The 57671-nt window shown below is 47.0% G+C and carries 55 protein-coding genes (1 of these 55 running past the window's edge); 28 read left to right on the top strand and 27 right to left on the bottom strand.

What is annotated here, in order from left to right:
• The 4 genes from L4D06_RS17570 to L4D06_RS17585 form a co-directional block, all read right to left on the bottom strand.
• The coding region (locus tag L4D06_RS17570; protein ID WP_489685847.1) for a transposase at window positions 1-527 on the bottom strand (527 nt) is incomplete at its 3' end.
• A gap of 267 nt (window positions 528-794) precedes the next feature.
• Window positions 795-1238, bottom strand: coding sequence for a hypothetical protein (locus L4D06_RS17575; protein WP_429740560.1), 444 nt, complete (start codon window positions 1236-1238; stop codon window positions 795-797).
• Window positions 1239-1296: 58 nt separating this feature from the next.
• Window positions 1297-1617 (bottom strand): hypothetical protein, encoded by a 321-nt coding sequence (locus tag L4D06_RS17580; RefSeq protein ID WP_429740561.1) that lies wholly within the window; start codon window positions 1615-1617, stop codon window positions 1297-1299.
• A 101-nt stretch (window positions 1618-1718) separates the two neighbouring features.
• Window positions 1719-2288, bottom strand: a complete 570-nt coding sequence (locus tag L4D06_RS17585; protein ID WP_429740562.1) for a hypothetical protein — start codon at window positions 2286-2288, stop codon at window positions 1719-1721.
• 273 nt (window positions 2289-2561) lie between these two features.
• On the opposite strand from L4D06_RS17585, the gene L4D06_RS17590 reads away from it, so the two are divergent.
• Complete coding sequence (locus L4D06_RS17590) at window positions 2562-2702, top strand: hypothetical protein (RefSeq protein WP_274166849.1); 141 nt, start codon at window positions 2562-2564, stop codon at window positions 2700-2702.
• 329 nt (window positions 2703-3031) lie between these two features.
• Here L4D06_RS17590 and L4D06_RS17595 read toward each other — a convergent pair whose 3' ends face one another.
• The 9 genes from L4D06_RS17595 to iolD form a co-directional block, all read right to left on the bottom strand.
• Complete coding sequence (locus L4D06_RS17595; RefSeq protein ID WP_429740563.1) at window positions 3032-3370, bottom strand: thioredoxin family protein; 339 nt, start codon at window positions 3368-3370, stop codon at window positions 3032-3034.
• Between the two features lie 54 nt (window positions 3371-3424).
• Window positions 3425-3622 (bottom strand): CPXCG motif-containing cysteine-rich protein, encoded by a 198-nt coding sequence (locus L4D06_RS17600; RefSeq protein ID WP_274166847.1) that lies wholly within the window; start codon window positions 3620-3622, stop codon window positions 3425-3427.
• 86 nt (window positions 3623-3708) lie between these two features.
• Window positions 3709-4080 (bottom strand): hypothetical protein, encoded by a 372-nt coding sequence (locus tag L4D06_RS17605; RefSeq protein WP_274166846.1) that lies wholly within the window; start codon window positions 4078-4080, stop codon window positions 3709-3711.
• Window positions 4081-4368: 288 nt separating this feature from the next.
• Complete coding sequence (locus tag L4D06_RS17610; protein ID WP_429740564.1) at window positions 4369-5538, bottom strand: Gfo/Idh/MocA family protein; 1170 nt, start codon at window positions 5536-5538, stop codon at window positions 4369-4371.
• A gap of 63 nt (window positions 5539-5601) precedes the next feature.
• The gene (locus tag L4D06_RS17615) at window positions 5602-6453 is read right to left on the bottom strand and encodes a class II fructose-bisphosphate aldolase (RefSeq protein ID WP_274166844.1); all 852 of its coding nucleotides are present in this window, start codon (window positions 6451-6453) and stop codon (window positions 5602-5604) included.
• Window positions 6454-6477: 24 nt separating this feature from the next.
• Window positions 6478-7335: a 5-deoxy-glucuronate isomerase gene (locus tag L4D06_RS17620; protein ID WP_274166843.1), complete on the bottom strand. Its 858-nt coding sequence runs from the start codon at window positions 7333-7335 to the stop codon at window positions 6478-6480.
• A 55-nt stretch (window positions 7336-7390) separates the two neighbouring features.
• On the bottom strand, window positions 7391-8425 hold the full coding sequence (gene iolC, locus L4D06_RS17625) for a 5-dehydro-2-deoxygluconokinase (protein ID WP_429740565.1): 1035 nt from the start codon (window positions 8423-8425) through the stop codon (window positions 7391-7393).
• Window positions 8418-9593 (bottom strand): Gfo/Idh/MocA family protein, encoded by a 1176-nt coding sequence (locus L4D06_RS17630; RefSeq protein WP_429740566.1) that lies wholly within the window; start codon window positions 9591-9593, stop codon window positions 8418-8420. Before L4D06_RS17630 ends, iolC begins: the two co-directional genes overlap by 8 nt.
• Window positions 9594-9631: 38 nt before the next feature.
• Window positions 9632-11485, bottom strand: coding sequence for a 3D-(3,5/4)-trihydroxycyclohexane-1,2-dione acylhydrolase (decyclizing) (gene iolD, locus L4D06_RS17635; RefSeq protein WP_429740567.1), 1854 nt, complete (start codon window positions 11483-11485; stop codon window positions 9632-9634).
• Between the two features lie 303 nt (window positions 11486-11788).
• On the opposite strand from iolD, the gene L4D06_RS17640 reads away from it, so the two are divergent.
• The 6 genes from L4D06_RS17640 (at window position 11789) to L4D06_RS17665 (ending at window position 17722) form a co-directional block, all read left to right on the top strand.
• Entirely contained in the window at window positions 11789-12679 is an 891-nt protein-coding gene (locus L4D06_RS17640; protein WP_429740568.1) for a TIM barrel protein, read from the top strand.
• A gap of 86 nt (window positions 12680-12765) precedes the next feature.
• Entirely contained in the window at window positions 12766-13902 is a 1137-nt protein-coding gene (locus tag L4D06_RS17645) for an ABC transporter permease (RefSeq protein WP_274166838.1), read from the top strand.
• Between the two features lie 55 nt (window positions 13903-13957).
• A complete protein-coding gene (locus L4D06_RS17650) occupies window positions 13958-14761 on the top strand; it encodes an ATP-binding cassette domain-containing protein (protein WP_274166837.1) in 804 nt (267 codons plus the stop codon).
• A gap of 129 nt (window positions 14762-14890) precedes the next feature.
• On the top strand, window positions 14891-15859 hold the full coding sequence (locus L4D06_RS17655) for a sugar ABC transporter substrate-binding protein (RefSeq protein ID WP_274166836.1): 969 nt from the start codon (window positions 14891-14893) through the stop codon (window positions 15857-15859).
• A gap of 191 nt (window positions 15860-16050) precedes the next feature.
• Window positions 16051-17100 (top strand): LacI family DNA-binding transcriptional regulator, encoded by a 1050-nt coding sequence (locus L4D06_RS17660; protein ID WP_274166835.1) that lies wholly within the window; start codon window positions 16051-16053, stop codon window positions 17098-17100.
• 118 nt (window positions 17101-17218) lie between these two features.
• Complete coding sequence (locus L4D06_RS17665) at window positions 17219-17722, top strand: M48 metallopeptidase family protein (RefSeq protein ID WP_429740569.1); 504 nt, start codon at window positions 17219-17221, stop codon at window positions 17720-17722.
• 46 nt (window positions 17723-17768) lie between these two features.
• On the opposite strand, the gene L4D06_RS17670 is transcribed toward L4D06_RS17665, so the two are convergent.
• Window positions 17769-19724, bottom strand: coding sequence for a methyl-accepting chemotaxis protein (locus tag L4D06_RS17670; protein WP_429740570.1), 1956 nt, complete (start codon window positions 19722-19724; stop codon window positions 17769-17771).
• 534 nt (window positions 19725-20258) lie between these two features.
• On the opposite strand from L4D06_RS17670, the gene L4D06_RS17675 reads away from it, so the two are divergent.
• The 3 genes from L4D06_RS17675 to L4D06_RS17685 all read left to right on the top strand — a co-directional run bounded on the left by L4D06_RS17675 (window position 20259) and on the right by L4D06_RS17685 (window position 28011).
• Window positions 20259-21629: an MATE family efflux transporter gene (locus L4D06_RS17675; protein WP_429740571.1), complete on the top strand. Its 1371-nt coding sequence runs from the start codon at window positions 20259-20261 to the stop codon at window positions 21627-21629.
• A gap of 446 nt (window positions 21630-22075) precedes the next feature.
• On the top strand, window positions 22076-24865 hold the full coding sequence (locus L4D06_RS17680; RefSeq protein ID WP_429740572.1) for a calcium-binding protein: 2790 nt from the start codon (window positions 22076-22078) through the stop codon (window positions 24863-24865).
• A 509-nt stretch (window positions 24866-25374) separates the two neighbouring features.
• On the top strand, window positions 25375-28011 hold the full coding sequence (locus L4D06_RS17685) for a calcium-binding protein (protein ID WP_274166830.1): 2637 nt from the start codon (window positions 25375-25377) through the stop codon (window positions 28009-28011).
• A gap of 94 nt (window positions 28012-28105) precedes the next feature.
• On the opposite strand, the gene L4D06_RS17690 is transcribed toward L4D06_RS17685, so the two are convergent.
• Both L4D06_RS17690 and L4D06_RS17695 read right to left on the bottom strand, forming a co-directional pair.
• A complete protein-coding gene (locus tag L4D06_RS17690) occupies window positions 28106-28687 on the bottom strand; it encodes a GNAT family N-acetyltransferase (protein WP_429740620.1) in 582 nt (193 codons plus the stop codon).
• 76 nt (window positions 28688-28763) lie between these two features.
• On the bottom strand, window positions 28764-29939 hold the full coding sequence (locus tag L4D06_RS17695; protein WP_429740573.1) for a phytanoyl-CoA dioxygenase family protein: 1176 nt from the start codon (window positions 29937-29939) through the stop codon (window positions 28764-28766).
• Window positions 29940-30102: 163 nt separating this feature from the next.
• Here L4D06_RS17695 and iolB point away from each other — a divergent pair, with 163 nt between their 5' ends.
• The 3 genes from iolB (at window position 30103) to L4D06_RS17710 (ending at window position 32758) form a co-directional block, all read left to right on the top strand.
• Window positions 30103-30933: a 5-deoxy-glucuronate isomerase gene (iolB, locus tag L4D06_RS17700; protein WP_274166828.1), complete on the top strand. Its 831-nt coding sequence runs from the start codon at window positions 30103-30105 to the stop codon at window positions 30931-30933.
• 92 nt (window positions 30934-31025) lie between these two features.
• The gene (gene iolG, locus L4D06_RS17705; RefSeq protein WP_429740574.1) at window positions 31026-32012 is read left to right on the top strand and encodes an inositol 2-dehydrogenase; all 987 of its coding nucleotides are present in this window, start codon (window positions 31026-31028) and stop codon (window positions 32010-32012) included.
• Between the two features lie 179 nt (window positions 32013-32191).
• Window positions 32192-32758 (top strand): DNA-3-methyladenine glycosylase I, encoded by a 567-nt coding sequence (locus L4D06_RS17710; RefSeq protein ID WP_429740575.1) that lies wholly within the window; start codon window positions 32192-32194, stop codon window positions 32756-32758.
• Between the two features lie 77 nt (window positions 32759-32835).
• Here L4D06_RS17710 and L4D06_RS17715 read toward each other — a convergent pair whose 3' ends face one another.
• The 4 genes from L4D06_RS17715 to L4D06_RS17730 all read right to left on the bottom strand — a co-directional run bounded on the left by L4D06_RS17715 (window position 32836) and on the right by L4D06_RS17730 (window position 36587).
• A complete protein-coding gene (locus tag L4D06_RS17715) occupies window positions 32836-33747 on the bottom strand; it encodes a DMT family transporter (RefSeq protein WP_274166825.1) in 912 nt (303 codons plus the stop codon).
• 446 nt (window positions 33748-34193) lie between these two features.
• Window positions 34194-34670: a DM13 domain-containing protein gene (locus L4D06_RS17720; protein ID WP_429740576.1), complete on the bottom strand. Its 477-nt coding sequence runs from the start codon at window positions 34668-34670 to the stop codon at window positions 34194-34196.
• A 133-nt stretch (window positions 34671-34803) separates the two neighbouring features.
• Window positions 34804-35844: an NADP-dependent oxidoreductase gene (locus tag L4D06_RS17725; RefSeq protein WP_429740577.1), complete on the bottom strand. Its 1041-nt coding sequence runs from the start codon at window positions 35842-35844 to the stop codon at window positions 34804-34806.
• Between the two features lie 131 nt (window positions 35845-35975).
• Window positions 35976-36587: a TetR/AcrR family transcriptional regulator gene (locus L4D06_RS17730; protein WP_429740578.1), complete on the bottom strand. Its 612-nt coding sequence runs from the start codon at window positions 36585-36587 to the stop codon at window positions 35976-35978.
• Between the two features lie 186 nt (window positions 36588-36773).
• Here L4D06_RS17730 and L4D06_RS17735 point away from each other — a divergent pair, with 186 nt between their 5' ends.
• From L4D06_RS17735 to L4D06_RS17745, 3 genes are all read left to right on the top strand, one after another.
• Window positions 36774-38711 carry a bifunctional 5-dehydro-2-deoxygluconokinase/5-dehydro-2-deoxyphosphogluconate aldolase gene (locus L4D06_RS17735; RefSeq protein WP_429740579.1) on the top strand — a complete coding sequence of 646 codons (1938 nt, stop codon included), beginning with the start codon at window positions 36774-36776 and terminating at the stop codon, window positions 38709-38711.
• Window positions 38712-38721: 10 nt separating this feature from the next.
• Window positions 38722-38850 carry a hypothetical protein gene (locus tag L4D06_RS17740; RefSeq protein ID WP_429740580.1) on the top strand — a complete coding sequence of 43 codons (129 nt, stop codon included), beginning with the start codon at window positions 38722-38724 and terminating at the stop codon, window positions 38848-38850.
• Between the two features lie 75 nt (window positions 38851-38925).
• Window positions 38926-40437: a CoA-acylating methylmalonate-semialdehyde dehydrogenase gene (locus L4D06_RS17745; protein WP_429740581.1), complete on the top strand. Its 1512-nt coding sequence runs from the start codon at window positions 38926-38928 to the stop codon at window positions 40435-40437.
• Window positions 40438-40576: 139 nt separating this feature from the next.
• On the opposite strand, the gene L4D06_RS17750 is transcribed toward L4D06_RS17745, so the two are convergent.
• Window positions 40577-41602, bottom strand: a complete 1026-nt coding sequence (locus tag L4D06_RS17750) for an SDR family oxidoreductase (RefSeq protein WP_274166818.1) — start codon at window positions 41600-41602, stop codon at window positions 40577-40579.
• Window positions 41603-41698: 96 nt separating this feature from the next.
• Between L4D06_RS17750 and L4D06_RS17755 the strand changes: the two genes are divergently transcribed.
• Window positions 41699-42304, top strand: coding sequence for a TetR/AcrR family transcriptional regulator (locus tag L4D06_RS17755; RefSeq protein ID WP_429740582.1), 606 nt, complete (start codon window positions 41699-41701; stop codon window positions 42302-42304).
• Between the two features lie 88 nt (window positions 42305-42392).
• On the opposite strand, the gene L4D06_RS17760 is transcribed toward L4D06_RS17755, so the two are convergent.
• A complete protein-coding gene (locus L4D06_RS17760; RefSeq protein WP_274166816.1) occupies window positions 42393-42878 on the bottom strand; it encodes an acyl-CoA thioesterase in 486 nt (161 codons plus the stop codon).
• A 257-nt stretch (window positions 42879-43135) separates the two neighbouring features.
• On the opposite strand from L4D06_RS17760, the gene L4D06_RS17765 reads away from it, so the two are divergent.
• Both L4D06_RS17765 and L4D06_RS17770 read left to right on the top strand, forming a co-directional pair.
• Window positions 43136-43852: an RluA family pseudouridine synthase gene (locus tag L4D06_RS17765; RefSeq protein ID WP_429740583.1), complete on the top strand. Its 717-nt coding sequence runs from the start codon at window positions 43136-43138 to the stop codon at window positions 43850-43852.
• A gap of 20 nt (window positions 43853-43872) precedes the next feature.
• Window positions 43873-44577 (top strand): class I SAM-dependent DNA methyltransferase, encoded by a 705-nt coding sequence (locus L4D06_RS17770; RefSeq protein ID WP_429740584.1) that lies wholly within the window; start codon window positions 43873-43875, stop codon window positions 44575-44577.
• An 88-nt stretch (window positions 44578-44665) separates the two neighbouring features.
• Here L4D06_RS17770 and L4D06_RS17775 read toward each other — a convergent pair whose 3' ends face one another.
• Together L4D06_RS17775 and miaE are read right to left on the bottom strand one after the other, a co-directional pair.
• Complete coding sequence (locus L4D06_RS17775) at window positions 44666-45406, bottom strand: sporulation protein (protein ID WP_429740585.1); 741 nt, start codon at window positions 45404-45406, stop codon at window positions 44666-44668.
• A gap of 151 nt (window positions 45407-45557) precedes the next feature.
• Window positions 45558-46337: a tRNA isopentenyl-2-thiomethyl-A-37 hydroxylase MiaE gene (miaE, locus tag L4D06_RS17780; protein ID WP_429740586.1), complete on the bottom strand. Its 780-nt coding sequence runs from the start codon at window positions 46335-46337 to the stop codon at window positions 45558-45560.
• 130 nt (window positions 46338-46467) lie between these two features.
• On the opposite strand from miaE, the gene L4D06_RS17785 reads away from it, so the two are divergent.
• From L4D06_RS17785 to L4D06_RS17795, 3 genes are all read left to right on the top strand, one after another.
• Window positions 46468-46785, top strand: coding sequence for a hypothetical protein (locus L4D06_RS17785; RefSeq protein ID WP_274166468.1), 318 nt, complete (start codon window positions 46468-46470; stop codon window positions 46783-46785).
• A 22-nt stretch (window positions 46786-46807) separates the two neighbouring features.
• Window positions 46808-47497 carry a helix-turn-helix transcriptional regulator gene (locus L4D06_RS17790; protein ID WP_429740587.1) on the top strand — a complete coding sequence of 230 codons (690 nt, stop codon included), beginning with the start codon at window positions 46808-46810 and terminating at the stop codon, window positions 47495-47497.
• A 111-nt stretch (window positions 47498-47608) separates the two neighbouring features.
• The gene (locus L4D06_RS17795; protein ID WP_429740588.1) at window positions 47609-48136 is read left to right on the top strand and encodes a fasciclin domain-containing protein; all 528 of its coding nucleotides are present in this window, start codon (window positions 47609-47611) and stop codon (window positions 48134-48136) included.
• Between the two features lie 117 nt (window positions 48137-48253).
• Here the strand turns inward: L4D06_RS17795 and L4D06_RS17800 are convergent, their stop codons facing one another.
• Window positions 48254-50005, bottom strand: coding sequence for a SulP family inorganic anion transporter (locus tag L4D06_RS17800; protein ID WP_429740589.1), 1752 nt, complete (start codon window positions 50003-50005; stop codon window positions 48254-48256).
• A gap of 359 nt (window positions 50006-50364) precedes the next feature.
• A complete protein-coding gene (gene rne, locus L4D06_RS17805) occupies window positions 50365-53493 on the bottom strand; it encodes a ribonuclease E (protein WP_429740621.1) in 3129 nt (1042 codons plus the stop codon).
• Between the two features lie 68 nt (window positions 53494-53561).
• Between rne and L4D06_RS17810 the strand changes: the two genes are divergently transcribed.
• The 3 genes from L4D06_RS17810 to L4D06_RS17820 all read left to right on the top strand — a co-directional run bounded on the left by L4D06_RS17810 (window position 53562) and on the right by L4D06_RS17820 (window position 55601).
• Window positions 53562-53753, top strand: a complete 192-nt coding sequence (locus L4D06_RS17810; RefSeq protein WP_429740590.1) for a hypothetical protein — start codon at window positions 53562-53564, stop codon at window positions 53751-53753.
• Window positions 53754-54013: 260 nt separating this feature from the next.
• Window positions 54014-54970, top strand: a complete 957-nt coding sequence (gene rluC, locus L4D06_RS17815) for a 23S rRNA pseudouridine(955/2504/2580) synthase RluC (RefSeq protein WP_429740591.1) — start codon at window positions 54014-54016, stop codon at window positions 54968-54970.
• Window positions 54960-55601 (top strand): HAD family hydrolase, encoded by a 642-nt coding sequence (locus L4D06_RS17820; RefSeq protein WP_429740592.1) that lies wholly within the window; start codon window positions 54960-54962, stop codon window positions 55599-55601. Before rluC ends, L4D06_RS17820 begins: the two co-directional genes overlap by 11 nt.
• Before the next feature lie 69 nt (window positions 55602-55670).
• On the opposite strand, the gene L4D06_RS17825 is transcribed toward L4D06_RS17820, so the two are convergent.
• Window positions 55671-56255 (bottom strand): Maf family protein, encoded by a 585-nt coding sequence (locus L4D06_RS17825; RefSeq protein WP_429740593.1) that lies wholly within the window; start codon window positions 56253-56255, stop codon window positions 55671-55673.
• A gap of 235 nt (window positions 56256-56490) precedes the next feature.
• Between L4D06_RS17825 and yceD the strand changes: the two genes are divergently transcribed.
• The 3 genes in view from yceD to plsX are tightly spaced (at most 9 nt apart) and all read left to right on the top strand, a layout consistent with a single transcriptional unit that may run on beyond the window.
• Window positions 56491-57021, top strand: a complete 531-nt coding sequence (gene yceD, locus L4D06_RS17830; protein ID WP_274166475.1) for a 23S rRNA accumulation protein YceD — start codon at window positions 56491-56493, stop codon at window positions 57019-57021.
• Window positions 57022-57026: 5 nt separating this feature from the next.
• A complete protein-coding gene (rpmF, locus tag L4D06_RS17835) occupies window positions 57027-57197 on the top strand; it encodes a 50S ribosomal protein L32 (RefSeq protein ID WP_016961383.1) in 171 nt (56 codons plus the stop codon).
• Between the two features lie 9 nt (window positions 57198-57206).
• On the top strand, window positions 57207-57671 hold the beginning of the coding sequence (plsX, locus tag L4D06_RS17840; RefSeq protein WP_274166476.1) for a phosphate acyltransferase PlsX. The gene runs 561 nt beyond the window's last position; only the first 465 of its 1026 coding nucleotides appear in the window; it begins with the start codon at window positions 57207-57209; its stop codon lies beyond the right edge, outside the window.

Raw genomic sequence — 57671 nt, forward strand, 5'->3', positions numbered from 1 at the left:
GCTTTTTCATCGAGTAACGCCTGGCTTTTAAACCGGCCTTCCCAGAAATGACCGGTGCATTTGTCTTCGCGGTTAGCTTCTGACGCAATGTGTTGGTTTAACAATCGCATGAACCAACTGATTGACATCAGGCGCTCTCGCCACACTTCAATCATGTCACTGCATCTTTCCGCTTCCGATTCTGAAAGCTCATCGCCTTGAACAAACCGTTGAATGAGGGAGGGCCCTTGATGAAAGGCCAACCAGCGCTCAACAACATCATGTTGGCTCAATTTTTTGGCTTTCTCAGCATTGATGTGCAACACCACATGATAGTGATTACTCATGATGGCATACGCACAAACATCAATACAGAATGCGTTGGCTAAGGCCAACAGGCGATTCTCAATCCACCCTCTGCGGTGTTCATAGGATTGTTGTGCTTGTTCATCATATCCACAAAGAAACGTGCGACGAACACAGCGTGAAACGCAGTGGTAATAAGGAGTCGCGTCGATGCTGATGAGGGATGAACGGGCTTTAGTCATTAGTAATGAAAATGGTTGGCAATCAAACAATATGAAAAGGATATCGCTCAAAAGGCAACCATTCATCTTTAATGAGCGCCTTTGAGCTTGGGGACACTAATCACATGTAATTGATAGCATGATACTTTTCTTAAAGTGCCTGTCCCCAATATTGCGTGCCCAATATTGCGGTCCCCAATATTGCGCCGTATTTTTTGAGCGCAGCGAGTTAAAACTAAAGCCGCGAAGTTTTTTTAGGAGGTATAATTCAATCACATCAGCTTTTCTCTAAGACTCAGTATCTACAACTAATATACTTAGAGCATATTCCGGAAGTATTAGTGCTTCATCGAAGTAGATTTCATGGTAAACTCTGGGTTCTATCCAACCATTACCTCTTAAAAGCTCAAAAATTGAACGAAAAATAGAGCCGCCAAATTTAATTGTCGCAACCTCGTCACCTTCAAAATAGTAGGACAAGCCTCGTACTATTAGTTCTATTTTTGTCTGAGATTTCCCACCAAGTATCCATGCAGATTTTCTCCAATTCAGGGAAACTCTATTCAAGCAATCATTGAGGAAAAATACACGACCATATTTAATATCGCATACTTTGACGCCACAACTAAAAATTTGATACCCATTACCTATACCACCACAACATAGCTCTAACTCTATATCTATATCAGCTTCCAAATCATTTGAGCCTAGATAATATCGGATCCTTGCCATTTATTTGTCATCCATAAGGCATATAAAGTCGTTTTATCGTCCGCCTTCAAAGCCCTTGTTATACGAGGGCATCCAAAAATTGGACAATTCTAGTTACCGACAAACTGACGCCTTCAACAATTGCAGTTGCAGCATCTGGAATAATTTCGACTGTATACTCAGTTACTCCATCAGGGTAGCGAGACAATTTTAGAATGATTGAATCTTGTGATTCACCAGCTGAACGCAAATCCCATATATTGCCTTCGAGATTTAGGATAATTTCGTTGGTCTCAATGTCGATGATTACTGGTGCGTACACCCAATGAGACATTCTCATTTCATGAGGTGTTGTGCTCAGCCTGTATTTTCCACTTAGGAAATCTAGGACAGTCTCCATGCCTATTTCTCGTATAACGCTGAGCTAAGCCGCACAAAACCTTGGCATAAACTTTTGCGAAGCAAAAATGCCGAGCGTTGAGTGTCGGTTTGAGCGTTTTGTTAAATATCTTGTTCAAGTTGATAACCCAAGCCAGCAATAAGCCCATTGACCTGAGTATCATCTAACACAAATTTGGGAATGTACTGCATACCTTGAGGTATATCCTTAACTGGAGAAAGCATAGCCCCACGCCCTAGACCAAAATTTGATTCAATAAACTGTCTCAACACACTTGGATGCTCTAACGAGTATGCTGTTCTAAAGATTGACAGATCACCGATAAAGCCATCTATTTCTATCCAGCAATGACCATCCCACTTTTGATTTAGAAATTTTTCTGTGCTTCCGCTTACCGATATATTTTTCTTACACTTGAAAACGCGCTTACCTTCAATTTTTAGGTCACCAGCAACAACAATCGCAGGGATGTCATAGTGATCATTTAACATGCCAGCCCATGCTGCACTCAACATGGCACATGCACCAAAACTAGGCTGTACGGTAGACATTATATCTTTGGCTGTTTCAATTAACGGCTGAGGTGAATCTAAATTGAAATGTTGAAACTTTCTTGCCTCTTGAACACCACGAGATCTGGCGGTCAATTGCTGAATTACCGATGTTCTCATTTTTCCTCCTGGCATTTAACAGTGTATTAGACCCAAAAATGGTGTAATTAAACACACCATTTAGTCCAATAACAACAAACTGCCATTCTACCATTAAGCGTAACGTTCTGTTTTATAAAACTAAGATCTGACCTGAAAAAGTCACGTTGTTAAAAAGAGACAAACCGGTGTATTTGAAGATTATGCACCGTCACCATCAGGGCTGCATATTTAACCAGTACTTAAAACACGACAGATACGTTATCGGTCATTAGCTGAGATATGGGAAATTCAGTGGCGCAGAATTTTGATGAGTTTCTACTCTGGCTCAAAAAAGGGGCAGAGCCTTCTTACGCTACCGCCCTTCACTTATCGGCACGCAACACGCCATCACTGTCTGAATTATTCGGCGGGAATGTACCACGAAGTGCATAAAGCAATACTTGATTTTGATCTCAGGGCTGAGCGAGTGATTAACGATTAAACGAAAGATGGGAGCAGGATTTGTTTGGTGAATGCATCGCACCTGAAATATTGGCTAAACATGCGTTGGGGCATTTCTTACACGGTAATCTAGGAAGTTCAGCAACGATGGTGGATGGTGAACGTTGTCGAGTAATAATGAACGTAGGAGCCTGCTCAACATGCTTTTCGTTAAGTCATCTCGGCGTTCTGTTATCGCCAGCGATGGCTAACATCACGAGCAAGACTAAATAGGAGTGCAGGCCCACATCGAGGGCCTACATAATGTGTTGTTCGGGTCGCTAAGCGTCGGCGGCTTGCAGCAGATCTTGCACCTCGTGTGCCTCTGTGGGGCGAACAACGCGAGCGACTTCTACACCGTCTTTTAGCACAATCACTGTTGGCCACAGCTTGACTTTGAAATGACGCCCCAATCGCTTTCCTTTGCCATCAAACACCTTGATGTGCAGCATGGTCGTTGGTTCGAGAATTTCCCTGATGGCAGACTGTGCCCCTTGGCAATGAGTACACCAAGGTGCGCCAAATTCGATGACCGCTAGGCCGGTAAGGTGAGTGACATCCTCGACTGATGGTGCGTCTTCTTCGTAATCAGGTTTGAACCCGATTGTTGATGCTTTCATTGTTTGTTCTTCCTTGAAGCGTGCAAGTTTTGTTGCTGTTGTAAGAGACGTCTCTCAGAACGCATCATTTTCGTGATGCACTGAGATATATAGGTTTCCATCGTTTTCTTGTTGGATGAAAAAGGTAATAGGTCGACAACATACTTGGCAGTCTTCGATGTATTGTTGTCCGCTGTCTTCACTGTCGATAAGCACTTCAATAGATTCGCCGCAATATGGGCAATCAATGACTCTTTCTTCCAGTTCCGTCATTCACGATTTTCCTATTTTCCTTAGCAACCCCACAAGACTGGACATAGTGTCAGTGATGCGCGTTGAGTTGAAACGCAGCGTACACGTTAAATCCAACGTTTGATGGCGTCAGCCGTGTCACTTGGATTGGTATTAAAGCAAATGGCGGCTTCAGGGGCTGCCATGTGTGCGGCATTGACCAGACGTTCAAAGACGAGGAAATGGTCGTCATCTCGACGCACGCCTGCACCGATTAGCACACAATCATAACCTTGATTTTCCAACGCTTTTGTCGCGGTTTCGAATGCCGTTTCACCATCACGAATATAGTGAAGCACCACGTTGTAGCCGAGAGATACCAAATTGTCTCGGTCTCCTTCTAGAGCGGCAAGGAGCTTCTCAGCGCTCATTCCAGGCCATTTGTCGTAGTTAACCACGTCTGGGTGCCAACCGAAAAGTGCGACTTTTTTGTCACTCATAGATCCTCCAATCTCTATTGATTTACGCTCCCAATGTATCGTTAATTGGGTGGTGGCTGTTGTCTGATTTATAAGCTTAGGTTATCTATTTGCGACGAGGAATATGTTGTCGCGACACTTGCTACGTAGAAGTCGTGAAGAGGCAGGGAAAGCAAAAGTAGGAAAATCAGAATGAAAAAGGCGAGCAGGCCGACGACCGGTTAACTGCTCGCAAAGCATGGTAACGATAGAATCATTGGACGAGAGGCGTCTCGTATTGAAACGCTCAAAGCCGCGTCATACTTGGTATTAGGTCAGGTTTTTTAGTGGCTCCCATTTACCGTCGTTTTCTGATGAGCGCACCGCGGCGTAAACAAAGGCCATTCCATACGCACCATCTTCAACGGTGGGGTTGCAGAGCGTTAAAGGGTTGGGTGTTTCACCCAAAATGTCATCCACGATGTTAGATGCAAAATCGTAGTAAAGATTGGCAAACGCTTCGCGGTAACCTTCTGGGTGACCAATGGCGACATGAGAGACGCGCTCTCCAGCGGCAGTGAGCCCCACGCCCCCTTTGGTGAGCACATAAGCCGGTTGATCTAGCGGTTTAACCCGCAGTTCATTGGGCTGTTCCTGATGCCACTCTATGCCCCCTTTGGTGCCATGTAGCGTGACGTTCAAGCCATGAACACCACCTGCTGCGGCCTGCGTTACCCAAAAAACACCTCTGGCGTTGTTGGGGTAGCGTAGAAGAATGCCGCAATAGTCATCGGCAGTTCGGCCTTCGACCACGGCGGTGACATCGGCACTCAAAGACGCCGCTTCCATCCCCATGACATAGCTTGCCAAATGATAGCTGTGTGTAGCGATGTCTCCCAGAATCAGGGAAGGGCCAGCCAGTTCGGGTTTCATGTGCCAGTTTGACCCAGATAGCTCTGAGTCGGTGAGCGTCGCTAGATGCCCCTGCACATAGTTACTTTGCACCATAGTGATGTTACCGATAACGCCTTGCGCAACCAGCTCTTTCGCTTCTCTCACCATGGGGTAACCGCTGTAACCATAGGCCACACAATATCGTTTTCCTGCGGCCTTAACGCGTTTGACCAAGTCAGCAGATTCCTCTTCTGTCATGGTAAGAGGCTTTTCACAGAAGACATTAAAGCCCGCATCTAAAGCGCGAATTGACAGAATATAATGGCTGTTATTGGGTGTCATGATGGCAAGCGCATCAATTGGGTCATCCACGTTTGCTTCACCGGCAAAGAGGGCATCTGGGTCGCCGTATGGGCGGGCGATCCCCATGGCCTTTCCTGCCGCAATTGAACGTTCAGGGTTCGAGGAGAACACGCCAGCGACCACATCGAACTCTTCATGCATGGTCGCTGCTGAACGGTGGATGGAACCGATAAATGAATCAGGGCCGCCACCAATAACACCGAGTCTTAATCGTCTTCCTAACTTGCGGTGTGCCTTACTCATTGTTAAATCCTTTTTTGAAGACAGCGCCCAACCAATGTTTGATTCAACGCGTTATCCTGTTGGTTACTTAATAAGTGGTCGACGACGTGCGGCGAGCAGCGCAATGACACGGGCTGCTTCGGCTTGCAGCGCAGGCATGGCTTCACCGGAGAAATACTGACTATCGTATTTGTTGGGCTCTTGCGCCATGCATTCACGAATCGCATTTCCAAAAGCCATGCGAAGGGTGGTGCCAACATTAAATTTTGCAACTCGCTGCTGCTTAAGTTTGAGCAGATCGGGCTCGGCAATACCTGTGGTGCCGTGAATGACCAAAGGTAGCGTTGTCGCCATTTCAATTTGCTTTAACAGCTCGAAGTCGATGGGGCTATTCGCTTCTGTTTTTCGGTGCACATTACCCACAGAGACAGCGAGCGCATCAATCCCACTTTCTTGTGAGTAGACTGTGGCTTCCGCCGGAATAGTGGACATAGACTTGATGTGATCACGCCCTTCTTCGTAGGGTACAGAGCCCAATTCGCCTTCCACGGAGACACCCACCGCGTGCGCAACATCGACCACTTGGCGAGTACGGCGAATGTTTTCTTCCAGCGGCAGTTGTGAGCCATCAAACATCACAGAGCTAAAGCCTGAATGAATGGCGCGATAAACGATTTTTTCTTCGTAGCAATGGTCAAGGTGAACAACCACAGGCACAGAGCTTGCTTTTGCCATAGGCACTAACAGGCCTCCCATGGCTTCTACACCAGCCAGATCTACCATGTCTTTGTTGACGGCAAGAATGACCGGCAATGACAGTGATTCTGCAGCTGCAATAATCGACTTTGCTTCTTCGATACCAAAAACGTTACAGCAGGCCACTGCGCCGTCAGATACCGCAGCACTTGGGAGTAACTCATTCAGATTGACTAGCATCAAACCGTCCTTTATTAATCGCGACTACTTAAATTTAGCAACCATGTCTTTGATACCTGGGATAGTGTGCACTTGATACTCATGATGAGGGTCGAAGTGCTGTACCAGCGATTTACTCGTTTCACCGACTATGATGGTGAAGTAATACATTTCGTACCCAGGTGCGGCGACGGAAGGGTGGTAGCCTTTGTCGATGGCTATCACGCTGCCAGTGCGAACATGGTAAACAGGGCCGCAGTCGTCTTCATGTTCATAGAGAAATTGCGCGCCAAAGCCAAAGTCAGGATTGAATCTGAATTGGTAGACTTCCTCGTAGCGCGTTTCAGTAGGCGGACGCTCTTCGTCATGCTTATGAGGAGGGAAACCCGACCAACCGCCAGCGCCTACTGTAAATAGCTCACTGACCATGAGACGTCCGCGCTTGTCGGCGTTTTTCTGCCCAAGGATATGTTTGATTTTACGGTGTGTTTTGGTGTCGTCACTGCCGTATTGAATTTTGTCTGTCTCTTCAGGTTGCACAGCGAAAGCCGAGAGCGCTTGGCCTGCCTCTTGTTCGAAACGACCGCCTGCAATCATCACATCGGCGTTGTCAGACACGCATGTAACGGTCACATTGCTTCCCACTGGGGCATAAACTGCTGAAGGGTCACCGTCCCAAACCGACGCGCGCTTACCAATGCCAGAGAAGGTTTCTTCGCCTACCGTGATGTCACAAGTACCGCCTGCAAGTACAACGGCAGATTCATAATCGTCCAGTTTATAACTGTGACTTTCGCCTTTGCTCAGGCGAACAGGGTTGAAGTAACAAAGTGGTGTGGTGTCGTCGTTGACACCAACAATTGGCTCATTTTTGTTATCAAATGGTGGGATATGTTTTCCCATGATCTACTCCTTAATCAGTTTCTTTCCGCGTCCTTTCCCCGACAGGTTTGGGGAACTAAGGCTGCGTTGAAAATTGGTATCCGTGGCTTTCCATGAAATCTTTCAATGCAGGCAGAGTCGACATGGCATCTCCGCATGTATCGCCAGTCACATTGATAGCCGCATTCGCAGCGCCCATGGCGGCGGCGTCTTGAAGTGTGTAGTGATTGAGCAAAGCAAAAAGGAGCGCTGCGGCGAAGGCATCTCCCGCACCATAGGGTTTTCGCGCCTCGACTTTGAAAATTGGCTGTGAGCGCTTGAGTAAGTTGCCGTTGCCATCAAGCCCGAACAGATCGCAGCCTTCCGAGCCTGCTTTGATCACCACCAGTTCCGTACCGCCGCTCAGCAATTCGGAGGCGGCATTGATATGACTCTCCTCGTTATCATGAGGAATACCCATTACTTCGTATTCTTCGCGATTGCCGATAACGACATCACTTAACGATGCCGCTAAGCGATAGTAATGAGCGGGATCTGCCGCTGACGCCCATGAGTACGGTCGATAATCCAAATCCAAGACCACTAAGGTGCCTGACAGCTGCGCCGTTTGCATGGCGGAAAGAGTGGCTTCTCGCGATGGGCTGGTGGAAAGGGCAGTGCCGGAGACAAACAAGCAATGCGCCGACGCGAGATACTCTGCGTCGATGTCGGTTGTCATGAGCGCGAGGTCTGCTGCGTTATTACGATAAATCACCACTTCGGGCTCTGGGCGTAATTCTGCAACGGCAAGACTCGTGCGGTATTCGCCAAACAAGGTTTTCACGCCTGCCAAATCGATGCCTTTTTCACGCATGTAATGGCGTACATACTGACCTTGGGCATCGTTAGATAGGCAGCCAATGAAGCCTGATTTTGCCCCCAAGGTTGCCAATCCAATCGCCACGTTGGCTGGCGACCCGCCAACACATTTTTTGAAGCTGGTTTCTGTGGTGAAATCCGCACCATCTGTGTTGCCATAGAAATCGACACCCGCGCGACCCAGACAGATCACGTCGAGTGGTCGCTCAATGTTTTTTTCCCAGCCAGAGAGATGAATTTGTGTATCAGTCATAGTCCACCCATATCGCGCCATTGTCAGCAGACTTCACGCAGGCATTGACCAGTTTTACACCGTCAATACCGCCATCAATATCGGGGTACCAATGGCTTTTGAGAAAGGCGTGATCACCACGATCGAATGCATCAATGGCGAGTGCATAACGGTGGTATAGGTTCGCCCATGATTCGAAAAAGCCTTCAGCATGACCACCACCTTGACGGTTGCAAGACACGCCTGGAACGTCATTGTAAAGATAGCCCATGCCGCGTTCGAGAATACGAACAGGCTCTCCTTGTACTTCATATCTGAGCTGGTTGGGGTATTCATCCCACCACTCTAGGCTGGCTTTTTCACCAACAATTCGAATTTTTTGCTGGTGCATAGACCCTGAATTGACGGCACTTGCCCATAACGTGCCAACCGCACCGCCTTCAAAGTTGAAAACCACATGCGCGTTATCTTCAAGAGGTGCACGAGACTCAATGAAGCTCTGGCGCGAACACATCAAAGACTTCACTTTCAAACCCGTGATCAAACCTGCCATGTAGAAAGGGTGGGTGCCACAATCACCAATGATGAAGCTCGGCCCTGAAACCGCAGGGTTCATGCGCCATTTGGCGCCGGGATTGTCTTTTTCAACTTCGAGGTTGTGAAAGCCGTGAGCGAAAGACATTTGAACCACGCGTACCGCACCAATGTCGCCACGTTGAACCATTTCTCTGGCTTGTTGAACCATTGGAAAGCCGGTGTAGCCATACATGACGGCGATCATTTTGTTTTGCTTTTCTGCCAGCGCTTTTAATTCAATGGCTTCTTCTACATGGATCGTTACGGGTTTTTCACACACTACGTGCAGCCCTGCTTCTAGCGCCGCTTTTGCAATTTCGGAGTGAGTGGAGTTCGGCGTGGCGATAGAGACGGCTTGAATGCCGTCTTCGCGCTTTGCTTCTTCCGCAAACATGGTTTTGTAATCGGGGTAGCAGCGGTCGGCGGCGAGCCCGAGATTCATGCCGAACTCTTTGCCACGCTCAGCATTGAGATCGAGTGCGCCAGCAACAAAACTGAACAACCGATCACGCTGCGCGGCGGCACGGTGTGAATAACCTATTTCGCTGCCACGACCGCCGCCGACCATGCCCCAACGAATCGGGGATTCAAAGTGCATTTCTTCATTGAACATAGTGCGCTTCTCCTAAAATCTAATCCGTTAGGTAAAAATCACACGCCACGGCGTTGATGTTTACGGCCTTCTTCCCATTGGTCTCGGGCATTGGCAATGTTTTCGTTGTCGGTGACTTCTGACAAACCCACTTCCCACCATGCGTCACAAGAAGACCACACGGTGTCATCAATGTCGGTGACGATGACATAGGTTTTGTCGGACGCTTTGGCGCGTTCAAACGCCGCTTCAAAATCACTGAGACGTTCAACTTTTTCTGCGTTTGCCCCTAAGCCGCGCGCATGGCTGACGAAATCGACGCGCGGTAAATCGTAGTCACGCTCTGTGGTGCAATCTTCGAGTTGGTTATTAAATGCGGTGTTGCCCGTGTTGGTTTGAAGCTTGCGAATCACCGCGAAGCCGCCGTTATCACACACCAGCACAATCATTTTATGACCCGTGAGCACGGAGCTGTAAATGTCAGAGTTCATCATCAAGTAAGAGCCGTCTCCGACTAGGACGATGGATTCATGGTCTGGACGTGCAATTTTATTGCCCCAGCCTGCTGCAATTTCATAGCCCATACACGAGAAGCCAAACTCGACATCAAGCGAGTAGGGGTAGCTTGCTTGCCAGTTCATGTTGAGTTCAGCAGGTAAACCACCGGCGGCTGTGACAACGCGATCACCTTCGTTTACCAGGGTGTTCACTTTGCCAATGATTTGCGCGTATGAGGGGAGATCTGTCTCAGTCGCTGCGGTGCGCTGTTTGACGACAGCTCGCCACTCCGCTGTTTCTGCGGCGGCCTTGTCTACCCAAGCGCTCTGTGTTTGCCAGTTTCCTAAGCGTTCACTGAGCGGCACGATAGCGGCCTTGGCGTCAGAGATAATGGATTGCGCCATGTGTTTTGTGGCGTCAAAACGTCCCGCATTGATGCTAATGAGCTTCAAGTCAGGGTCGCGGAAGACGGTCCAAGAACCTGTCGTGAAATCTTGAAGGCGTGTGCCGATAGCGATCACGACATCGGCGTCTTCACACATGTGATTGGCGCTGTTCGACCCTGTTGTGCCGATAGGGCCACAGTTAAGCGGGTGATCGGCACTGAGCAAGGTACGACCCGCAATGGTTTCCACCACCGGAATCTGGTGTTTCTCCGCAAACTGAATCAATGCATTTCGTGCGCCAGAATAGGCCACGCCACCACCTGCAATGATCAGCGGTCGTTTAGCCTTTTTGATGGCTTCTGCGGCTAAATCCAATTCAATGGGTTCAGGTTGAGGGCGACGAATACGGTGCACTTTGGGTGCAAAGAAACTTTCAGGGAAGTCCCATGCTTGGCCTTGCACATCTTGTGGCAGGGCAATCATTGCTGGGCCACAGTCCGCTGGATCTAGCATGGTCGCAATGGCTTGTGGCAGCGCAACCATGAGTTGCGATGGTGCATTGATGCGATCCCAAAAGCGCGTCACGGTTTTAAACGCATCATTCACCGTGAGTGATGGGTTCGCGAAATGCTCCGTTTGTTGAAGCACTGGGTCAGGCAAACGCGACTGAAAGGTATCACCTGCTAACAACAAAAGCGGTAATCGGTTGGTATGTGCAACCCCTGCCGCGGTGATCATATTGGTTGCTCCGGGGCCAACAGACGAGGTAGCAATGCCGATGCGACGACGCTGATTGGCTCGTGCATAAGCCACGGCGGCTAGCGCCATAGATTGCTCGTTTTGTCCGCGCCAAGTTGGAAAGGTAGATTGATTTTCATACAACTGCTGACCAAGGCATGTGACATTACCGTGGCCGAAAATTGCGAATGCACACCCGAATAAAGATTCATTTTTCCCATCAATTTCAATCTGTTGTGCAGCCAAGTAACGGACAAGTGCTTGTGCCGTTGTGAGTCTAATTGTTCCCATCTGTGTTCTCCCACTCAGATTCTTACATCCCTGCTTTGATGAAATAGTAGCCTTGTATTGAAAATGTTTTCAAATGGTAAAGATTAAAAAATCAGACATAGCGCACATTTTATATTCAATTTGAGTGACTGAGCGTTTAATGCGCAAATGTGAGACGGCCATTTCGTTGACAAATTGAAATCAATACCATAAATGTTTAAAAAGTGTTAACAACAATTTAAATGTTTTCGCGGCGATGGGGGTGTTGGAAACCTAGCGTCATTGAGACACCAAATAGAATGAGTAGAGAGTAGGAGGCTGGCTTTGGAATTAAAAATCGCCAATGCACCGTGTTCATGGGGAATTGAGTTTGCCGATAATCCGGCGAACCCGACATGGCAGACAGTGCTAGATGAAATTGCGGGTGCAGGCTATGGCGCCACAGAGTTGGGGCCGCTTGGTTATTTACCCACTAACAAAGATGAGCTGAGCGCGGCGCTCTCTTCAAGAACGTTAGGTTTAGTGGCTGGGACATTGTTCGTGCATTTACACAAAGCGGAGGAAAGAGAAGCTATTTTCGAAAAAACGCACACAACGTGTCAGATCCTTCAGCAACAGGGGGCTAAGTTTTTGGTGGTCATTGACCATGTGTCTTCACCGCGAACAGATGAAGCTGGGCAAGCCGACACGGCAACACGACTCAATGATGAGCAGTGGGAAGCCATGATGGTGACGTTGAGGGGAGTAGGCGAAATCTGTGCGCAATATGAGGTTACACCAACCCTCCACGCACACGCTGGTACTTATATCGAATACCGCGACGAGTTAGATAAGGCGATGCGAGACCTTGCACCTGAACTGATGTCATTGTGCGTTGATACGGGTCATTGCGTTTATGCCGGCATGGATCCGAGTGAAATACTGCGAACATACAAAGATCGCGTTAAGTATCTACATTTTAAAGACATCAATGCAGACGTTCTCGCGGCGTCAGTGAAAGCGGGAACCGATTTCTATACCGCTATTGGCAACAATATTTTTTGCCCGCTTGGGCAAGGATGTGTCGATTTTGCAGATGTTCGCCAAACCTTGATCGATATTGATTTCAAAGGCTGGGTGACGGTTGAACAGGACACGGATCCTACCGCCAAAAGCGACGCTAAAACAGACGCGGAAAAAAGCCGATCTTTTATTGAAAAAGCGGTTATTCATTAAGCGAATATGCGACGAAACAGGATGTTGTGCATTCATCTGAATTTAGGCTTTAGGCCAGATTAGAAGCAAGGAATTAGGAGGCAAGTATGTCGGTAAAAGAAACCGCGCCAGAAACGGAGACTCAACCAGCAGGTGGAGCAAATGATGAACGAGTTCGTAAGGTTTCCTTTGTAAGCGGGCTGCTATCTCGCCCTGAATTGGGTTCGGTATCAGGTGCAATTTTGGTTTTTGCTTTCTTCGCACTGGTTGCGTGGGATTCAGGCATGTTCAATGCCGACGGCATCATGAACTGGACAACGGTTTCAGCACAGCTAGGGATCATTGCCGTGGGTGCGTGCCTACTGATGATTGCAGGTGAGTTTGACCTCTCCATTGGTTCAATGATTGGTTTTGCTGGGATGATGATTGCGATTCCGGCCGTGTACTGGGGCTGGCCAGCATGGGCTGCGATCCTCTTTGCATTTGCCGGGGCAATGGCAGTCGGCTTTTTGAATGGTTACATCGTGGTGAAAACGGGGCTCCCTTCTTTTATCGTATCACTTGCTTTCCTCTTTATTCTTCGCGGTTTAACCATTGCACTGTCAATCATGCTAACTAACAAAACCATCCTGTCTGGTGTGGGTGATGTGGCTCAAGGTGATTGGTTGGCATCCATGTTTGGTGGCGAAATCGGAACGGGGTTATTCACCTGGCTCGGCAACATTGGTTGGATTGAAACCTACACTGACGGCACGCCTGTGGTCACGGGCATTCCTATGGTCGTTGTGTGGTGGTTCTTGTTGACTGCAGTGTGTTCATTTGTGTTGCTGCGTACTCGCTTTGGTAACTGGATCTTCGCTTCAGGTGGCGATGCTAATGCGGCCAAAAATGTCGGTGTACCGACTGACCGCGTGAAAATCATATTGTTCATGTTTACCGCTTTTTGCGCCACGGTATTTGCGGCTTGTCAGGTATTTGAATTTGGTTCAGCGGCTGCAGATAGGGGCTTGTTGAAAGAGTTTGAGGCCATCATAGCGGCGGTCATCGGTGGTGCGTTGCTCACGGGTGGTTATGGGTCAGTGATTGGTGCTTTCTTTGGCGCATTGATTTTCGGTGTGGTGCAAATGGGTATCTTCTTTACCGGTGTGGATTCAGATTGGTTCCGCGTTTTCCTCGGTGTAATGCTCTTGATTGCAGTGTTGTTCAACAACTTCATTCGCAAGAAAGTCACGAGCGCGCGATAGCAGAGTGTGAATACATCTGACTGTCGAACTGAAAACGGAATTTAGGAGAAACACAATGTCTGAATACATTCTCGAACTAAAAAAAGTCAGCCGTTATTTTGGCTCTGTTATCGCGCTAAAAGACATCGATATGGAAGTCAAAATGGGCGAAGTGCATTGCTTGCTCGGTGATAACGGCGCGGGTAAATCCACGCTAATTAAAACCTTGGCTGGCGTGCATACACCGTCTGAAGGGGAGTTCTTAATGAACGGCGTGCCGGTGAAATTCAAATCACCACGTGATGCGCTGGATGCGGGTATTGCAACCGTTTATCAGGACTTGGCTCTAGTGCCTTTGATGAGCGTTACGCGCAATTTCTTCATGGGAAGGGAGCTGACCAAGCGTATTGGTCCTTTTGAAGTGTTTGATACAGCACGCGCCAATGAAATCGCCAAAGCCGGTATGAAAGACATGGGTATCGATGTGCGAGACCCAGAGCACCCGATTGGCACGATGTCTGGCGGCGAACGCCAATGTTTGGCAATTGCACGTGCTATCCATTTTGGCGCAAAAGTGCTGATTCTGGATGAGCCAACCGCCGCGTTGGGTGTGAAGCAGTCAGCCAACGTGCTTAAAGTGATTGCGCGAGCACGTGGTAAAGGGCTTGCGGTTATTTTGATCACTCACAACGTTCACCATGCTTTCCCCATTGCCGACCGTTTTACCTTGCTGAATCGTGGTAAGAGCTTGGGCACATGGCTGAAGAAAAATGTCACGCGAGAGCAAATTCTAGAGATGATGTCCGGTGGACAGGAGCTAGAAACGCTGGAAGCAGAATTAGCAGAATTCGAGCGCGCAGATACTGCCGAAGCGAATTAAGCTTTTAGTAAAGCAATAAAGAGTAAGAAAAGGGCAGCGATATTGCCCGACCAAAACGCCGTGGATAAGTGGACAAAAGGAAAACCTGTCCCTTAGCCATGACACAATAAGTAGATTGGAGAACACTGGATGAATACCCTACTTAGATCTGTAGCAAAGAGAGCATCGGTACTTGTTTTGGCTTTAGCCGCCAGCGTAGGTGCAATGCTTCCTGGCACCGCATTTGCAGAAGGCGAGCGTTTCGTAATGATTAGCCATGCGCCTGATTCAGATTCATGGTGGAACACGATTAAAACGGCGATCAACCAAGCTGGCGATCAGTTAGATGTAGAAGTGGAATACCGTAACCCACCATCAGGTGATTTGGCGGATATGGCACGCATCATCGAACAAGCGGTAGCGTCGAACCCACAAGGCATTATCACAACGATCGCAGACTATGAAGTGCTGAAAGGTCCACTTGAGAAAGCGCGTAAGAAAGGCATTCCAATTGTTACCATGAACTCAGGCACCCATCAGCAAAGTGAAGATTTAGGTGCCATTCTTCACGTGGGTCAACCAGAATATGATGCGGGCTATGGCGCAGGTAAACGTGCGAAGAAAGACGGCGTAACCTCTTTTGTGTGTGTTAACCACTACATCACAAACCCAGCCTCTGTTGAGCGCTGTCAGGGTTTTGCAGATGCATTGGGTGTAGAGCTTGGTAGCCAAATGATCGATGTTGGTCAGGATCCTACGGGTATTGAGAAGAAAGTATCTGCTTACCTTCGTGCAAACCCAGATACGGATGCGGTTCTAACGCTTGGTCCTACATCTGCACACCCAACTATTCGTGCGTTAGAGAAGACGCGTCGTCTAGGCGACATCTACTTCGGTACGTTTGATCTGAGTGGAGAAATCGCTCAAGGCATCAAAGATGGCAATATTCAGTGGGGTATTGACCAACAGCCATTCTTGCAAGGTTATGTACCTGTCATGGTTCTCACCATGTATAACCGCTATGGTATTGCACCTTCAAACAACATTAACTCTGGTCCTGGTTTTGTGACTAAAGAGAATGTTGCAATGGTTGAAGAGTTGGCTGGCGAGTACCGCTAACCATTTGAGCAGTGAAGGGGTGCTATTTCATCCCTTCTAACCCCTTCACTGCTTCAAGAATCCATGCTCTGTCGTTACCCAGAGCTCAAAAATATTAAATGTCGTTGTATGAGTGAAAACAATTTCATTATGATAGTACGTTCGTCAAGGAGCCATTTTCCGACACTCTAAACAGTTCAGCAGGGAAGCATATGACATTCAGTAAGCCTGTTTCGACCGTTGACAGCACACCTGTCAAAAAGCGAAAAGTCACTGTGGTTGAAGTGGCAGAGGCAGCAGGGGTTTCTGTGTCTGCGGTGTCCCGTGCATTTAACCCTGAAGCAAGCATTTCTCGTCCATTGCGAGAGAAGGTGTTTAAAGCGGCGGCTTCACTGAACTACAAACCCAATCGCTTAGCTCGAGGCATTAAATCGCGCTCCAGTCTTGTCGGTATACTGATGACGGACTTCAATAACCCTTTCTATTTGCCTATCCTCAATAGTTTTACGACCGAGATTCAACGCCGAAACTGCCACAGTTTGCTGATCAATGTGAATAGTGACATGGATATTCAAGAAGCCGTTGAGTTGGTGATGGAGTACAACGTGGACGGGCTCATCATTACATCTGCTTCATTGCCTGAGCAATTGGTGGAAGCATGTAAGTCCCAAGATACTCCCGTCGTGATCTTTGGTCGTGATTCGCATGAAAACAGTGTCACTGTGGTGAGTTGTGACAACGTGTTAGCAGGTCGAATGGCGGCAGACATGCTGCTTGATGCTGGTTATGATCGACCTGCATTTGTGGCAGGACCCATTGGCACGTCAGCAACTGTGGATCGCCAACGCGGGTTTATCAGTCGTTTGATGGAGCGTGGTTGCAATCAATGGCAAGTGGTTGAAGGCGGAGAATTTAGTTATGACGCGGGATACGACGCCACACTGCGTATTTTCAAGGGTACAGAGCGCCCTGATGCCATGTTCTATGCCGATGACATCATGGCTTGTGGTGGTATGGATGCTTTACGTTATGAGCTTAACGTGAAGATCCCAGATGACGTGGGTGTTATTGGGGTCGATGATATTCGCTTAGCAAAAAGTCGTTCTTATGACTTGTCTACGATCCGACAACCGAACGATCAGATGATTCTGTCGAGCATTGATGCATTGTTTCAACATATTGCTGATCCGAATCTCCCCGCTCAATCGATTACTCTTCCTTGTGAACCTGTGGTTCGAGGCTCTACGAAAAAAGGGCGTTGAGTCTACGCCGTTGTGTGTGCATTTATCCGTGACGGCATCTCATCGATTTCTGTCACGCTTGGGGATCGTTAAAGATGCTGATAGCATACGCGTCCAATTCGCGTGACATGAACCAGCAATGAACCCATCTCTTCGTTATTTGAATGGCTACCCAGAACATTTAATTTCTCAAGTTGAACCTCTCGTAGAGAGCGGGAAGCTGGGGATGTGGCTGGCTAAGCGTTACCCTGATAAGCACGCAATTACGTCAGAGAAAGCGTTATATGACTATGTCATGGCGTTCAAAAATCAATACCTCAAAAAATCTTCGCCGATCAGCAAAGTGGCTTTCGATGGAAAAATCCACGTGGTGAATAATGCGCTAGGTCTACACAGTTTTGTTTCGCGTGTTCATGGTAATAAACTCAAAGCAAAGAACGAGATTCGCATTGCTTCTATGTTTAAGGAAGCGCCTGAACCTTTCTTGCGTATGCTGGTGGTTCATGAATTGGCACACCTTAAAGAGAAAGAACACAACAAAGCTTTTTATCAGCTTTGCTGTCATATGGAACCGGACTATCATCAGTTGGAATTTGATGCTCGTTTATACCTTATTCACTTGGAATCGAGTAAAAAAGGATAAAAAACGCGCTCATATGAGCGCGATTTATCGTGAATAGTTTGGCTGGCTATCCAATGGAGAATTTACCCACGATTTGATTCACGCTCGTTGTGATAGTCGTTAAGCCTTGTGCTTCTCGTGATAACTTCTCAGTGCCAGAGGCCGTACTCTTGCCCAGTTCGTTTAGCTGTTCAATCGCCTGATTGATATTGGTCACCACACCATTCTGTTCTTCTGCTGCGACAGCAATTTGATGATTCATATCACGGATGTTGGATACGGACTCTGTGATAGATACCAGTGCATCGCGCGTTTTGTTCGCTTTTGATGATGTCTCTTCTGCTTCTGTTGCACTCTTACGCATTGATTCGACAGAACGCTTTGATTCACTTTGAAGTCGCGTGATCAGCGTTTGGATTTCTTCTGTGCTTTGCTGGGTGCGACTGGCAAGGCTTCTAACTTCATCGGCGACAACGGCGAAACCTCGACCTTGCTCACCTGCTCGTGCAGCCTCAATCGCGGCGTTCAAAGCGAGTAAGTTTGTTTGTTCTGCAATGCCTCTAATTGTATCCAGAATGCTACCCACATTTTTGGTTTCGGTTTCTAGATTCTCAATCACTTGGCTGACCTCACCGATATTCCCAACCAAGTTTTCAATACTTTGGCGGGTATCATCTAGCACACTTTGTCCTTCCTGAGAGTAGCGATCCGCTTCATTAGCAACGTCTGACGCTTTTTGAGCGTTCTGAGCAATGTCGTCAACCGTTGCGGTTAATTGATGCATTGCCGTTGCGGTTTGGCTTAGTTGGTCTGCTTGAGATTCGGTGTTTTGCGCAGTCTCTTCCGTTACATTGACCAACGTTCCAGACGCATTGTTTAATGTGTTAACGGAATCAGAAAGTTGAACCACTATTTCTTTAAGATTTCCGTTCATTTCTCCCATTGCAGCATAGATACCCGTCGCTTCACCTTTGCTATCAAAAGATTGCGTTAAATCTCCTGTGGCGATGTTACGAGCAATTTCTTCTATTTGGCTCGGCTCACCCCCAATCGGCTGACGAATAGCTCGAGTTACAAAGAGGCTTAGAAAAATACCGACAAGGATAGCGAGGCCAGACACTGTAATAACAGTTTGAACCGCAGCTTCACTATCAGATTGAGCTTCAGGCCCGAGAGTGTCCTGTGAGCTTCTTATGGAGGCTTTAAAATCGCTCAGGTTTGTCGTGACTTGAGGGCCAATGACGTCAAGCGTGCCTGATATGCGATCGTTTCTTGTGTGAACAATCTCTGCAGTTTGTTGTAACGCCGAAATATAAGAAATGTGGGCGTTTGCGAAGGCATCGACCATGGCTGTTTCTTCTGTTGAAGTGAGCAGACGTTTTAAGTTATCGAGTGGAGCGGTGACCGCATTCAGTTCTGTCAATGCACGAGCGAGATCGTTGTCTGAGTTACTGATCAGAAATTTGGCAGCAAAGAGTCGTCCTAACAACAGTTTTTCCTGTGCATTCGCCGCATAGAATAGCGAGTCAACCTCACGGTCTGCTGCGGAGTCTTCGATGATTTTGGTCATCATTTGACGCATTTTAAGACCATTAGGGTCCAGGTCTTGACTAACGACTGTATTTCTACTGGCAAAATCTTTAACAACCAAAGCGAATGTCTCACCGTAGGTGGTCATAAGTTGCTTTGACTCATTCAGTTCATTAATTCGGGTGGCATCTGATTCGTGCGAAAGCATGGAGTCAATCACTTGATTGATGCGTTCGATATCATTCTTAACCTTCTCTATTTGAGCAGGGTCTTGGGTTTTCAAAAATTTCAACGCGGATAGTCGAGCGCTAAGAAGTGTCGCTTGAGCTTCACTGGCTTCATTAGAACTTCGAGCGAGCCCGCGATAATCGGTAAAGTTTTTAAATCCTTCTGATAGGCCACCATAACCAATGACAGAAACGACGAGCAACAAAACCAATACTGCAGCAAAAGATACGGTAAGTTGTTGTGCAAGCTTAAGTTTGCTTAACATTTTAGTCTCCCGCTAAAAGGGGGGGGTAAAAAAAGAGAGCCGCAAAGGATTTGATCTGCACGAGTGTTCTCAGCTGCAGAAATCACGGTTGTCGGCTTAGATAAACGCTATTTGCTCTTAGAGCGAAGGCTTCTTACAACAAGCACAGCCTGTACAGAAAGTATTACTGAGTATGTTGTCACCTAATTAACAAATAGCGCAAAAGTAAGATGTTGACCACTTTATATACAGGGATATCCAAATATAAGGATGTGCATTTCTGCTCGAAGTTACTCGCTAGACTACGTTGCCCAGAAAGGGCTTTTAACTCTCTCAAATAGCCAATCTACAAAAATGGCCCACGTAACTGTATAGAAAAGAACGACAGGACGATAATGCTCATCGAAAGATGGCCCCCTATAGCATCGATGTGTTGTTAATCGCATTATTTTTCAATTAATTACATGTATTACAGGTCACATTTCCTTATGGTTATCGCTAATATAGTAAACGTAATTCTTTACTATGTTAGCGTTATGCGCAGGAGAGGGATAAATGACAACCGAGCAGAATTACGGGTATTTTTTAAGGCGAGTAGCGCTACTTGGCTTCCCTCTGGTGTTGCAAAGCCTGTTGTTTAGTAGTGCAGGTTTTATCGATAGCCTTCTGGTGAGTCAATTGGGGACACAGGAAGTGGCGGCATCTAGTATTGGTGCGCGTGTGTTCTGGTTCGCAGGGATTTTTATTTGGGGTATGGGCACTGGCATGGGAGTGCTACTCGCTCAATATTGGGGAGCGAAAGATGAACAGGGCCTGAGAAGAAACTTTGCACTTGGGTCAACGTTTTCCACATTGGCTTCAGCTTTGATTTTCTCTCTTTGTTGGTTTTTCCCGTCAACTATTCCTTCTTTGTTTAAAGTGTCAGGTGAAACCGCCACGTTAGCTGCAGATTATCTACAAATCATCAGTATCGCGCTACTGCTTGCAGGACCTACGATTTCTATGGATTCGGCGCTTCGTTCACTGGGCAAAACCAAAGTGACACTATATATGTCTATTGCCGAGATTGGCGTAAACATTGGTTTGAGTTTCGTTTTGATCTTTGGTTACTTTGGCATGCCTGAAATGGGATTAATGGGGGCGGGCGTAGGCACCTTGAGTGCGAGGGTTTTGCGTGTCGTACTTTCCGTTTTAACCATTCACTTCTTTAATCCCGTTTTGATATTAAAGCCTAAGGATTTTGTATTTAGTCTTAATACGGTAAAACGCTACCTCAATATTACTGCTCCTATCATTGCAGGGAGTTTGATGTGGAGTGGGGGCATTTTTACCTATCAACTTATTATGGGCCGGATGGGCGAGACTGAACTCGCAACAATGGCTATTATTTCTTCTCTTGAAGCGATGACATTATGCGTTGCTTCGGGTTTGTCTGGTGCAACTGCCATCATTGTAGGCAATGCTCTGGGCGCAAATAAGTTGGCGACCAGCGAACGTTATGCGCGTTATGCGCTTGCTACGTCCGCGAGTGTAGGCACGCTTTGTGCTGTGCTAGTACTACTCTCCCAGGGTGTCATTTTATCGCTATATACCCAAGTTAGTGCGGATGTGATTGCTTTGGCGGCGCTTTGCTTCCCAGTTCTAGCGGTGAGCACTGTTGTTCGGAATATTAATATTACGCTTATCGTTGGCGTTTTACGCGCAGGTGGCGATGCCAAATTTTGTATGAATATGGATGTGGTGTGTCAATGGATGTGGGCGGTTCCTATGACGGCACTGGCTGCTATGTGGTTTGAACTTCCGTTGCAGTATGTCTTTTTGATGATGACCTCAGAAGAGATTGTAAAACTCTATCCGACGATCAAACGAGTATTCGGGAATAAGTGGGTGAACAACTTGACTGAAGACAAAGCCGCGAGTGCCTAGTCAGTCATCAGTATACTGAGCATCTTGATGTTGCTTGGGTATACGCAACCAATTTGTCTGAAAATTAACACGCAAAGCCTTATTGTCTGGATGTTTTACAGTCCTCGCAATATTCTCATTTATTAAGCAAAAACTGCCACTAAATTTGTCATTTATTAAGGGCTGACTCATGTGGAGTCATGCTTTCTTAATTAGTTGGTTGGTTTTGATTAACGAAAAATGATGACTTTATACTGAACATTGTCCCTTGGTATTGCTGCTGAGTGTCTTGTCATTAAAACTCTTGTCACAAGCACCGCTGAATGAATGTTAGTGATCTCTAATTTGAGATTAGGGTTTGATGCTGAGACTGCGATTTGGGCTCCTATGTCCATAATACCTCTTTGCTTTTTTAATTCGTCATGCATTCAGCGCCATAAAAAGTAGAGTAAAAAGAGGACAGGGACATGGCAACGATTGACGGTACCAGCGGCGCAGACTTCTTGTATGGTTCAGACACTACTTCGCCTAATTTGTTAATGAACGGCGACTTTGAAGCTTGGGGTAATGACAGCAGCGACCAATGGGGTTTGTTTCACGACCATCAAGTTGCGGGTTGGTACACGCCAGGAAGGATGAAAATTGAGCTTCAACAAGGCGATTTCGGCGGTACACCAGACAATGATGCGTCAAATACTGTCCTTGAGTTGGACTCAACTGGTAACACTTGGGTGCAACAAGATATCGACGTCACTAACCTCACTACGGACGGCGATGCATCTATGACGCTGTCTTTTGATTATGCCAACCGCTATAAAGGTGATAATCACTCGACAAGTCAATTCCAAGTTAAAGTGATGGATAACGACGGCAACGTGCTGTACACCAAGTACTTTGACAATACCCAGTCTAATGAAAGCTACCTTAACTTCGACGTTGACTTCTCGGTTCCTCAGGGAACAACGGGCGTCACTTTGCGTTTTGAAGGTAAAGGCCAATCAGACAGCTATGGCGCTTTGATCGACAATGTATCCCTGACCAACAATGCGTCAGGTAGCCTTGATGATACGATCAACGGCTTTGAAGGCGATGATCACATTGATGGCGGCCAAGGCAATGACACGTTATACGGTGGTGAAGGAAGCGACACCATTAAAGGTGGTGAAGGCGACGATACCATCTACGGAAACAATGGCTTTAGCGACGGTACGCGTGAGTTATTAATTAATGGTGATTTTGAAAACGGCTACGGCGACAACACTACTAACCAATGGGGTTTGTTTAATGACCACCAAGTGACGGGTTGGTATACGCCGGGCACCAATAAAATCGAGCTTCAGCAAGGTACGTTTGGCGGCACGCCACAAAACGACGTGACCAACACTGTGCTAGAACTTGATAGCCACAGAAACACTTGGGTGCAGCAGGACGTAAACATTACGGGTCTTGCTGATGATGGTGACGCAGTACTGTCCTTGAGCTTTGATCACGCGAACCGTTATCGTGGTAGCGACCATTCAACCAGCCAATTTGAAGTCAAAGTGTTCGACCAAGAAGGCAAGGTTATCTACTCGAAGTATTTTGATAACACGCAAGCCAATGACCACTATGTATCGTTTAACGCTGACATTGTTATTCCTCAAGGCGTAGACTTTGTGACTATCCGTTTTGAAGCGGAAGGTCGATCAGATAGCTATGGTGCGTTGATCGATAATGTGTCACTTAAACAAAAAGTAAACGTTGAAGATGACAATGACACCATTTCTGGCGGTGCCGGTAATGACACCATTTACGGTGAGAAAGGCGACGATACGATCGATGGCGGTGCGGGTGATGACACCATTTTTGGTGGTAATGAATCAACCCGCGTTTTTGAACTCTCTCATCAAGATGATGCCACTGTATATACACTTCAAGGCGAAGATGAAGTCACGATTTCATTGAGTGACTTTACCCATAGTGCTGCATATAACAATAGTGTCGGTTACTACGTATTTGACGAAAATGGCAACGTTATTCGTGCAGCTGTAATTGTTGATAATGTAAAAAATATCACAGACGTGAGCGTTGACATTGATGTCTCTGGTGGCGCGTCATTTGGAATGTTCCTTATCCCAAATGGCGACCGTAAAGGTTTTGATGTAGGAGACGTGGAAATCGACCTGTCTGGGTCTAGCTCTACTATCACTCAAGGTAGCGCGAGTTCGGTAGTTTACGTATCAAATGCCGCAGAAAATGGCGATGGAAACGACCACGAAAATGTAGACGGCAACACGTCATCATGGGAAGACCTTTGGAATTTGGGTGACCGTGACTTCAATGACACAACCTTTAGCATCACGGTTGAGCAAAAGAAAGTGTACTCAGACAATGACACTATCAATGGTGGCGAAGGTAACGACGTTATCAACGGTGGTGGCGGTGACGATGTGATACACGGCGACGCTGGTGAAGACAATATCAAAGGCGGAAACGGCGATGATATTTTGTATGGCGATGCGGGTGATGATGTTATCAACGGCGGCAACGGCAATGACACAATATACGGTGGTGATGGCGACGACCTTCTCATTGGAGCAGGTGGTGATGACTCGCTGTACGGTGGCGCAGGTAATGATGTGCTGAGAGCAGGTTATGACAACGACATCGTGATGGATGGTGGTGCAGGTCTCGATCTATATCAAGGTAGTGAAGGTAATGACACCATGTTCTTCGACCAAGAAGATTTCTCTGATATCGCCTTCTTGCAAGAACACGGCACCATTTATATTGGTAATCGCGGGTTTGACCAATTGATTGTTGAAGGCGATGCGAATGTTGACTTAACGGGTGAATCCTACGGTGTTGCTGATGATGCCCTTAAACCCATTGCCAATGTTGAAGCGGTTGTTGCCGGTGAGGGCGAACAAACAGTGACAGCAAACGCGTTTGCGATTGCGGCTCAGTCTGACCCACTGCAATCTGAAACACTCGTTGATCCTGGCGATTGGAACGGATTTGTTGCTTACTTGGGCGAAGGTGACGATGTCTTTAATTTGGATGCGTCGGGCTGGACCTATGATGAGTCAGCTACGCCAACGGCAGAATTGTCTGCGGATATGATTGCGTTTATGGATCTAACTGCTGCTCAGGCTAGCGAATTAGATGCGTATGTCTTTACATATTCTTCTGGTACTTCAGTGACCATCTGGACTGATGCAGAAAAAGTCTATCAAAATGGTATTGAAGTTGGTGATGACATCTTCAACGTGAACTAAACCTTGTTCAAATGAATCATCTAAGCCCAGCCAAGTACTGGGCTTTTCTATTTCCGTCCATATTTCATCTGCTCATTGGTAGCAAATAATTATCGGTCCTCATACTTTATTGCACATCAGGCGATGCCAAGACCATTTTTCTCTCGTTTCAAACAGCCTATGTTGATACAAAATTTAGTCCCCCTGACGGTTAAAACCTGTAATCACAGGAACCTATACACAGTGCCGACAGACTGTATTATTTTGATGCTTTACTAATCAGTACACTGGTACTTCATTGCTTTACTCATTATTTCTTATTAATCCATGCCACTGACTTTGCTATGAAGATGCCGCATAACCATTGTTTATGCGTGTCTTATCTATAAAGCTATTGTCACAGCATGTACTGGATGTATGTTAGTTATCTCGAATATAAGCGTATTTTTGTCAATGTCATTGACGCGATGTATTTCATAACGTAACGCCATTCAAGTATGCACTTAAAACGGATGATGAGGGCAAAGGCAATGGCAGATATAAACGGTACATCGAACGCAGATACCTTATACGGCGACATCGGTAACGGTGACAGTGCACAAAAAACCGGTGCAGTGTTTGTCATGGGTACGGACTTCACGATGGACAGTGGCAACTTCCACACTTGGTCATTTCCTCCTACGCTGAATTTTACGGGCTCTACATCTACCGTTACCTATAACGACGACGATGGTCAGTTGAATGGCGATGATCGTTGGAATGAATTTTCAGATGACAAATCACAAACTGTCGACATCGACGGTCAAGAATATTCAGCTAACGTTGATTACAGCCTCAAATACTGCGACAGCGATGGCAACGTTTATACCTTTGCTGTGGTTGATGTTGATACCGATGGCAATGGCCACCATTACTGCAACATCGGCGAAAACGGCAAGATTCTCATTCAAATAGATGGCCCTGAAATTACCGGTGACACTGATCTTTCTCTGGTTCCAAACTCCTACAGCAATGTAAGCAGCCTCAACTACGCAGACATCACAGAACCTGAAGTTGTCGACCCAGAAGATCTGAACGATACCATTACTGGTGGTGATGGCGACGATACAATCTATGGTCTAAAAGGTGATGACCATATCTCCGGTGAAAACGGTAACGACACGCTGTTCGGCGGTGATGGTGATGACACTATTTATGGCAACACAGCGACACCAAACTTTAATGACGACCCCACAGTTACTGTGTTTCAGATGGGTGAAGATTTTGAAATGCCTTCAGGTGGTAACTTCCACACTTGGTCTTTCCCTAACGATCTGTCGTTTGACGGTGGTAAAACCGAAGTCACCTTCCAAGATGATGATGGTGTCCTAAACGGTGATAACTACTGTAATGAATACTCGGATGACAAATCTCAAACTGTCACCATCAACGGCAACACCTATTCCGTTAACTTGGATTACACGCTTAAGTACTGCGATACCGACGGTAACGTTTATACCTTCGCAATCCTTGATGTTGATCTAGATGGCAACGGACACCACTACAACAACTTGAATGAAAACGGCAACTTGTTGCTTCAGCTTGATGGTCCAGAAATCACTGACGCAACTGATTTGTCCTTGGTTCCGCACTCATACGCAAATATCAACGACGTAAATTATGCTGATATTGCAGAATCGAAGACTCAGAAATCTAACGACAACGATTATATTGATGGCGGTGCGGGTAACGACACCATTTATGGTCAGTGGGGCGATGATGAGATTTATGGTGGCGACGGTGATGATGTGATCTATGGTGGTAAAACCGCCACTGAAACCATCGAAACAGACCCTACAGCGAGCGTTTTCATCATGGGTGATGATTTCAGCATGCCATCAGGCGGAGAATTCCACACGTGGTGTTTCCCTAAAAAGCTCGCATTTGACGGCGGAAAAACTGAAGTCACGTTTCAGGATGATGATGGTGTTTTGAACGGCGACAATTACTGTAACGAGTTTTCTGACGACAAAACACAGACAGTGACGTTTAACGGGAACACGTATTCCGTAAACCTAGATTACACCTTGAAATACACTGATGGCACCAACGTATATAAGTTCGCAATTATTGATGTCGACTTAGATGGTAACAACCATCACTACTACAACCTCGGTGAGAACGGCAAGATTCTGTTGCAGATTGAAGGACCGGAGATCACGGCAGCGACAGATTTAACCTTGGTGGCGAACTCTTACGAAAACCTTCGTGAGCTGGATTATTCAGACTTTGCTGAAACCACCCAAGAGATCACTGTCAGCGACAATGACACCATCAGCGGTGGTGAAGGTAACGACAAAATCTACGGCGGTGACGGCGACGATTTGATCAACGGCGATGCTGGCGATGATAGCCTTTACGGCGGTAAAGGCGATGACACCATTTACGGTGGCGCCGGCAATGACGTTATCAACGGTAACCAAGGTGATGACATTATCTACGGTGGTGACGGTGATGATACGCTCATTGGCGCAAGCGGTGATGATTCACTCTACGGTGGTGCAGGTAACGACATTCTAAAAGCGGGTTATGATAACGACATCATCATGGATGGCGGCACGGGTCTTGACCTTTATCAAGGCAGTGAAGGCAATGACACTATGTTCTTCGACCAAGAAGACTTCTCTGATTTAGCTTTCTTGCAAGAGAACAAGACCATCTATATCGGTGACCGCGGTTTTGACAAACTCCTCGTTGACGGTGATGCGAACGTTGATTTGACGGGGGCATCTTACGGCGTGACGTCTGGGCCTAAGCCGATTGCACAAGTAGAAGCGGTTGTTGCAGGTGAAGGTGACCAAACGGTGACGGCGAATGCATTTGCTATCGCAGCTCAGTCTGATCAGTTCCAAACAGAGACGCTGACAGATCCAGGCGATTGGGATGGATTTGTGGCTTTCTTAGGCGAGGGTGATGACACCTTCAATTTGGAAGCTGGCGGCTGGACTTATGAAGCGTCTGCCGCGCCTACCGCTGAATTGTCGGCAGACATGATTGCCTTCATGAACTTAAGTGATGCCCAAGTAGGCGAATTGGAATCTTATGTATTCACTAAGTCTTCAGGTAGTTCGGTGACTATCTGGACGGATGCAGAGCATGTCTATCAAGATGGAAATGAAATTTTCTAAGCCATGGCTTAAATGAAGAAAATCTAAAGAAAAAACCCGCTAAGAGCGGGTTTTTTTCTGCCTACGGCTTAAGGTTTTTGATTGTTCGCGTTCGTTAGCGAGATAGGGCGCTGTATTGCGCTTTTGTCATACCGTAATGCAAGCGATCATCAAAGCCTGTTTGTGTTTTGTAGTAGGTAGCCTGACAGCCTTCTTCAACCAAACCGACTTTTACTAAGGTTTTGTAAGAACCTAGGTTAGAGCGATAGCAATCTGCCGTCACTTTATGCGCGCCAAATACATCGAATGCGATGGAGAGCAGGAATTCGCTTCCACTGCTTGCGAGTCCTTTGCCCCAAGCCTTCTCTGTAAATTGGAAACCAAGCTCATAGTTTCCTTTCAAGAACATCACTGCATGCAAACCTACCATGCCCATGAAGCGACCTTCGCTATCACGGATCACGCTGGTTGGGCTTTCAGGCCATTCGCCATGCCCGATTGCTTCAACCGTGCTTTCGATGATTGGTCCGAAATAGCTACGGTAAACGTCTTCTGGCGCTGGCGCAAAGTAGAGATATTCAGTGACTTTAGGCTCGCCTAGCATCTCGATAATATCGTCTAGGTCACTGCGCTGGATGAGTGCAATGGTGTAACCGTCGATCAGTGGAATGGCTTGGCCGCGTTTGAATGTATTGATGTTTGACACGTTGCTTGTCTTCTGTGATGGAAATTCGCGCACAGAATACGCCGATATTTCCACCACACAAGCGTTTTTATGCCTGCTGTTTGCTTTGAAGTTGGGTTAATGCCTCTTGGTATTGATCGAGGGTCCATTCATTGTCCAATGCGCGTGTTAATAGCGACGCCATTGATTCAGGCGCTAAGCCACCAATCGGCGGGTCGGTGTCTAAGTTAGTGGGGAACGAATAACCATCGGTAGCGGCAGTGATGATTGCATTCTTTTCATCATGGCTAAACGCGTTCTGTTTCCAGCCCTCAGATAATGAGGGGTAGATAATTTGACTAATGTGAGCGAGGTGAACGGTTTCCATTGGTTTGGCAAACGTCGAGGAAACTTGAAGTAAATTCGCCGAACGGTGGAAATCTTGGGTCTTGTTCGCGCCCGCTGCATGGAAAAGTGCGGGATTGAAAAACACCGCATCGCCCTTTTCCAGTGCTACTTGAACGTAATGGGCCTCAAAGTACTCTTGGAAGGTTTTGTCGTGATAAGCGATGTACCCAAGCGGGTAGTGCTGCGAGAACGGAAGCAGCTTCGTGGGGCCACTCTCTAGAGGCATATCGGTGTGTGCAACAGCGCCTTGAAGTGTCAACATTGCAGACATTTTCTGAATGTGCAAAGGATATCGTGCCGTTTCTTTGGGTTGCTGAAACCCTAGGTGATAGTCACGATGCGAAACCTGCGCGTCTCCACCTGGTCTAACAATGTTCACTTGCGCCGTGACTTGATAGTGAGGGCCAAGCCATGCTTCGGACACAATACTCAGCAATGGATTCTTGTAGTAATGAACAAAAGTTGGTGGCGCGGCTTCGGCGCTTTTCTGAAATACGTTCCAAATCCTGCCGTTGGCCTGTGGGCCTGTCTTACCAAAATGGTCGCCAGCACCAAATCCGTGTTCGGCAGCCAGAATGCTTTCAAAGACCCGACTCATTTCGTCAATGATGGTGTTATCGGCAAAGAATTTTTTCACAGCAAACACACCGGGACCATTAAGCAGAACATCGGCCATTTCGCTTTGAAAAGCACGAACGTCAGCGAGATCGCGTCGAATGTCATCCCCGTTATAGATCACCACATTTGATTGAATACCCGCTGCGAGTGGGTATCTATCAGCTTGGGTTGTTTGTTCACAACTGGTTTTAAAGGCGTTAAGTGATACATCCGATGTCCCAAAAAATGAAGTCGTCAGCGATCGGTCATTACTTTGCATTTCCCTGCTCCTTGCATCAACGAATGCTATTTAGTCTATTTCAATTATCTAACTAAATGAAACATAAATTTCATTTTGTTGAGATTTGAAAAAAATGTTCTATTATTGGCAGACACATGAAATAGTATCCATGTTGGAATAGTTACGATGACAAGGAGATGTTATGTCAGAACTGCTTTCGAAGCGGCAAGCCCCTAATCAGGATGGGCGGTATCAACACATTACGCCGGAGTCAGCGGGCTGGAAGTATGTCGGCTTTGATGCCTTTCAAGTACCCCAAGGTCAAACGCTCGCATTCAGCGCAAAATCAGACGAAGAGCTCTGTATCGTTTTAGTGGGTGGCAAAGCTAACGCTATCTTGGTGGAACAAGCCTTAGGGGAAATTGGTGATAGAGCAGGGCCTTTCGAACGGAAGAAACCGTTTTCTCTTTACGTTACCGCCGGCGATTCTGCGTCACTGACAGCAACGACTGATCTTGAACTCGCAGTGTGCCGCGCTCCAGGAAAAGGCACGTTTCCTTCTCGATTGATTGCACCTGAGCATGTTGACGCAGAAGCGAGAGGCGTAGGAAATAATCAGCGCTATGTACACAATATTCTGCCAGACAACAAAGAGGCTGACAGCTTGCTGGTGGTTGAAGTCTACACTGACGAAGGTTGCACCAGTTCGTATCCGAGCCACAAACATGATCGTAATGCACCGCCTGAAGAAACGCAGTTAGAAGAAACCTATTATCACAGACTCAATCCCTCTCAAGGCTTCTGTATACAACGAGTCTATACGGACGAGCGTGATCTGGACGAATGCATGGCGGTTTACGATGGCGATGTGGTGAAAGTGCCGCGAGGTTATCACCCTGTTGCGACCATGGCTGGTTATAACAGCTACTACCTGAATGTGATGGCAGGCCCTGTGCGCAAATGGTTGTTTAGCTGGGAAGCAGATCATGCTTGGATTAATTCATCAGAGTACGCCGAGAAACATGCGAATTGATCGTTATATGTTGTTGATAGCGTAAGTATATGTGGACGTAAGAGAGCGACTGTCGTCTCGATTGACGTTCAGCAAAAGCAAAAGGAGTGGCTATGTTTAATATCGCGTTATTTGGTTGTGGGCGTATTGGTAAGGTGCATGCTGTTAATATTGATGCGCATCCCCTGACGCAAATTCGTGCAGTAATTGACCCCTTCACGGAAGGGGCGGCTCAATTAGCAGAAAAATACCATGCAGACGTGATGACTACAGAAGAAGCATTGGCTGATCCTGATATTCACGCGGTTTGTATTTGTTCAGCGACGGACACCCATTCAAATTTGATTGAACTAGCAGCACAAGCTGGCAAAGCGATCTTTTGCGAAAAGCCCATTGATTTGAGCTTGGCGCGAGTGAATGAATGTTTATCGGTTGTCAGCGAATCAAACGCCAAGTTCCTGCTAGGTTTTAACCGTCGTTACGACCCGCAATTTCGTACCTTGAAAGATTTGTTTGAGAGTGGCGCGATTGGTAAGGCTGAAACCTTGGTGATAACGTCTCGTGACCCGTCACCACCACCTCCAGAATACGTCCGAGTCTCTGGGGGGATCTTCCGCGATATGTCGATTCATGATTTAGACATGGCGCGCTACATCATGGGAGAAGACCCTGTATCCGTTTCGGCGCATGGTTCATGCCTTGTTGACCCTGCCATTGCAGAAGAAGGTGATATCGACAGTGCGGTTATCGTGCTTCATTTCCCATCAGGGGCTATGGCTAACATTATCAATAGCCGACGTTCCGGTTATGGTTACGATCAGCGTATCGAGCTTCATGGAAGCAAGGGCATGCTGAAAGCAGGCAATGTTCGTGAACACTTGGTCGAGCATTGGGGAGAAGATGATTGCAGCAGTGCGAAACCTCAGTATTTCTTTTTAGAGCGTTATAAAGAGGCTTACATTGCGGAGTGGCAGCATTTTGTTGACGTGCTGGAAGGGAAGACAGAGCCAGAATGTACGGGTGTCGATGGAGAGCTGGCTCTCACATTGGCAGAGGCTGCACTGGAGTCTTTGGAAACGCATCAGACGGTTAATGTGTAGTTCACACATTTAACGTAATGATATTGAAAGAGGGCGTAATCTCAGCATTGCGCCCTTTTTTAGTTGTGGTCAAAATATGAGCATGGTTATATATACAGTGTTATTGACTTGGAACCTGAGACCTCAGGTTGATTGGGCCAATATTGGTCATCATGGCTTACGCTAATTAAGGATGAAATATGGAACGTTGTAGTTGGGCTAATACCAGTTCGCTCGATCAGGTTTACCACGATGAAGAATGGGGTGTGCCTGTGCATGACGATCGTGAGTTGTTCGAAATGCTGATCTTGGAAGGCGCTCAAGCTGGCCTGAGCTGGACAACGATCCTGAAAAAGCGAGAAGGATATCGAGAAGCTTTTGATAACTTTGATATTGAAACCGTGGCCGCTTATGACGAAAGCAAAATTGCTGAATTACTTTTAAATCCCGCGATAGTGAGAAACAAACTGAAAGTGAACGGCACTGTCACCAATGCCAAGCTGGTACTCGATGTACAAAAAGAATTCGGCAGTTTTGATGCCTATGTTTGGCAGTTTGTCAGCGGAAAGCCCATTGTGAACCATTGGGAAACCATGGCGGATGTACCTGCAACAACGCCAGAGTCAGATGCAATGAGCAAGGCAATGAAGAAACGCGGCTTCAAATTTGCCGGAAGTACAATTTGCTACGCGTACATGCAAGCCACGGGCATGGTCAATGACCACATGACATCGTGTTTTCGTTATGGCGTGGATGTTGGCAAGTAATCTCTAGAAGTCTCACCACCAACGCATAAAAACAGTGGGCTTTCAGCCCACTGTTTAGTTCTATGTCCCCTTAGACGTTATTTTTTCTTACTCATCCTAACCACTGCATACACCACCAAACACATCCCAATACCGTGCAAAATCGTAAACGTTTCGTCGAGCAAAGTGATGGCAAACAGCGCTGTGATGGCGGGGCCAATGTTGCTGGTTAAGCTGAGCACTGACGGTGTCAGTCTCGCCATGGCAGCGGCAACAAAGTAAGAGGGCAACACGGTACAGAAAATACCGATAGTAATACCCATCAAAACCAACTCGCTTGGCATAGATGAAAAATCAGCCCCTTTAAGTTGGTGTTGCATCATGATCACCACACCAGCACTGCCCATTCCCACACTGGTAAAGAGTTGCGGTCCAATCTGTCCAATGACTTTTTTACTGAGAACCAAATAGATGGCGAAGACCAATGCGGAAATGATTGCCATTAGGCTACCGACCCAGACTTGAGAGCCGAATGACTGCAAATCGTGGGCGACAATCAATGCAACGCCGATGTATCCGAGCAAGATGGATAGCAATGTGCCTTTAACGGGCTTTTCTTTGAGGAAAAACCAACTGATTGCGACCACGAACGAAGGGAAGAGAAAGATCAACAAGCGTTCAAGCTGAGCTGAAATAAATTCCAGCGCCAAAATGTCGAGCAGCGAGGCAAAGTAGTAGCCAAGAACACCAACCAGCGCAGCCTGCAAACCAAATTGACGCAGCTTGCTTCTTTGTTCGGGGAGGCGGCAAAGCCAGAGCAACATAACCAAGTAGAGAGGAAGTGATGAGACAGCACGGAGACTCATGATCGCAGTCGCGTCACCGCCAGCGGTGTAAGCGAGTTTGATGAGCACAGGTTTGATGGAAAATAGCACTGTGCCGATCAACGCATAAATGATGCCTTGACGATAATCTGAAGTGGAGGGTGTACTGACTGCCGCGTCGTTCATTGAAACTTCCTTGATGTTGTATTGAAAAATCAAGGCTGTGAGAACGAGTTCCGGCTGCGTTGCTCACAGCCGGGAACGAATCACTCTACCGACTGAAGGGCATAAGAAGCAGGAGCCAGAGTGATTGCGTAAAAGTGAACATGATTAATAACGTTCCTATTGGATGAATAACCAAACTAACGCAGATGTTCTTGATGTGCAACGACTCTTTATAGTGAATAGCTGTCAGCGTTGCGGTAAATATAGGGAGAGATTTGTTGGGTTGGCTCAAGAAAGGATCATAGTGATAGCCATTATTGACTATCACTATGAAAGGAAAAAGCTGTGCTAGGAATAGTACAAATGGCTGGATCTATGGTAGCGAGAGCGGATAACCACTGGGGCAAAGCTCTCCGCAAATAGGCAATACTCTTCGCAAATAGGTAATATTCTCGGCAAATAGGCAATTATTGGTAGCGTGCTGCCGTGATGAACTCCCCAAAGGATTCACACCAAACAATCACCGTGTTGTAACGCGTTGGGTCAATGTGAGCGGGAACTTTCACTAAAAAGTTATCGAAGGTTTTAACATCGCCCACTTTGGCCATTTTGGACTTGAGACGCTCAAAATCCACCTCGGTTTCAACGAATTCTGGCGACAAATAGAGTTTGTAGTCTGGTCCTGGTGCCAATTCGCCTTGAAATGAAATGGTTGTTGACCCAATTGCCACCGCACCTTCACCCCAGTGAAAGGTGTCGCTAGAGATGAGATCCTTACGAAATTCACCGTAAAAACTAGCACTCTCGGCTGACGTTGAGACTTCTTCTGTGCTTGGTCCTGAGGGCGCAATTAAGATGGGAAGTGCGTAAATACCCGCTGCAAAACCAACGCCAATGGCCAAACCATGGGAAAAAAGAAGTAAGAGGAGGTGATGAGGTTTCATTGTGATGGCTCCTGTTTGTGCATCCATACTAAACAGATTATTTCATTAACCATAACACGCTGATTTGTTAACCGTGAAATGAAAAGCTTGCCAGTGAAAACACCAACAAGCTTTTTATGTGAGTTCTTACAAATTAGAAAGAAACAGGGTCGGCGACTTTAATCACTAATTTGCCGAAGTTTTTACCTTCAAGCAGGCCCATAAACGCTTCTGGCGCGCTAGCAAGACCGTCAACAACCTGTTCTTTATATTGCATTTTCCCTTCGGTTAACCATTTGGTCATGTCTGCGGCAAACTCGTTATAGCGGTGTCCGTAGTCATCAAAAATGATAAAGCCTTGCATCTTGATACGCTTAATCAGGAGGGTTGCCATCAGCATTCCCATGCGGTCTGGGCCTTCTGGAAGCGCTGTCGCATTGTATTGGGAAATCATGCCACACACAGGAATACGTGCTCCGGTGTTAAGCAATGGAATGACAGCGTCAAATACTTTGCCGCCAACGTTTTCATAATATACGTCGATGCCCTTGTCGCATGCCACAGCCAGCTGTTGCGCGAAATCGTCGGCTTTGTGGTCGATACAAACATCAAACCCTAATGTTTCGACAGCATAACGACATTTCTCTTCACCACCTGCAATACCGATAACACGGCAGCCTTTCAGCTTGCCAATTTGACCAACTGTTGCGCCGACTGGGCCAGTAGCCGCGGCAACCACGATCGTGTCACCTTCCTTAGGTTGACCAATGTCTAGCAAGCCCATGTATGCGGTAAAGCCGGGCATACCCATGATGCCGAGCGCAAAAGACGGGTGTGAAGGATTCTTACCCAACTTGAGTAGGCCTTCACCGTCAGACACGGCGTAACCTTGCCAGCCAGTGTATGCCAATACCCATTCACCTTTTTCAAAGTCAGTGTGTTGAGAATTTTCTACCTGACAAACAGTTGCACCCACCATGACATCATCAATCTCGACTGGATCTGCGTAGGACTTGGCATCGCTCATGCGACCGCGCATGTAAGGGTCAAGCGAGAGGTAAATGGTGCGAAGCAGCACTTGACCTGCATTTAAGGCTGGAACCGCTGACGTCTCCAAACGGAAGTTATCGGTAACAGGTGCGCCGACAGGGCGAGAGGCAAGAACGATTTTCGTGTTTTCCATGGTTGAAGACATTGTTATTTCCTTAAATTAGACCAGTCGTCTAGTGTTTGGGTAAAAAAATCCGCCAACAAATTATGGCGGTATTTCCAATCACAGATAGGTTTATTCCCGAGTTAATCGGTAATGCATTGTCACGTGACAGATTAAAAAGCAACGTCACCTTTCAGTAAACGCGCAGTGGTATTCAATGCTTGCGATAAGCATTCAGTGTTTTGATTCAATTTGCTCATCAGGCCTGCGCCAATCCACATGTGATAGAGCTGTTCTGCAGCCTTTTGACTGTTGGCCACAGAAATTGAGCCATCGTCTACACCTTGCTGAATGCAATTTGCCAGCATATCAATAACGGTATTAGCACCATTGAGTAGTGATACGCGCATAGCATCAGAAAGATCGGAGACTTCGGCGCTGAGTTTTATCACTAAGCAGCGTTGGTTCGAGCACGGTTGGTTGGCGCTTTGGTTGTTACTGGCTTCTATCCATTTGCCCCAATAGGTCATCATCTTGTCGAATCCATTCAGGGACGGGTCACTGAATAAAACGTCAAGCCGAGAACGATAGCCAGCGAAATAGTCTTCAATCAGCGCTTCTCCAAATTTTTCTTTAGATTTGAAGTAGTGATAGAAGGAGCCTTTTGGCACACCAGCTTGAGCAAGCAGTTGCGACAGGCCAACATTAGAGAAGCCCTTTTCTGCAATTAACTGGTAGCCCACATCAAGGATGTGCTGACGAGTAGAGTGTGATTCTGTATTCATGAGCGCAACCTTACAAGAGATTAGACCAGTCGTCTAGTTTGAAATGAATGAAAAATGTGGACGGGCTTTAATGAAATGTTTGTTTCATGGGTTGCGCTGAATACGTTTCGCAATTACCATTAAATGAAATGAATGTTTCATTTTGTGTTTGTGGAGATAAAGCACACGATCGGATAGGAGCGAGACATGACAACGCAGGAAAGGACATTGGATGTTATTTGCCTAGGGCGGGTCGCCGTCGATCTTTATGGCGAGCAGGTGGGTGCAAGGTTGGAAGACATGCGTACATTTGCGAAATATCTAGGTGGTTCATCGGGTAATGTCGCACATGGAACGGCACGACAAGGGCTTAAATCTGGCATGTTGGCTCGTGTGGGTGATGAACACATGGGGCGTTTTGTGTGTGAAGAACTTGAGCGTGTGGGTGTTGATACGAGCCACATCATCACAGACAAAGAGCGCCTGACAGCGTTGGTTTTGCTCGGCATTAAAGACGAAGACACTTTTCCGCTGATTTTCTATCGTGACAATTGCGCAGACAAAGCCATTACGCCGGATGACATTAGCGAAGATTACATCGCCTCGGCGAAGTGTCTGGCAATCACGGGTACCCATTTATCTAACCCAAGCTCGCGAGAAGCGGTTATTACAGCGCTCAATTATGCGCGAAAGCATGGAGTGCGTACGGCGCTGGATGTGGATTTCCGCCCCGTGTTATGGGGGCTGACGTCGTTGGGTGACGGTGAAACACGCTTTATCGCCTCTGAAGATGTCACCAACCAGCTTCAAGAAGTGCTTGGTTTGTTCGACTTGATTGTGGGCACCGAAGAAGAGTTTCACATTGCTGGTGGATCTGAAGATTCCATTGAAGCACTGAAAGTCGTGCGTGGCCTTACCGACGCGACTTTAGTGTGCAAGCGTGGTCCTCTTGGATGCAGCGTTTTTACTGATGATATCGGTAACCATCTTGATGATGGGATTACAGTAAAAGGCGTACGCGTGGAAGTACTGAATGTGCTCGGCGCGGGTGATGCATTTATGTCTGGTTTACTTCGTGGCTATTTGAATGACGAGCCTTGGGAACAATGTTGCCGTTATGCCAATGCCTGTGGTGCTTTGGTTGTGTCTCGTCACGGTTGTTCGCCTGCCATGCCAACCAAAGAAGAACTCGATTATTATCTTCTTCATGAACATGAGATTCCACGTCCAGACAGAGACCATAGCCTCAATCACTTACATCGCGTGACAACCCGCGAAAAAGAGTGGCCAGAACTGTGTGTGTTAGCCTTTGATCATCGTTCTCAATTTGTTGAAATGGCGCAACAAGCAGGCATTGATATCGACCACATTCCCTATCTGAAAAAGCTTATTTGGCGCGCGGCGCAAGAAGTCGCTGAGAGTGCGGGCTTGCAAGGAAAAGCCGGCATATTGTGTGACTCTACTTTTGGAACGGAAGTTCTCAACGCAGCAACGGGATTTGGCGATTCGGTGGGAGAGCGTTATTGGGTGGGGAGACCGATTGAACTGCCGGGTTCTCGTCCTCTTCGCTTAGAGCATGGCAACATTGGCACTCAGCTCGCCAATTGGCCAAGAGAGCAAGTTGTGAAGTGTTTGATGTTCTATCACCCGGACGACCAACGTGAACTGCAATTGGAGCAAGAGCAAACCTTGCTTGAGGTTTACCAAGCATGTTGTGCCACCGGTAATGAACTGTTGGTGGAAGTCATATTGCCCCGTGACGGGGAGGCCGTAAGTGCTGATGTGGAGGATGAACTTTATCTTCGCGTTATGAAGCGACTTTATAACCTTGGGATCAAACCTGATTGGTGGAAGCTACCTCCGCTCACGGCAAATGGTTGGCAAGAAGTTGATGCCTTAATCCTTGATCGTGACACGCATTGTCGTGGGGTGGTGTTGTTAGGTCTTGATGCGCCAGCCGACGAGCTTAAAGCTGGTTTCTCAGCGTCTGCTAAAGCGAAAACGGTGAAAGGGTTTGCGGTAGGAAGAACCATATTTGGAGAACCAAGCCGTCAGTGGATGAGGGGTGAACTGGATAACGAGCACTTTGTTGATGCGGTTAAAGCGAACTACCTTGAGCTTATCGAAACATGGCGTCAACGCTAGGAAGGAATCTATGGCTATTGAGGCAATTGAGGCAGGGAAAGACTATTTTATCGCTGCTCTGCTGACGTATGCCACACTCGGTTATAGTAATTGGTCGGCATTTGCGCGCGACGCAGGGCTGGCCTATTTTGACTCATGAATTCAGATGTAATGCGGCCAGATTTTAAGTAATCAGGATCTACGTACCCAGAATTTAAGCATGGAGACCCAAGACATGGAAACCGTTCATAATTTTATTAATGGCGAGATAGTCGATAGCGCCACAGACCGTTTTGGCGCGATCTTTAACCCTGCAACGGGAGAGCAAACTCGCCAAGTTGTTTTGAGTAAAGCGCAAGAAGTGGAGCAAGCCATTGCTGCCGCTCAAGCGGCATTTCCTAAGTGGGCGAAAACGCCTGCTTTGCGCCGAGCTCGCGTCATGTTCAAGTTCAAAGCTTTGCTGGAAGCGAATCAAGATAAGCTTGCGCGTTTGATTAGTAACGAGCACGGCAAAGTATACTCAGACGCCGTGGGTGAGTTAACTCGCGGCCTAGAAGTGGTGGAGTTTGCGTGCGGCATTCCTCACCTGCAAAAAGGTGAAAGTTCAGCCAATGTTGGTTCCGGGGTAGATAGTCATTCGCTTATGCAGCCATTGGGTGTTTGTGCAGGGATTACACCGTTCAACTTCCCCGCTATGGTACCCATGTGGATGTTTCCCATTGCCCTTGCTACCGGTAACACTTTCATACTTAAGCCGTCAGAGAAAGACCCGTCATTGGGCTTGGTTTTGGCTGAATTGCTCAAAGAAGCGGGATTGCCCGACGGCGTGTTCAATGTGGTGAATGGTGACAAAGAAGCGGTGGATGTATTGCTTACAGATCCACGCGTTCAGGCCGTGAGTTTCGTCGGTTCCACACCTATTGCTGAATACATTTATTCCACTGCTTCGGCTCATGGAAAGCGTTGTCAGGCCCTTGGCGGTGCGAAAAATCACTGCATTTTGATGCCAGATGCTGACATGGATATGGCAAGTGGTGCGATTATGGGAGCGGGGTTCGGAGCAGCAGGGGAGCGTTGCATGGCATTGTCGGTTGTTGTCGCAGTGGGAGATGATACCGCGGATACTTTGATTGCGTCTCTGTCAGAAAGCATAGCCAAAATGCGTGTTGGCCCGGGCATTGTAGAAGGACCCGAAAACGACATGGGTCCTGTGATTTCCGCGCAGCACAAAGAGAAAATTATTGGTTATATCAATGCCGGCGAAGCGCAAGGTGCAACATTGGTGGTTGATGGACGAGAATGCCAAGTCGAGGGTCACGACAATGGTTTCTATGTAGGGCCAACCTTGTTTGATGATGTCACCCCTGACATGAGCATTTACCAAGAAGAGATTTTCGGCCCTGTTTTGTCGGTGGTTCGTGTACCGGACTATCAAACAGCGCTCGAACTCATCAATCAACATGAATATGGCAATGGTTCCGCCATCTTTACGCGTGACGGCGAAACCGCACGTCAGTTCAGTGAAGATGTGCTGGCGGGTATGGTTGGCGTGAATGTACCCATTCCAGTTCCTATGGCATTTCATAGCTTCGGCGGTTGGAAACGTTCCATCTTTGGCCCACTGAATGTTCACGGCAACGATGGCGTGCGCTTTTATACCCGCATGAAAACCGTGACCACACGCTGGCCTGCCAGTGTGCGTTTGGAAACCCACGCAAGCCACTTTACGATGCCGACCATGGGCTAATGCGCAGGTTGTGTATCAACGACCGTGTGTTGTAGAGCAAAAAGGCCGCATCTGCGGCCTTTTTGTTTCTAACCAGAAAAAGCAGTGACGCTAAGCGTCGAGTGAAGTTAAAGCTAAAGCTAAAGCTGGTTTGAACATGTTAACTTTCAGTGGCTTTAATGGACTTCGCTGTGTCTAGCACAGACTCTTTCATTGTTCGAGGCGTCCAGTTGAACAGAGTTCGGGTTTCAGTGTTATTTGAATGCAGATTCATCCCTAACATTCCAAGCATTCCTTTCGCTTCACGGTCAAAAATGGATGTAAGACGCAATAGAAAATCAGGGGCTTTTCTGGTGCTTGGTCCTTTGTAACCTTCATTTTTGAGGATCTTAGCGATCTCGATAAAGCTGTGCGGCTCTGCGGTGGCAGCAATAATGCGTTTTCCGTTTGCCTCGGTGTTGGTCAGTGCTTCAACGTGAAGTTTGGCGACATCGCGAACATCAACCATTGGAAAGGCGAAGTTCGGAACTAGGGGGATTTTACCTTGCAACATTTGCTTGAAAAGTGTCATGGTTTGACCCGTCATATTTTTGCCTAATGACGGACCAAATACCGCGCCAGGGTTAACAACCACCAGTTCCATTTCATTCTTATCAGATTGGCTTGCCATGAACTCCCAAGCTGCACGCTCAGCCAGAGTTTTACTTTTGGTATAAGTGTTGATGGCTTTTGATTGTGTGTCTGTCCAATCTTCAGGCCCAAATGTACCTGTTTTCATTGACCCCATCATTGATAAGATAGAACTCGTTAAAACCACACGCTTAACGCCCGCGTCTTTGCCTGCTTTTAACGCCCGAAGAGAGCCCTGAACCGCAGGAGCAATCATCTCATCTTCTGTTTTGGGGTTTGCAATCGTGAACGGAGAAGCGACGTGCATGATGAAATCACAGTCTTCTGCCGCTTGCGCCCAACCACTGTCTGAGGTCAGATCTAAACGGACAAAGCTCAAATGCGCAGTATTAACGGATGCGGCGTTAAGTGTCGCCAGAACTTCGTCTTCTTTCTCTTTGCTTCGAACAGAGCCTCTTACTTTATAACCCTGCTCCAGCATTTCTTTTGCACAATGAAGCCCGATAAAACCCGATACACCGGTTAATAAGACTAACCCACGCGTTTCTTCCGTCATGGTATACATCCTTGTTTGATTGTTTAATTAAATACTAAGTGGTACATTAATTGTCTCGAGTTAGTGTGTCAACAATAAAATACCAAGCGGTATCAAATGGAAAATCAAACCACTGTGAAAGCGTCAAGAGGACGACCAAAAACCCTTAATCGCGACCATATCCTTGATGTAGCCATGTCTGCTTACTGGAGGCAGGGAGCAAAAGGCGTTTCTATCAATGAAATCTGTAAATTGGCGCAAGTCTCTAAACCGGGTCTATATCGAGAGTTTGATAACGAAGATGGATTGATGAAAGCAGCGCTAAAGGTCTACTTGGAGACATTGCTTTTGCCAATGCTAAAAGAGTTAGGCCATAAACCAGTTTTCAAAGACGTGCTTGATGATCTTGCTGAGTTTGCCGTTGAAGAGCGATGTGAATTGCCTGCTGGTTGCATGATGGTAAAAATGAATGAGGTGAAGCATTTACTAGGTGAGAGCACGCAATTAGCACTTGAACAAGCGCATCAGCAATTTCTAGGTTTTATTGAACAGCGCGTGGAGCAAGCCAGACAAGTTGGCGAGATGCCAAGCACGATGTCGAATCAGCTTGCGGCTGTTTATATCGATGCTCAACTCACCGCAGCGTTGGCGCAGCGAGCGAGAGGAGATGCACCAGAAAAGGTGAGAGATGTGCTCAAGCTGGCATTCTCTGTTTTTAAATAGCGCGATGCTGTTTGAGTGTTGAGTTGAATCGACGACAAAGAATAAAGGCCGCATCCGCGGCCTTTTGAGTTTTGGCATCGCGCTGGGGTTATTTATACAATTTCACATGCGCTTCCATTTCTTCGCCAATCTGTTTTCGCATGTTCATCAAGCGAATCGCTGATTGCTCTAATTCTTTGTCTTCATCGGTTTCGGGTACCCATTTTGGAATGGGTGTTGTTTTGCCGTTTTCATCGACAGCAACCATGATGACAATACAGTGTGTAGTGAGGCGGTTCTTTAGTTCTTTCGGGTCACTCGCTTGTACATCAATGGCAATGTGCATGGAGGAATTACCGGTATAAATAACTTTTGCACTCACTTCGACCAAATTACCAACATGGATTGGCGCAACAAAGCGAATACCACCTGCGTAGGCAGTAATACAGTACTTTCCGCTCCAACCTGCGGCACACGCGTAGGCTGCAAGGTCGATCCACTTCATCGCCGCCCCGCCGTGTACTTTGCCGCCAAAATTTACATCACTCGGCTCTGCAAGAAAGCGTAATGTTATGTCTCGTTGTTTTGCGCTCATCGTTATGATCCTTACTACGTGAATACCCTTATTTATAACAAACACATTAAAGGGATGTTGGGATTTTCTTTGTTTTTAGTGAATTTAACGCATAAATCATCCTTGGTGTGTTGAAATAGACAACAACGAAAAGCAGTGACTTGTGAACGGGTTAATTAATACATCGAATTGGATGCGATGCGTTTATGGAACAGTTATTATCGCCGCTTCGAATAACATGTTTATGATGTGCTTATCTCACCCTCGGAAATGAGTAAATGCCCCAAGAAGACTCACAAATGCATACCATCGTGGATAACTTTATTGCACCCGCCTGCGAGGGTGTCGTCGACATTCTTTATCAAGATGCGGATATCTTACTGATCAATAAACCGAGCGGTTTGTTCAGTCTTTCAGGGAAAAATCCGTTGAACTGGGATTCAGTGCATTACCGTTTAGTGAATGGACAAGAGGGGCATACACCTGCTTTTCCCCATGCCATTCTGCCGCATCGATTAGATTTCGGCACATCAGGTGTCATGGTTGTTGGCTTAAATGCAGCGTCTGGCCAGCACCTTAACAGGCAGTTCCAGGCGAGAACGATCCAAAAACGTTATGTTGCCATGTTAGAAGGCTGGGTATCCGATGATCTGGGCGAAGTGACTGCGCCAATTGCCAAAGATAAACTGCTTTTTCCGTGTGTGAAGGTTTGCTATGAAACCGGCAAATCGGCAACCAGCCATTATAAAGTGATAAAGCGATTGGATAACCCACGCCGAACTTTGGTGCTGTATACACCAGTCACCGGACGCACTCATCAGTTGCGCATTCACAGCCAAAGCATAGGGCATCCGATTCTTGGCTGTGATTTATATAAAAACGGGCAGAGTGAACAGTTGGCAGATCGGCTTCAACTTCATGCGAGTGATTTGTTCTTCGAACATCCAGTAAGTGGTGAAGCAATGCATGCGGAATGCCCCTGTGCATTTGAGTAAAACAGTAATCGGTAAACGTGATGTCTGAAATGTACACAAAGCATGCAACGAAGTATGCAGAAGCGGTAAAAAACAATATTTACAATGCGATGCTGGAACGACCATCAACGTTGGCCTTATTAGACTGCGTAAAGGGTAAGGATGTTATTGATATTGGTTGCGGCCCCGGTGCCTATGCAGAATGGTTTTTACAACAATCTGTAAAGAGCCTTGTCTGCACGGATTTATCGGAAGAGATGGTTGCGCTGGTTAACGATAGGTTCGGCGATCAAATGCGCGCCTATACTCAAGACATCTCGCTAGGCTTGCCTTTGGAGTCGGATGAGAGCGCAGATGTAATCGTATGTCCGCTGGTGTTGCACTACGTGGAAGATTTAGTGCCTGTGTTTGAAGCGGTATTTCGCGTATTAAAGCGAGGCGGCTATATGGTGTTTTCAACCCATCACCCGTTTGCCGATTTTGAGTGCTCTCCGTCAGGTAATTATTTCAGCCGTGAACAGATAGAAGAAGAATGGAACACGGTTGGTGTGCCAGTTAAGGTTCATTTTTATCGACGCTCTCTTACTGAGATTTGCAGCGCGGTAACCTCGGCAGGATTAGTTATTTCCCATATCTCTGAGGGAAACGTTGAAGAAAGCGCCAAAGCAATATCGGAATCTACGTATAACCATTTAAAAAACAACCCCAACTTCATCTTTCTGAGGTGCGAGAAAGCGCACTCATAAATAGATTTAAGTTGCCTACCTGACGGCGAAGCTAACGAAAAAAGCCTGCAACGCAGGCTTTTCAATTTGGTCGTTTGTGGTGTAGAGCTTAAGCTCTTAGCGTTGCAGCCAATGCTTGCTCAACTTCACCTTGTGACGCATCACGTGAAATTGTGAATGAACGGAACATGTCGCCACGGCCTAGGGCGCGGTCAATTTCTGCCAAGCAGTGGATTCGACTACCATCAAGGATGAATGAAAGTTCGATTTCACGACGGTTAAACAGGCCACTGTTTTGGAATTCTAGTTCCTGATAACAACCTGATTGCGAAGAAAACCCATCGCCACGCAGATGACCTTTTTCTACATCGGCTTTCACCATGCTAAAACCTTCACGCTCCAACACATCCAGCGCACGTTGAACGGCTGGAAGTGGGCGAATTTCAAGATAATCTCGATCACTTGGGTCTATGGCAAATTCAATGTCTAGAGTGGTCTCTACCCAGACATGGCACTTATTTGAACGCGCATTCACTGCAGTGATTGGCGTTTCTTGGTGAGGAACCAATTCAAAAGGAACAACCTTTTCTTCCCCAGGTTGGATAACGAACTGATCGTTGGCTTGTAGTGAACCAAGCACGAATGTTTGATAGCTAACACCAGAGTCCGATTCTACCTTTACTTCTGTGCAAAGCTTTAGCGTGATAGCGTCTACCTGCTGTTCAATGTCTCCACCTTTAATGAGAACGACGCCCTTGAGCGTCTCTCCTTGATAGACAGACTCATTGTGCAAAAGTGTGTCTACGGTGGCAGCGCCAATGCCCAGCGACGCTTTGAGTTTCTTGAACATGTTAATCCTTGTTATGTGTCAAACCTATGTTTCTGTTTACACAACCATCTGGGTTTTCGCAAGCAACAACCTTGATACAGGTATCGGTTTGCGCAAAATTCCGAGAGATCGCCGATGATTTTGATTTTTCCTGCTGGATCTTTGAATGTAGCTAGGCAGCCTTGGTTGGTGTGCCGCTATGAAAACGAAACAGGTCATCGGGTGCTTGAATGAGTTCAGCCTCTCTTTCGCCAATATGACGAATGCGATCACTGATGTCTTCACCGGCTATGCTGGCTGCCAATTGAAGGTAGTCTTGGTAATGGCGCGCTTCTGAGCGTAGTAACGAGATATAAAACTTTCGCAATTCCTCATCCAAATACGGAGCCACCTTAGCGAATCGTTCACAAGAACGCGCTTCGATATAGGCACCAACAATCAACTTATCAATCAAGGTTGCAGGCTCATGCGTACGAACAGATGACATGAGCCCTTTGGCATAGCGGCCTGCGGGCAGAGATAAATACGGCATGTCGCGCTTATCCATGATCTCAATAACTTGTTCAAAGTGGTGAAACTCTTCTTTAATCAAGCGAACCATTTTGTCGATCAGTTCTTGCCCGTGTTCAAAGCCAGCTTTTGGGGTTAGCGGGGCGCTTAGGCCATTTTTTTTGCCGTTGAACAGGCCATTTCGCTGACGCTTGTATACAAAGTCTTCATATGGCTTTGACCAAGCGAGTAAGAGCGAGCCGCTGTCACTATCAATGGCGTATTTACGGATTAACCACATCGCCGTTTGGCTGGCTTTCAGCTCGCAGTTTGCATGGTCGCGAAGCAGGATGGTTTCATTTTCTGGCTTTATAGCCTCATCGACCCAAGCTTGTGGGGTATCGCAATGTAAGAAGCCACGAACGGGCTCAAGAAGGCTTTCTAGTTCTTGGTTTAATGACATGGGTCGGGTCTTGTTATCCTTTGAAGGTCTTGATTATACAAGTGATGTGATGTGTGACAAACACTCCTGACATGTTCTGTCAGTAGGTGGCAGTAAGCTTCTCTCAACCCAAACAAAAGGAGAGAGTACCATGGAAAACGTTGTTGAAACCGTTCGCTTTAAATTGGTAGAAGGCACAGACATTCAGGCATTTGTTGTGGCTGCAGAAAAGACAGAGTCGTTCATTCGTGATTTTGAAGGATTTCAGTATCGCTCGTTGAGCTACAATGCTGACTCGCAACTTTGGACGGATATTGTTTATTGGGCATCCATGGAAAACGCTGTTGCCGCTTCAGAGCAGTTTATGTCGTTTGAAGCTGCACAACAGCTGGTGGCATTTATTGACCCTACGTCGCTTGTCATGGCGCACGATTACGTCAAAATGAGTGTATGCAGTTCTACGATGTAAATCTGATTGATAGGAAGAGTGAATGAGTAAATCGGAGCGTTTGTTTGAGCTGTTGACCCTGTTGCGCTCAAAGCGTTACGCGGTGACAGCGAAAGCACTGTCAGAAGAGCTAGGTGTCAGCGAACGCACGATTTACCGAGATGTCCAATCTCTGCTGTTATCAGGTGTCCCTATTGAGGGTGAAGCAGGGGTTGGGTATTTGCTTGGTAAGGGATCTCATCTCCCGCCATTGATGTTCACCGAAGAAGAAATGTTGGCTGTCGAACTTGGTATGAGAATGGTGAAGGCTTGGTCAGACAGGCAATTGGCGGCAGCTTCTCATTCAGCATCGAGAAAAATACATTCCATCTTACCAGAGCACATTCGCGCCCAAATTGAAACGTTCCCCATTGAAGTGCCGGCATTTCATGTCGGCAGTGAAAGTGCTGATCGCAATGAATTATTGCGGGAGGCAACGGCGCAGTTTAAGAAAATCCAAATTCATTACGAAACGGGTGAAGGCATTGTGTCTGATAGGGTGGTACAACCGCTTGGGCAAGTCTATTGGGGAAAGGTTTGGACCTTAGTGGCGTGGTGCGAACTGAGGAATGACTACCGAAGCTTTCGCATCGATCGCATCCTGCGAGTTGATTCGTTAGCGGATACGTTTACTACACACAACGAGAAATCTTTTCAGCATTATTTAGCCGCAAGCTACGGCTGTGAGAAATAACTTTATTGCGTAAGGTAAACCATTTCAAAAATCACTCCGTAATGACTTTTCGCTGATCAGCTAAATCGAGCAAACGCTCTCACCTTTAATATATGGAATAGGAGAAATCATATGATTTCTACGAACTTCGTGTCCTCTCTAAAATCAGCAATCATTTCTTTACTCGTCATGTTCACACTAACTGCCTGCAGCGCTCAAGCCAAACACCATGAGGAGATGCACGAGAAACCGAAACAAAACATCGTTGAAATAGCCGCAGGAAATCCAGATTTCAGTACGCTAGTCGCTGCAGTTAAAGCGGCTGGCCTTGTCGAAACGCTTCAAGGGAAAGGGCCATTTACCGTCTTCGCCCCGACGAACGAAGCATTTGCAAAGTTACCAGCAGGGACCGTGGAAAGCCTTTTACAACCAGCAAACAAAGATCAGCTTGTCGCGATTCTTACGTATCACGTAGTGCCAGGGAAAGTGATGGCAAAAGACGTGGTAGATCTGACTGAGGCAACGACCGCGCAAGGAAGTATGATCTCTATCGATACCGCGAACGGCGTGAAAGTCGATAACGCCAATGTGGTCGCGACAGATATCGAAGCATCAAACGGCGTTATTCACGTGATTGATAGCGTGATTATTCCCAACTAAAACAGAGCTTACTTCCCCATGAAAGAATGGGTTGTAGCCGCGGACCAAAACAAGAAAGCGAGCCATTGGCTCGCTTTTTTTTACGGAGAACCCAAATTGGGTGTCAGACAGCGGGGGTTATCCCAATAGGTCGTCTGCCACTTTGTAGTTTGGATCTTCAATGTGGTTGATTTCAACCAAGCTGCCTGCCTTCGTTAGCAGCGCTCTACAGTCATGTGACAAATGGCGAAGGTGCAGTGTTTTTCCTGCCTTGTTGTAGCGGTCTGCCAAGGTATCAATGGCTTCAATGGCTGAATGGTCAGCGACTCGCGACTTACCAAAATCAACGATAACGTCATCTGGGTCGTTTTGTGCGTCAAACAATTCAAGGAAGTTGGCGACTGAACCAAAGAACAGTGGGCCATTCACTTCATAGACTTTAGAGCCTTCTTCGTTGGTGTGGCTTGATGCGTAGATATGCTTAGCGTGTTCCCAAGCAAAGATCAGTGCAGAAACAATCACACCCACAATCACAGCGATAGCCAAGTCAGTCATAACCGTTACGACAGTCACGAGGACAATGACGAAGAAATCTTGTTTTGGAACACGGCGTGCAAGCTTGAAGGTTGCCCACTCAAACGTACCAATAACGACCATGAACATCACACCAACCAATGCTGCTAGTGGGATCATCTCAATGAGTGATGATGTGAACAAGATGAAGCAGAGTAGGGCAATGGCAGCAACAATACCTGATAAGCGGCCACGACCACCTGAGTTTACATTGATCATTGATTGACCAATCATGGCACAGCCACCCATTGCACCGAACACAGAACAGGTAACGTTTGCAACACCTTGACCTACACATTCGCGGTTACCGCGACCACGTGTACCAGTCATCTCATCAATAACGGTCAGTGTTAGTAGCGACTCGATGAGACCGACAGCAGCAAGAATCAGCGCATAAGGCAGGATGATGTAAATGGTTTCTAGGTTAAACGGCACCGAAGGGAATGAAAACGTTGGTAGCGTACCCGCTAGCGTTGCGTTCTCATCACCACTCATTGCGCGGAGGAAGTCGACCACGTTACGTGTATCCAAGTCCAACATCACAACAGCGACTGTTACACCAACAATCGCAACCAGCGATGAAGGGACTGACGTGGTCAGTTTCGGCAGGAAGTGAATAATTGCCATGGTTGCTATCACCAACCCTGACATTATCGCCATCTCACTACCCCAAAAATTCACAATGGAGTCGAAAGACACGGTTTGACCTAGTAGTCCTGGTGAATATTTGACTAGTAAATAAATCGCAAAGACAACGATCGGGACTGGTAGTGTCCTCATGATGTTGTCGTGTTGTTTGAAAGAAAAAACAGCTGCAGCAATAACTGCAACAATAGAAAGTAGCGAAACCAAACCTTCCATACCCGGTAACCATACCATCTCACCAAACTCGTTTGGTGCTCTGAACTGCCCTAGCTGTGCAAGGAAGATAACGATAGCAAGACCGTTAACAAAGCCAATCATCACAGGGTGCGGAACCATGCGGATAAATTTACCTAGCTTGAATACACCTGCAGAGACCTGAATGAGACCGGCAAGCATCACTGCGGCAAAGAGGTATTGGATACCGTGCTGAGCGACTAGGCTGACCATAACCACTGCCATTGCACCTGTAGCCCCGGAGATCATGCCAGGACGACCACCAAGAATGGAAGTGAGTAGACCCATAATAAAGGCGGCATAAAGACCAACCATAGGGTCGACACCAGCGACAAATGCAAAGGCGACTGCTTCTGGCACTAAGGCGAGTGCAACTGTCAGTCCCGACAGTACGTCGTTCTTGATTGAGTGTTGGGGGAATTTAGGAAATTCAAACATCGTGTCGGATTACTTCTTAAATATTAGTTAAAAGGCTGTCGCCAAAAAGGGAATCTGTGCCATCACATGCCGCAGACAAAAAGCGCTTGCGGATACTACCTAAAAGTGTGATTTTGTTCAATGTTAGTAGCTAATTTGTAAATATGCATGACGATAACTTCATTGAATGAACAATACGTTGGCGTTGTTGTTGTCACAGTATGAATAACGCGATTTATGGCTGGTAAAACACCCTGTCTGTGTAGTCTGAACATACAAGGCAATCACTAACGAAACACCGACCTTTGTTCGGCAATCCAAATCGTAGAAATAAAAAAAGAGCCATGACATGCATGGCTCTTTCTCTTCAAACCTTGTGCTTAGTAGCTAGGTTTGGTTGCAGGTGCGGTTGCGCGACTTGTCGCGACATCACTGCCTGCTTGTTTAGTTTGCACGTGCTCGTTGCGGAAATCTGCTATTGCCACTTCCATCGCTGATGCTGTGCTTTCTGGTGCAGGAGCTTTTGCCATTGGCGCAGCAACTTGACGGTAGCGAATTACTGGCGTTTCAACTGCCTTAGCGGGTTGAACAGCTGGAATTTCACTTGCTTCCATCACACCTTTTACATCGGCTTCTGGGGCAGATGCCTCAACAGGCGCTTCAGTTGTTTCGACGACAGTGTCTACAACCTCTGTCGCTGCGACTTCTTCAACGACAACGTCTTGAGCGACAACTTCTGGTTGCGCTTCAATTGGTGCGTTAACAGCAACAGGCAACTCTTCGTTCAGGGTATCAGTACCTTCTGACTTGGCTTTCTCTTCCAACACGCTTGGTGCTGCACGGCGAGGGAATACTTTACCCATTGCCATTTCAGGGAAAGCAACACCGCCGAGTGAAGGTTTGTCTTCTGCCACAACGTGTTCAGTTTTTGGTGCTTCAACAACAGTTTCAACAACCGCTTCAGCAACAACAGGAGCTTTGATAGCAGTCTTAGACGGCCATACTTTACCCATTGCCATTTCAGGAGAAGCAACGCCTGACTTCAATACCACTTGATTGCGTTTTTCAACAACAGAAACGACAGTTTCCATCATATCCAATTGGTCAAGAGCGTGTTCAGTTGAGGTGTTCTCGTTCTCTTCACGGTTGCTACGACGACGGCGTTGACCGCTAGCGCGCAGGTGACGAGGTGAGCGGCGATTACGACGCTTCTCGTCGCGTTGTTCAGTATCGTCCGATGCCTCTGCTGATTTTGCCAATTTTGGTACTTGTACTTGTACTTCTGCTTTCGCTTCGGTGGCAACAGCCTGGCCCATTTCAGCTAGCGGGTTGGCAGAAACAACTTCGGTTTCTTGCGCAGCATCTGAGACACGAACTTTCTTGTTAAGCTTGCGGCGTTGACGGCGTTGTTTCACTTTCTCCGTCTTTTCCACTTTTTCTTGCTTAACAACCGGTGCCGCTTCTTCTTTCACAGGTTTCGCCACTTTCGCTGGCTGACGCTGTTCTGCCTTCTCTACTTTCTCGACAGGCTTGCGTGTTTGTTTCTTCGCAGGCTTCTCTAGACGTTCTGTGTTGGCATTGCGCTCTGTGTTTTCAGGACGATCACGGTTGTTACGACGTGGTTTTCTGTTGTCGTTGCGTTCATTACGCTCGTTGCGTTCGCCGCGCTCATTGTTACGACCATTTTCGTCACGCTGATTATTGCGAGAACCACGACGAGTGCGATCTTGTGAGCGCTTGTGGTCACGACGATTACGATCTTCACGCACAGACTCTTTCGGTTTCACTTCTTCTTCAGTTTTGCCCGCAAAGAGGCCTGAGACGAATGAAACTAGGCGTGAGAATAACCCTGGTGCCGCATCTGCTGGTTTGGCAGCAGGCTTGGCTTGTTGCGGAGGCATTGGTGATGCTGGTGCAGTGAAGCTCTGAAGAGCAGGCTCTTCACGTTTCTTAACGATACGTTCTGCGGGAGCATCTTCTTTGCTCTCTGCTTCACGAATGGCTTCTAGTTGCTGTGGAAGCTCGTAAGACAGCGTTGTGTTTTCATCACCACCACGAACACGTACTACTTCAAAGTGCGGCGTTTCCATGTTGGCGTTAGGAACCACGATAACGCGTACGTTATGGTACTTCTCTACGTGCTGAACAGAACGACGCTTTTCATTCAGAAGGTAAGAGGCAACAGGAACAGGAACAATCGCCATGACTTGCGACGTGTTCTCTTTCAGTGCTTCTTCTTCAATTAAACGAAGGATAGACAGCGACAGTGATTCGTTATCACGCACAACACCCGTACCTGTACAACGAGGACAGATATGGTGGCTTGCTTCAGCCAAAGATGGGCTCAAGCGTTGGCGAGACATTTCTAGCAGACCAAAGCGAGAAATACGACCGATCTGGACGCGTGCACGATCCATACGAACCGCTTCACGAAGACGGTTTTCAACTTCACGTTGGTGACGAACTGGCGTCATATCGATGAAGTCGATAACAACGAGGCCACCAAGGTCACGTAGACGCAATTGACGTGCAATCTCATCTGCTGCTTCAAGGTTGGTTTGCAGCGCGGTTTCTTCGATATCTGAACCCTTTGTTGCACGAGCAGAGTTGATGTCGATAGAGGTTAGTGCTTCCGTTGGGTCAATAACAATTGAACCGCCTGATGGCAAACGAACTTCACGTTGGAACGCAGATTCAATCTGGCTCTCGATTTGGTAGTGGCTGAAAAGCGGTACTTCGCCTTCATAGTATTTAACACGCTGCAGGAAATCAGGACGTGTTGCCTGAATACGCTCACGAGCTTGGTTATATACTTTTTCGCTATCGATCAGCACTTCACCAATATCACGGCGAAGGTAATCGCGGAATGCGCGAGCGATAACATCACTTTCTTGGTAGATCAGGAATGGTGAAACTTTCGTTTCTGCTGCACCCTGGATACGTTCCCAGTTGTTCAACAGGTACTTCAAGTCCCACTCGAGTTCTTCTGCAGATTTACCTACGCCAGCAGTGCGAACGATCAGACCCATGCCTTGTGGCAGAGTTAGACCAGACATTGCTTCTTTAAGTTGGCTGCGCTCTTCACCTTCGATGCGACGAGAAATACCGCCAGCACGAGGGTTATTAGGCATAAGAACCAAGTAGCTACCCGCAAGAGAAATGAAAGTGGTCAGGGCTGCGCCTTTGTTACCACGTTCTTCTTTATCAACCTGGACAATCACTTCTTGGCCTTCTTTCAACACTTCTTTAATGTTGGGACGGCCTTGATAGCTGTAGTTGTCTGGGAAATATTCGCGAGCAATTTCTTTAAGAGGAAGGAAGCCGTGACGCTCTGAACCGTAGTCTACAAATGCTGCTTCAAGACTGGGTTCAATGCGGGTAATACGACCTTTATAGATGTTTGCTTTCTTCGATTCATGACCAGAGCTTTCGATATCTAGATCGTATAAGCGCTGACCGTCAACCAATGCGACGCGCAACTCTTCTTTTTGAGTTGCGTTGATCAACATTCTTTTCATATCAAATTTTTCTCGATTATTTGTTGTTATTAGTTGTCGGATACGAGACAGAAAACGCAATGCTGCCAGGTCCCAAGTCTGACATTAATGCAACCTCACGGCTGGAAAATCAGGGACGCTCTAGGGCACTACTCATCGACCCACTGACGCGGAAATCAGAAATCACTCCGCCTTATCCAGTCGGCTCTTCGCCACAAATGGCGATAGTCTCTTTGACACTGGTTATTTATCCCGTCGTGCCAACAAACTAACGGGTGCTTTATTCCTCATGTCTTACGCCAATTGCTGCATGATTAAGACGTACTGAACTCTCAGCGAATCTGTTACTACTTTGAGATAGTGCCGTGAATAGTCATTCGTCTTGGAAAAAGCGGTAAAAATTTACTCTATTTGTCGACTTTTTAGTCGTGGCGTGCAAAAAAGCTGCTAACTTTCCTGCATTACGGCGCAACTATAACAGGGTCACTTTTTTGCAGCAAACTACTTTGATGCAATGTAGAATCGAACCCCTATGAATACAGATAAACCAAAAGTGCAATTCATCGACATTTCAGATGACATTGCTGGCCAACGGATCGATAACTTTCTCCGAAATTGGCTTAAAAACGTCCCTAAAAGTATGATTTATCGCGTTCTTCGCAAGGGAGAGGTGCGAGTTAACAAAAAACGCATAAAACCGGAATATAAGCTCCAGCCGGGTGATGTGATTCGTCTTCCTCCGATCAAGATCCCAGAGGTGGCGCAGGCTGCGGCACCTAATACCAAGCTGGATCGCGTGGCAGAGCTAGAAAAATGTGTGATTTATGAAGACGATCACATGCTTGTTCTGAATAAACCATCAGGAACTGCGGTTCACGGTGGAAGTGGGCTGCATTTCGGTGCAATCGAGGCCATGCGTGCGCTTCGTCCTGATGCGCGCTTTCTTGAATTGGTACATCGAATTGACCGAGACACGTCTGGTATCTTGCTGATCGCCAAAAAACGCTCGGCTTTGCGTCATCTTCAAGCGCAGTTTCGCGAGAAGACGGTACAAAAATATTACTTTGCGTTGGGCATGGGCAAGTGGAAACCAAGCATGCGCAAGGTGACGGCTCCTTTGCTGAAAAATGAAGTGAACAGCATCGTTCGTGTTAACCCGAATGGCAAAGCGTCTGAAACCCGCTTTAAGATTCTGGAACAGTTCGATCAGGCAACCTTAGTGCAAGCGAGCCCGATAACAGGACGCACTCATCAAATTAGGGTTCACGCTCAATACGTGGGGCATCCACTTGCTTGGGATGACCGCTATGGTGATCCGCGCTTTGATGCTTACACGAAGAAGTTTGGGTTGAACCGTTTGTTCCTTCATGCCGCGAATATCAAATTCACGCATCCAGGTACTGAAGAGGTGATGGATATTTCAGCCCCTTTGGATAAACAATTAGAGCGAACCTTGGAAGGTTTAAGGAAACTGCCACGTGTTAACTAACTACAAGTTAGTGATATTTGATTGGGACGGTACGGTGATGGACTCCATTGCACGTATTGTTTCAAGCTTGGATGAGGCTGCCCGTTTAACGGGCGGCTTACCAGAGTTGTCATTTGACGAACTTAAGCAAATGATTGGGCTTAGCTTGGATAAGGGCTACACCTATCTGTATCCAGATGCGCCGCTTGAAAAGCGTGATGTTTGGAAAAAGCACTACGGCGAACAGTTTCGAGAACTCAATACCACACCTCATAAGTTATATGATGGTGTGATGGAGGCACTAACGGCTTTGAAAGCGCGCGGGCATCTATTGAGTGTTGCGACAGGAAAATCTCGCCCTGGTCTTGATCGTGCCATTCAAGAAACGAAGACTGACCACCTTTTTGTTGCTACTCGAACCGCAGATCAAACGGCCTCTAAGCCGGATCCTCTCATGATCCTTTCTATATTAGATGAGCTAAACATTGCGCCACATGAAGCGGTAATGGTGGGGGATACGTCACATGACATGCTGCTCGCTAAAAATGCAGGTGTTGATGCGATTGGCGTCACTTGGGGGGTTCACGATGAGGGTGTGTTATCTGATTATGCACCGGTAGCCGTGATTGCATCTTTAGATGCGCTTGTCTGAATCGTTATCTTCTTTATATAGACAATAAAATACACATAACAAAAGGGCGTTCAAACGCCCTTTTGCTTTTTATAGAACAGCCTTTCCTTCTGCGCGTAACATTTCACACAGTCGTATTAAAGGTAAGCCCACCAACGTATTGGGATCTCTGCCTTCTAGTTTTTCAAACAGCGCAATCCCCAAACTCTCACATTTAAAGCTTCCTGCGCAATCTAAGGGCTGCTCGCGAGTGATATAGCGTTCAATTTCGGCAAGCGTTAATTGGCGAAAGTGTACATGAAACGGTTCAACATCCGTTTGAACGTTATTGGTTGCAGCGTTGAGTAGTGTAAGCCCTGTATAAAAGGTGACATGCTGACCTGATGCTAGCGATAGTTGCTCGATAGCACGTTCATGTGTGTGTGGCTTACCGAGGATCCTTCCGTTGATCACACAAACTTGATCGGATCCTATGATCAAGGCATCAGGATGTGCATTTCGACAGGCTTGAGCTTTTTCCCGTGATAGTCGTTTGACCAATTCGGTGGGGCATTCATCATCAAATGGTGTTTCGTCAATGTCAGGAGAATGAGATTTGAAAGGGAAATCGAGTTTTTGTAGCAACATCTGGCGGTATTTAGACCCAGATGCCAGTACGACTGTTTGATTATTCATCTATCGATGCACCATAGTCAGATTATTCGTATACGGGGGTTAGTGTAATGTTTTACACTTGCGTAGGCGAGTGGGCTTGAGTGTTTCTGCCCATTCTGTATTTAATTTCGCTAAGTACCTGTTGTTCAGAAATTAACCTATATCTGAAAGGTTGTAGCTTTAGAGCCAACGATCTGGAAGTTAAGGTATAAATTTCTTTGACTCAGGATGCTTTGGAGGCTAGAATTCGCGCCCTATGCAGAAGGTAAAGCTACCACTGACGGTTGATCCGTTTAAAAGTGCGCAAAAGAGGCTGGACTACGATGGCATCATCGCAGTTAAGCAGATGGAGCGTCTTTCTGAGGCAACTGAAGGTGTAATCGGTGATGCTGATGTGAAGCTTTCGTTCGACATTGATGCTCAAGGTTTAAAGATTGTAAGCGGTCACGCTAAGGTCGATGTTAATCTTGAATGTCAGCGTTGTTGGAAGTCTTTCCCATATCACTGTGATATCGAATTTATTTACAGCCCGGTTTTCAATGAAGATCAGGTTGGCAATTTACCGGAAGCTTATGAGCCGGCATTAGTCGACGAAAATGGTGAGATAAACCTGCTTCAAATCATCGAAGATGAGTTGATGGTGGCTTTGCCACAGGTTGCCATGCACGATGAGGTTGACTGCGAAGTCAACGCTGATGGCATGGTCTTCGGGGAAATCCCGCTTGCTGATGAGCGTCCGAATCCATTTGCCGTTTTGAAAAACTTAAAGCAAAGTAACGAGGAGTAGGGTCCATGGCCGTACAAAAGAGCAAGAAATCACGTTCAATGCGTGGTATGCGTCGTTCACACGATGCGCTAACTACTAGTGCATTGTCTGTAGATGCAACTTCTGGTGAAACTCACCTGCGTCACAACGTGACTGCTGACGGTTTCTACCGTGGCCGCAAGGTAATCAACAAGTAAGGTTGAGCCTTGTCTGGTCTAACCATTGCACTTGATGCGATGGGTGGGGACTTCGGTCCCCAGATAACAGTGCCTGCCTCCGTGCAGGCATTGTTGCATTTCCCTTCGTTAAAAGTCGTACTCGTCGGTGATCATGCTGAGATCACCCGCCAGCTCGTATTGCTGGGTCATAATAACGCCTCCCGCATATCAATTGTTCATGCGGAATCTTCTATCGCCAATGACACACGTCCTTCGCAAGCGCTTCGGTCAAGCAAAGGTTCTTCTATGCGTGTGGCCCTTGAACTTGTTGCCGAAGGCAAAGCTGATGCTTGTGTCAGTGCTGGTAACACTGGTGCCTTGATGGCACTCTCCCGAATGCTACTAAAACTGCTTCCTGGTATCGACAGGCCTGCTTTGATCTCTGAGCTTCCGACGCTAGGAGACCATAAAAGTTGGTTACTCGATTTAGGCGCGAATGTATCAGTAGATGCT

Origin of the sequence: Enterovibrio makurazakiensis (genome assembly GCF_050336585.1) — a bacterium.
Taxonomy (GTDB): Bacteria; Pseudomonadota; Gammaproteobacteria; order Enterobacterales; family Vibrionaceae; genus Enterovibrio; species Enterovibrio gelatinilyticus.

Bases quoted from the DNA above. Each gene is read 5' to 3' on its own strand.
- L4D06_RS17575 (WP_429740560.1), bottom strand. From the start codon at position 1,238: ATGGCAAGGATCCGATATTATCTAGGCTCAAATGATTTGGAAGCTGAT.
- L4D06_RS17580 (WP_429740561.1), bottom strand. From the start codon at position 1,617: ATGGAGACTGTCCTAGATTTCCTAAGTGGAAAATACAGGCTGAGCACA.
- L4D06_RS17585 (WP_429740562.1), bottom strand. From the start codon at position 2,288: ATGAGAACATCGGTAATTCAGCAATTGACCGCCAGATCTCGTGGTGTT.
- L4D06_RS17595 (WP_429740563.1), bottom strand. From the start codon at position 3,370: ATGAAAGCATCAACAATCGGGTTCAAACCTGATTACGAAGAAGACGCA.
- L4D06_RS17600 (WP_274166847.1), bottom strand. From the start codon at position 3,622: ATGACGGAACTGGAAGAAAGAGTCATTGATTGCCCATATTGCGGCGAA.
- L4D06_RS17605 (WP_274166846.1), bottom strand. From the start codon at position 4,080: ATGAGTGACAAAAAAGTCGCACTTTTCGGTTGGCACCCAGACGTGGTT.
- L4D06_RS17610 (WP_429740564.1), bottom strand. From the start codon at position 5,538: ATGAGTAAGGCACACCGCAAGTTAGGAAGACGATTAAGACTCGGTGTT.
- L4D06_RS17615 (WP_274166844.1), bottom strand. From the start codon at position 6,453: ATGCTAGTCAATCTGAATGAGTTACTCCCAAGTGCTGCGGTATCTGAC.
- L4D06_RS17620 (WP_274166843.1), bottom strand. From the start codon at position 7,335: ATGGGAAAACATATCCCACCATTTGATAACAAAAATGAGCCAATTGTT.
- iolC (WP_429740565.1), bottom strand. From the start codon at position 8,425: ATGACTGATACACAAATTCATCTCTCTGGCTGGGAAAAAAACATTGAG.
- L4D06_RS17630 (WP_429740566.1), bottom strand. From the start codon at position 9,593: ATGTTCAATGAAGAAATGCACTTTGAATCCCCGATTCGTTGGGGCATG.
- iolD (WP_429740567.1), bottom strand. From the start codon at position 11,485: ATGGGAACAATTAGACTCACAACGGCACAAGCACTTGTCCGTTACTTG.
- L4D06_RS17645 (WP_274166838.1), top strand. From the start codon at position 12,766: ATGTCGGTAAAAGAAACCGCGCCAGAAACGGAGACTCAACCAGCAGGT.
- L4D06_RS17650 (WP_274166837.1), top strand. From the start codon at position 13,958: ATGTCTGAATACATTCTCGAACTAAAAAAAGTCAGCCGTTATTTTGGC.
- L4D06_RS17655 (WP_274166836.1), top strand. From the start codon at position 14,891: ATGAATACCCTACTTAGATCTGTAGCAAAGAGAGCATCGGTACTTGTT.
- L4D06_RS17660 (WP_274166835.1), top strand. From the start codon at position 16,051: ATGACATTCAGTAAGCCTGTTTCGACCGTTGACAGCACACCTGTCAAA.
- L4D06_RS17665 (WP_429740569.1), top strand. From the start codon at position 17,219: ATGAACCCATCTCTTCGTTATTTGAATGGCTACCCAGAACATTTAATT.
- L4D06_RS17670 (WP_429740570.1), bottom strand. From the start codon at position 19,724: ATGTTAAGCAAACTTAAGCTTGCACAACAACTTACCGTATCTTTTGCT.
- L4D06_RS17675 (WP_429740571.1), top strand. From the start codon at position 20,259: ATGACAACCGAGCAGAATTACGGGTATTTTTTAAGGCGAGTAGCGCTA.
- L4D06_RS17680 (WP_429740572.1), top strand. From the start codon at position 22,076: ATGGCAACGATTGACGGTACCAGCGGCGCAGACTTCTTGTATGGTTCA.
- L4D06_RS17685 (WP_274166830.1), top strand. From the start codon at position 25,375: ATGGCAGATATAAACGGTACATCGAACGCAGATACCTTATACGGCGAC.
- L4D06_RS17695 (WP_429740573.1), bottom strand. From the start codon at position 29,939: ATGCAAAGTAATGACCGATCGCTGACGACTTCATTTTTTGGGACATCG.
- iolB (WP_274166828.1), top strand. From the start codon at position 30,103: ATGTCAGAACTGCTTTCGAAGCGGCAAGCCCCTAATCAGGATGGGCGG.
- iolG (WP_429740574.1), top strand. From the start codon at position 31,026: ATGTTTAATATCGCGTTATTTGGTTGTGGGCGTATTGGTAAGGTGCAT.
- L4D06_RS17710 (WP_429740575.1), top strand. From the start codon at position 32,192: ATGGAACGTTGTAGTTGGGCTAATACCAGTTCGCTCGATCAGGTTTAC.
- L4D06_RS17715 (WP_274166825.1), bottom strand. From the start codon at position 33,747: ATGAACGACGCGGCAGTCAGTACACCCTCCACTTCAGATTATCGTCAA.
- L4D06_RS17720 (WP_429740576.1), bottom strand. From the start codon at position 34,670: ATGAAACCTCATCACCTCCTCTTACTTCTTTTTTCCCATGGTTTGGCC.
- L4D06_RS17725 (WP_429740577.1), bottom strand. From the start codon at position 35,844: ATGTCTTCAACCATGGAAAACACGAAAATCGTTCTTGCCTCTCGCCCT.
- L4D06_RS17730 (WP_429740578.1), bottom strand. From the start codon at position 36,587: ATGAATACAGAATCACACTCTACTCGTCAGCACATCCTTGATGTGGGC.
- L4D06_RS17735 (WP_429740579.1), top strand. From the start codon at position 36,774: ATGACAACGCAGGAAAGGACATTGGATGTTATTTGCCTAGGGCGGGTC.
- L4D06_RS17740 (WP_429740580.1), top strand. From the start codon at position 38,722: ATGGCTATTGAGGCAATTGAGGCAGGGAAAGACTATTTTATCGCTGCT.
- L4D06_RS17745 (WP_429740581.1), top strand. From the start codon at position 38,926: ATGGAAACCGTTCATAATTTTATTAATGGCGAGATAGTCGATAGCGCC.
- L4D06_RS17750 (WP_274166818.1), bottom strand. From the start codon at position 41,602: ATGACGGAAGAAACGCGTGGGTTAGTCTTATTAACCGGTGTATCGGGT.
- L4D06_RS17755 (WP_429740582.1), top strand. From the start codon at position 41,699: ATGGAAAATCAAACCACTGTGAAAGCGTCAAGAGGACGACCAAAAACC.
- L4D06_RS17760 (WP_274166816.1), bottom strand. From the start codon at position 42,878: ATGAGCGCAAAACAACGAGACATAACATTACGCTTTCTTGCAGAGCCG.
- L4D06_RS17765 (WP_429740583.1), top strand. From the start codon at position 43,136: ATGCCCCAAGAAGACTCACAAATGCATACCATCGTGGATAACTTTATT.
- L4D06_RS17770 (WP_429740584.1), top strand. From the start codon at position 43,873: ATGTCTGAAATGTACACAAAGCATGCAACGAAGTATGCAGAAGCGGTA.
- L4D06_RS17775 (WP_429740585.1), bottom strand. From the start codon at position 45,406: ATGTTCAAGAAACTCAAAGCGTCGCTGGGCATTGGCGCTGCCACCGTA.
- miaE (WP_429740586.1), bottom strand. From the start codon at position 46,337: ATGTCATTAAACCAAGAACTAGAAAGCCTTCTTGAGCCCGTTCGTGGC.
- L4D06_RS17785 (WP_274166468.1), top strand. From the start codon at position 46,468: ATGGAAAACGTTGTTGAAACCGTTCGCTTTAAATTGGTAGAAGGCACA.
- L4D06_RS17790 (WP_429740587.1), top strand. From the start codon at position 46,808: ATGAGTAAATCGGAGCGTTTGTTTGAGCTGTTGACCCTGTTGCGCTCA.
- L4D06_RS17795 (WP_429740588.1), top strand. From the start codon at position 47,609: ATGATTTCTACGAACTTCGTGTCCTCTCTAAAATCAGCAATCATTTCT.
- L4D06_RS17800 (WP_429740589.1), bottom strand. From the start codon at position 50,005: ATGTTTGAATTTCCTAAATTCCCCCAACACTCAATCAAGAACGACGTA.
- rne (WP_429740621.1), bottom strand. From the start codon at position 53,493: ATGTTGATCAACGCAACTCAAAAAGAAGAGTTGCGCGTCGCATTGGTT.
- L4D06_RS17810 (WP_429740590.1), top strand. From the start codon at position 53,562: ATGCTGCCAGGTCCCAAGTCTGACATTAATGCAACCTCACGGCTGGAA.
- rluC (WP_429740591.1), top strand. From the start codon at position 54,014: ATGAATACAGATAAACCAAAAGTGCAATTCATCGACATTTCAGATGAC.
- L4D06_RS17825 (WP_429740593.1), bottom strand. From the start codon at position 56,255: ATGAATAATCAAACAGTCGTACTGGCATCTGGGTCTAAATACCGCCAG.
- yceD (WP_274166475.1), top strand. From the start codon at position 56,491: ATGCAGAAGGTAAAGCTACCACTGACGGTTGATCCGTTTAAAAGTGCG.
- rpmF (WP_016961383.1), top strand. From the start codon at position 57,027: ATGGCCGTACAAAAGAGCAAGAAATCACGTTCAATGCGTGGTATGCGT.